At 36.9% G+C, this 57,671-nt stretch carries 51 protein-coding genes and 4 pseudogenes (2 of these 55 cut by a window edge); 22 read left to right on the top strand and 33 right to left on the bottom strand.

Annotation, left to right across the window (positions count from 1 at the left end):
* Both MKX73_RS09485 and MKX73_RS09480 read left to right on the top strand, forming a co-directional pair.
* Positions 1–985, top strand: a pseudogene (locus tag MKX73_RS09485) (IS3 family transposase) (it extends 562 nt beyond the left edge of the window).
* A 466-nt stretch (positions 986–1,451) separates the two neighbouring features.
* Positions 1,452–3,641, top strand: coding sequence for a DNA topoisomerase III (locus tag MKX73_RS09480; protein WP_340717213.1), 2,190 nt, complete (start codon positions 1,452–1,454; stop codon positions 3,639–3,641).
* A 52-nt stretch (positions 3,642–3,693) separates the two neighbouring features.
* On the opposite strand, the gene MKX73_RS09475 is transcribed toward MKX73_RS09480, so the two are convergent.
* Together MKX73_RS09475 and MKX73_RS09470 are read right to left on the bottom strand one after the other, a co-directional pair.
* The gene (locus MKX73_RS09475) at positions 3,694–4,494 is read right to left on the bottom strand and encodes an abortive infection family protein (RefSeq protein ID WP_340717212.1); all 801 of its coding nucleotides are present in this window, start codon (positions 4,492–4,494) and stop codon (positions 3,694–3,696) included.
* A gap of 942 nt (positions 4,495–5,436) precedes the next feature.
* On the bottom strand, positions 5,437–6,714 hold the full coding sequence (locus tag MKX73_RS09470) for an IS110 family transposase (protein WP_340717204.1): 1,278 nt from the start codon (positions 6,712–6,714) through the stop codon (positions 5,437–5,439).
* A gap of 166 nt (positions 6,715–6,880) precedes the next feature.
* Here MKX73_RS09470 and MKX73_RS09465 point away from each other — a divergent pair, with 166 nt between their 5' ends.
* Positions 6,881–7,099 carry a hypothetical protein gene (locus MKX73_RS09465; protein ID WP_340717211.1) on the top strand — a complete coding sequence of 73 codons (219 nt, stop codon included), beginning with the start codon at positions 6,881–6,883 and terminating at the stop codon, positions 7,097–7,099.
* Between the two features lie 258 nt (positions 7,100–7,357).
* Here the strand turns inward: MKX73_RS09465 and MKX73_RS19890 are convergent, their stop codons facing one another.
* Positions 7,358–7,447 carry an HNH endonuclease gene (locus MKX73_RS19890; RefSeq protein ID WP_445783327.1) on the bottom strand — a complete coding sequence of 30 codons (90 nt, stop codon included), beginning with the start codon at positions 7,445–7,447 and terminating at the stop codon, positions 7,358–7,360.
* 514 nt (positions 7,448–7,961) lie between these two features.
* Positions 7,962–8,717 carry a DUF4145 domain-containing protein gene (locus tag MKX73_RS09460; RefSeq protein ID WP_340717210.1) on the bottom strand — a complete coding sequence of 252 codons (756 nt, stop codon included), beginning with the start codon at positions 8,715–8,717 and terminating at the stop codon, positions 7,962–7,964.
* Between the two features lie 388 nt (positions 8,718–9,105).
* Here MKX73_RS09460 and MKX73_RS09455 point away from each other — a divergent pair, with 388 nt between their 5' ends.
* Positions 9,106–9,876 carry a hypothetical protein gene (locus MKX73_RS09455; RefSeq protein ID WP_340717209.1) on the top strand — a complete coding sequence of 257 codons (771 nt, stop codon included), beginning with the start codon at positions 9,106–9,108 and terminating at the stop codon, positions 9,874–9,876.
* Between the two features lie 427 nt (positions 9,877–10,303).
* On the opposite strand, the gene MKX73_RS09450 is transcribed toward MKX73_RS09455, so the two are convergent.
* Positions 10,304–10,807: a hypothetical protein gene (locus MKX73_RS09450; protein WP_340717208.1), complete on the bottom strand. Its 504-nt coding sequence runs from the start codon at positions 10,805–10,807 to the stop codon at positions 10,304–10,306.
* 176 nt (positions 10,808–10,983) lie between these two features.
* Here MKX73_RS09450 and MKX73_RS09445 point away from each other — a divergent pair, with 176 nt between their 5' ends.
* Complete coding sequence (locus tag MKX73_RS09445; RefSeq protein WP_340717207.1) at positions 10,984–11,214, top strand: helix-turn-helix transcriptional regulator; 231 nt, start codon at positions 10,984–10,986, stop codon at positions 11,212–11,214.
* On the top strand, positions 11,201–11,617 hold the full coding sequence (locus tag MKX73_RS09440) for a hypothetical protein (RefSeq protein ID WP_340717206.1): 417 nt from the start codon (positions 11,201–11,203) through the stop codon (positions 11,615–11,617). The genes MKX73_RS09445 and MKX73_RS09440 overlap by 14 nt, the downstream gene beginning before the upstream one ends.
* A gap of 303 nt (positions 11,618–11,920) precedes the next feature.
* Here MKX73_RS09440 and lepB read toward each other — a convergent pair whose 3' ends face one another.
* Positions 11,921–12,484, bottom strand: coding sequence for a signal peptidase I (lepB, locus tag MKX73_RS09435; RefSeq protein ID WP_340717205.1), 564 nt, complete (start codon positions 12,482–12,484; stop codon positions 11,921–11,923).
* Between the two features lie 1,470 nt (positions 12,485–13,954).
* Positions 13,955–15,232: an IS110 family transposase gene (locus MKX73_RS09430; RefSeq protein ID WP_340717204.1), complete on the bottom strand. Its 1,278-nt coding sequence runs from the start codon at positions 15,230–15,232 to the stop codon at positions 13,955–13,957.
* 671 nt (positions 15,233–15,903) lie between these two features.
* Here MKX73_RS09430 and MKX73_RS09425 point away from each other — a divergent pair.
* Positions 15,904–16,788, top strand: coding sequence for a hypothetical protein (locus MKX73_RS09425; protein ID WP_340717203.1), 885 nt, complete (start codon positions 15,904–15,906; stop codon positions 16,786–16,788).
* 120 nt (positions 16,789–16,908) lie between these two features.
* Here the strand turns inward: MKX73_RS09425 and MKX73_RS09420 are convergent, their stop codons facing one another.
* From MKX73_RS09420 to MKX73_RS09400, 5 genes are all read right to left on the bottom strand, one after another.
* Entirely contained in the window at positions 16,909–18,477 is a 1,569-nt protein-coding gene (locus tag MKX73_RS09420; protein ID WP_340715958.1) for an IS1182 family transposase, read from the bottom strand.
* 806 nt (positions 18,478–19,283) lie between these two features.
* Positions 19,284–19,757: an IS200/IS605 family transposase gene (gene tnpA, locus MKX73_RS09415; RefSeq protein ID WP_340717202.1), complete on the bottom strand. Its 474-nt coding sequence runs from the start codon at positions 19,755–19,757 to the stop codon at positions 19,284–19,286.
* 269 nt (positions 19,758–20,026) lie between these two features.
* Positions 20,027–20,392, bottom strand: a complete 366-nt coding sequence (locus MKX73_RS09410; protein ID WP_340717201.1) for a topoisomerase — start codon at positions 20,390–20,392, stop codon at positions 20,027–20,029.
* Between the two features lie 45 nt (positions 20,393–20,437).
* A complete protein-coding gene (locus MKX73_RS09405) occupies positions 20,438–21,409 on the bottom strand; it encodes an anti sigma factor C-terminal domain-containing protein (protein WP_340717200.1) in 972 nt (323 codons plus the stop codon).
* A complete protein-coding gene (locus MKX73_RS09400) occupies positions 21,393–21,905 on the bottom strand; it encodes an RNA polymerase sigma factor (RefSeq protein WP_340717199.1) in 513 nt (170 codons plus the stop codon). The genes MKX73_RS09405 and MKX73_RS09400 overlap by 17 nt, the downstream gene beginning before the upstream one ends.
* Positions 21,906–22,198: 293 nt before the next feature.
* On the opposite strand from MKX73_RS09400, the pseudogene MKX73_RS09395 reads away from it, so the two are divergent.
* Positions 22,199–23,194 (top strand): annotated as a pseudogene (locus MKX73_RS09395) (IS1595 family transposase); the annotation flags it as partial.
* 215 nt (positions 23,195–23,409) lie between these two features.
* Here the strand turns inward: MKX73_RS09395 and istB (MKX73_RS09390) are convergent.
* Both istB (MKX73_RS09390) and MKX73_RS09385 read right to left on the bottom strand, forming a co-directional pair.
* Positions 23,410–24,162, bottom strand: coding sequence for an IS21-like element helper ATPase IstB (gene istB, locus MKX73_RS09390; protein WP_340717198.1), 753 nt, complete (start codon positions 24,160–24,162; stop codon positions 23,410–23,412).
* A pseudogene (locus MKX73_RS09385) lies at positions 24,162–24,800 on the bottom strand (Mu transposase domain-containing protein); the annotation flags it as partial. The pseudogene MKX73_RS09385 and the gene istB (MKX73_RS09390), both read right to left, overlap by 1 nt.
* Before the next feature lie 156 nt (positions 24,801–24,956).
* Here MKX73_RS09385 and istA (MKX73_RS09380) point away from each other — a divergent pair.
* Positions 24,957–26,378: an IS21 family transposase gene (gene istA / locus MKX73_RS09380; RefSeq protein WP_340716814.1), complete on the top strand. Its 1,422-nt coding sequence runs from the start codon at positions 24,957–24,959 to the stop codon at positions 26,376–26,378.
* The gene (gene istB / locus MKX73_RS09375; protein WP_340716815.1) at positions 26,371–27,093 is read left to right on the top strand and encodes an IS21-like element helper ATPase IstB; all 723 of its coding nucleotides are present in this window, start codon (positions 26,371–26,373) and stop codon (positions 27,091–27,093) included. Before istA (MKX73_RS09380) ends, istB (MKX73_RS09375) begins: the two co-directional genes overlap by 8 nt.
* Positions 27,094–27,163: 70 nt before the next feature.
* On the opposite strand, the pseudogene istA (MKX73_RS09370) reads toward istB (MKX73_RS09375), so the two are convergent.
* Positions 27,164–28,084, bottom strand: a pseudogene (gene istA, locus MKX73_RS09370) (IS21 family transposase); the annotation flags it as partial.
* A 161-nt stretch (positions 28,085–28,245) separates the two neighbouring features.
* Here istA (MKX73_RS09370) and MKX73_RS09365 point away from each other — a divergent pair.
* A complete protein-coding gene (locus MKX73_RS09365; RefSeq protein ID WP_340717196.1) occupies positions 28,246–28,776 on the top strand; it encodes a hypothetical protein in 531 nt (176 codons plus the stop codon).
* A 415-nt stretch (positions 28,777–29,191) separates the two neighbouring features.
* Here the strand turns inward: MKX73_RS09365 and MKX73_RS09360 are convergent, their stop codons facing one another.
* The 3 genes from MKX73_RS09360 to MKX73_RS09350 all read right to left on the bottom strand — a co-directional run bounded on the left by MKX73_RS09360 (position 29,192) and on the right by MKX73_RS09350 (position 32,161).
* The gene (locus tag MKX73_RS09360) at positions 29,192–30,376 is read right to left on the bottom strand and encodes an FtsW/RodA/SpoVE family cell cycle protein (protein WP_445326872.1); all 1,185 of its coding nucleotides are present in this window, start codon (positions 30,374–30,376) and stop codon (positions 29,192–29,194) included.
* A gap of 233 nt (positions 30,377–30,609) precedes the next feature.
* The gene (locus MKX73_RS09355; RefSeq protein WP_340717195.1) at positions 30,610–31,659 is read right to left on the bottom strand and encodes a DUF4030 domain-containing protein; all 1,050 of its coding nucleotides are present in this window, start codon (positions 31,657–31,659) and stop codon (positions 30,610–30,612) included.
* Positions 31,643–32,161 (bottom strand): RNA polymerase sigma factor, encoded by a 519-nt coding sequence (locus MKX73_RS09350; RefSeq protein WP_340717194.1) that lies wholly within the window; start codon positions 32,159–32,161, stop codon positions 31,643–31,645. The genes MKX73_RS09355 and MKX73_RS09350 overlap by 17 nt, the downstream gene beginning before the upstream one ends.
* 720 nt (positions 32,162–32,881) lie before the next feature.
* On the opposite strand from MKX73_RS09350, the gene MKX73_RS09345 reads away from it, so the two are divergent.
* Positions 32,882–33,082 (top strand): cold-shock protein, encoded by a 201-nt coding sequence (locus MKX73_RS09345; protein ID WP_008404655.1) that lies wholly within the window; start codon positions 32,882–32,884, stop codon positions 33,080–33,082.
* A 137-nt stretch (positions 33,083–33,219) separates the two neighbouring features.
* On the opposite strand, the gene MKX73_RS09340 is transcribed toward MKX73_RS09345, so the two are convergent.
* From MKX73_RS09340 to MKX73_RS09295, 10 genes are all read right to left on the bottom strand, one after another.
* Entirely contained in the window at positions 33,220–33,930 is a 711-nt protein-coding gene (locus tag MKX73_RS09340; protein ID WP_340717193.1) for an ABC transporter permease, read from the bottom strand.
* Positions 33,927–34,775, bottom strand: a complete 849-nt coding sequence (locus tag MKX73_RS09335; RefSeq protein WP_340718876.1) for an ABC transporter ATP-binding protein — start codon at positions 34,773–34,775, stop codon at positions 33,927–33,929. The genes MKX73_RS09340 and MKX73_RS09335 overlap by 4 nt, the downstream gene beginning before the upstream one ends.
* A gap of 142 nt (positions 34,776–34,917) precedes the next feature.
* Positions 34,918–35,853: a LytTR family transcriptional regulator DNA-binding domain-containing protein gene (locus tag MKX73_RS09330; protein WP_340717192.1), complete on the bottom strand. Its 936-nt coding sequence runs from the start codon at positions 35,851–35,853 to the stop codon at positions 34,918–34,920.
* Positions 35,854–35,992: 139 nt separating this feature from the next.
* Entirely contained in the window at positions 35,993–37,159 is a 1,167-nt protein-coding gene (locus tag MKX73_RS09325; RefSeq protein ID WP_340717191.1) for an aminotransferase-like domain-containing protein, read from the bottom strand.
* Between the two features lie 150 nt (positions 37,160–37,309).
* Complete coding sequence (locus tag MKX73_RS09320) at positions 37,310–38,497, bottom strand: MFS transporter (RefSeq protein WP_340717190.1); 1,188 nt, start codon at positions 38,495–38,497, stop codon at positions 37,310–37,312.
* A complete protein-coding gene (locus MKX73_RS09315; protein ID WP_340717189.1) occupies positions 38,494–38,910 on the bottom strand; it encodes a MarR family winged helix-turn-helix transcriptional regulator in 417 nt (138 codons plus the stop codon). The genes MKX73_RS09320 and MKX73_RS09315 overlap by 4 nt, the downstream gene beginning before the upstream one ends.
* A 209-nt stretch (positions 38,911–39,119) precedes the next feature.
* Positions 39,120–39,935: an undecaprenyl-diphosphate phosphatase gene (locus MKX73_RS09310; RefSeq protein WP_340717188.1), complete on the bottom strand. Its 816-nt coding sequence runs from the start codon at positions 39,933–39,935 to the stop codon at positions 39,120–39,122.
* 48 nt (positions 39,936–39,983) lie between these two features.
* Complete coding sequence (gene helD / locus MKX73_RS09305; protein WP_340717187.1) at positions 39,984–42,176, bottom strand: RNA polymerase recycling motor HelD; 2,193 nt, start codon at positions 42,174–42,176, stop codon at positions 39,984–39,986.
* Positions 42,177–42,457: 281 nt separating this feature from the next.
* Positions 42,458–43,012 (bottom strand): NADPH-dependent FMN reductase, encoded by a 555-nt coding sequence (locus tag MKX73_RS09300; RefSeq protein ID WP_008404666.1) that lies wholly within the window; start codon positions 43,010–43,012, stop codon positions 42,458–42,460.
* Between the two features lie 166 nt (positions 43,013–43,178).
* The gene (locus MKX73_RS09295) at positions 43,179–43,949 is read right to left on the bottom strand and encodes an NAD(P)H-binding protein (RefSeq protein ID WP_340717186.1); all 771 of its coding nucleotides are present in this window, start codon (positions 43,947–43,949) and stop codon (positions 43,179–43,181) included.
* A 111-nt stretch (positions 43,950–44,060) separates the two neighbouring features.
* On the opposite strand from MKX73_RS09295, the gene MKX73_RS09290 reads away from it, so the two are divergent.
* From MKX73_RS09290 to MKX73_RS09270, 5 genes are all read left to right on the top strand, one after another.
* Positions 44,061–45,095: a PseG/SpsG family protein gene (locus MKX73_RS09290; protein WP_340717185.1), complete on the top strand. Its 1,035-nt coding sequence runs from the start codon at positions 44,061–44,063 to the stop codon at positions 45,093–45,095.
* Positions 45,096–45,187: 92 nt separating this feature from the next.
* Positions 45,188–45,373 carry an SE1832 family protein gene (locus tag MKX73_RS09285; protein WP_251689967.1) on the top strand — a complete coding sequence of 62 codons (186 nt, stop codon included), beginning with the start codon at positions 45,188–45,190 and terminating at the stop codon, positions 45,371–45,373.
* Between the two features lie 298 nt (positions 45,374–45,671).
* Positions 45,672–47,252: an ABC-F family ATP-binding cassette domain-containing protein gene (locus tag MKX73_RS09280; RefSeq protein WP_340717184.1), complete on the top strand. Its 1,581-nt coding sequence runs from the start codon at positions 45,672–45,674 to the stop codon at positions 47,250–47,252.
* A 600-nt stretch (positions 47,253–47,852) separates the two neighbouring features.
* Positions 47,853–48,254 (top strand): transcriptional regulator SpxA, encoded by a 402-nt coding sequence (gene spxA / locus MKX73_RS09275; RefSeq protein WP_008404676.1) that lies wholly within the window; start codon positions 47,853–47,855, stop codon positions 48,252–48,254.
* A gap of 24 nt (positions 48,255–48,278) precedes the next feature.
* Entirely contained in the window at positions 48,279–48,704 is a 426-nt protein-coding gene (locus tag MKX73_RS09270) for a MarR family winged helix-turn-helix transcriptional regulator (protein ID WP_340717183.1), read from the top strand.
* 300 nt (positions 48,705–49,004) lie between these two features.
* Here MKX73_RS09270 and MKX73_RS09265 read toward each other — a convergent pair whose 3' ends face one another.
* The 3 genes from MKX73_RS09265 to MKX73_RS09255 all read right to left on the bottom strand — a co-directional run bounded on the left by MKX73_RS09265 (position 49,005) and on the right by MKX73_RS09255 (position 51,878).
* Positions 49,005–49,550 carry an RNA polymerase sigma factor gene (locus MKX73_RS09265; protein ID WP_251689971.1) on the bottom strand — a complete coding sequence of 182 codons (546 nt, stop codon included), beginning with the start codon at positions 49,548–49,550 and terminating at the stop codon, positions 49,005–49,007.
* Between the two features lie 281 nt (positions 49,551–49,831).
* Positions 49,832–51,349, bottom strand: coding sequence for an aminotransferase class V-fold PLP-dependent enzyme (locus MKX73_RS09260; RefSeq protein ID WP_340717182.1), 1,518 nt, complete (start codon positions 51,347–51,349; stop codon positions 49,832–49,834).
* Positions 51,336–51,878, bottom strand: a complete 543-nt coding sequence (locus MKX73_RS09255) for a glycerol-3-phosphate acyltransferase (RefSeq protein ID WP_340717181.1) — start codon at positions 51,876–51,878, stop codon at positions 51,336–51,338. Before MKX73_RS09255 ends, MKX73_RS09260 begins: the two co-directional genes overlap by 14 nt.
* 177 nt (positions 51,879–52,055) lie before the next feature.
* Between MKX73_RS09255 and MKX73_RS09250 the strand changes: the two genes are divergently transcribed.
* From MKX73_RS09250 to MKX73_RS09230, 5 genes are all read left to right on the top strand, one after another.
* Complete coding sequence (locus tag MKX73_RS09250) at positions 52,056–52,421, top strand: GntR family transcriptional regulator (protein ID WP_340717180.1); 366 nt, start codon at positions 52,056–52,058, stop codon at positions 52,419–52,421.
* A gap of 9 nt (positions 52,422–52,430) precedes the next feature.
* Positions 52,431–53,294 (top strand): ABC transporter ATP-binding protein, encoded by an 864-nt coding sequence (locus MKX73_RS09245; protein ID WP_340717179.1) that lies wholly within the window; start codon positions 52,431–52,433, stop codon positions 53,292–53,294.
* Between the two features lies 1 nt (position 53,295).
* Positions 53,296–54,009, top strand: a complete 714-nt coding sequence (locus MKX73_RS09240) for a hypothetical protein (RefSeq protein WP_340717178.1) — start codon at positions 53,296–53,298, stop codon at positions 54,007–54,009.
* Positions 54,010–54,149: 140 nt separating this feature from the next.
* Positions 54,150–54,551 (top strand): YrvL family regulatory protein, encoded by a 402-nt coding sequence (locus tag MKX73_RS09235; RefSeq protein WP_340717177.1) that lies wholly within the window; start codon positions 54,150–54,152, stop codon positions 54,549–54,551.
* A gap of 70 nt (positions 54,552–54,621) precedes the next feature.
* Entirely contained in the window at positions 54,622–56,004 is a 1,383-nt protein-coding gene (locus MKX73_RS09230; protein ID WP_340717176.1) for a dipeptidase, read from the top strand.
* 466 nt (positions 56,005–56,470) lie between these two features.
* Here the strand turns inward: MKX73_RS09230 and cyoE are convergent, their stop codons facing one another.
* Both cyoE and MKX73_RS09220 read right to left on the bottom strand, forming a co-directional pair.
* Positions 56,471–57,367, bottom strand: a complete 897-nt coding sequence (cyoE, locus tag MKX73_RS09225; RefSeq protein WP_340717175.1) for a heme o synthase — start codon at positions 57,365–57,367, stop codon at positions 56,471–56,473.
* 172 nt (positions 57,368–57,539) lie between these two features.
* On the bottom strand, positions 57,540–57,671 hold the end of the coding sequence (locus tag MKX73_RS09220; RefSeq protein WP_340717174.1) for an AbrB family transcriptional regulator. 891 nt of this gene lie beyond the right edge of the window; 132 of the gene's 1,023 nt are visible here — the last part of the coding sequence; the start codon falls outside the window, past its right edge; the stop codon is at positions 57,540–57,542.

The following is a 57,671-nucleotide window of genomic DNA, read 5'->3' as shown; positions in this document are numbered from 1 at the left end:
AAACGGGGCGCGATTGGCAAAAGCATGTGAAGAATTGCATATTAGTGTTCGCACGTATGAACGTTGGGTAAAGGACGGGGAAATCCAGTTGGACCAACGCCTTATCGCCAAGCGTCCCCTACCGAAAAATAAGCTGTCCGAAGAAGAACGAACAGAGATTTTAACCGTTGTGAAGCAGGATGAATATGCCGATTTACCGCCAACGCAAATTTTCCCAAAGTTAGCAGATCAAGGAACGTACATCGCTTCAGAATCAACATTTTACCGTGTATTACGCGAAGAAAAGATGCAAAATCACCGAGGCTTTAGTCAAAAACCGACGAAGCGGGTACCGGAAAGTCATCTCGCTGTGGCACCGAATCAAGTATGGACATGGGACATTACGTGGTTAGCAGGACCTGTGAAAGGTATGTTTTATCGTCTTTATTTAATCATTGATTTATTTAGTCGCAAGGTTGTCGGCTGGGAGGTTTGGGAAACCGAAGAAGCAAACTATGCGGAGCAACTGGTGCAAAAAGCGGTACTGAATGAAAAAATTCAAGGTGCACCACTCGTCCTTCATTCGGATAATGGCAGCCCGATGAAAGCCTCCACTTTTCAAGGGTTTCTGGAGAAAATGGGTATTCAAAGCTCGTATTCAAGACCACGTGTCAGCAACGATAATCCCTATTCAGAAGCGATGTTTCGGACGTTGAAATACCGCCCTGATTTCCCGCGAAAAGGGTTTAAGTCTTTAGAGGAAGCACGTGCTTGGGCAATAAAATTTATTCGTTGGTACAACGAAGTACATTTACATAGCGCCCTGAAATTTGTGACGCCGGTGCAGTGCCATACTGGTAAACATATCGGAATTTTAGAGAAAAGAAAATTAGTGTATGAAGAAGCCAAACAAAAGCATCCAGAACGTTGGGCTGGGCAGACACGCAATTGGTCAGCGCAACAACAAGTCGCACTGAATCCGATAAAAGAAGTCGTTCAGGAATAAAAAATCCCCCTTTTCCCTGTTGAAGTTCAATGGAAAGTGATTTTCTTTCCATTGAACATCCACAGGACAGCAAGCACAGCGCGCTAGCTTCGATTGAATTGGGGATTTGATTGGAACGAATAGGAGTTTAGTAGAAAAGTAAAATAGCTCGATGCGACAACTATATTGACAAACACCGGTTTCAAATCAGAACTAGTTAATTGTTTAATAATTTTTTCTCTTTCTTTTAATAAATCATCTTTTTTAAATCTATAATACTTAGAAGAATTAATGTTTAAGTATGCGGTTAATCTATAACCTAAATCCTTTTTACTCATTGAATAGACCCACCTTTCTATATATGTTCAAATATACTACAAAACAAAAATAATGTTAAAAAGTGTATATTTTGATATTGTATTAAGAAATTTTTTTATTTTATACGTTATGCTATATTAAACACAACGAAGTACGAAAGGATGTTTATATGGCTAAGAGTGTAGTATTAGCAGAGAAACCTTCAGTAGCACGCGATATTGCGAATGTGCTGAAGTGTCATAAAAAAGGTAATGGATTTTTAGAAGGAGACAAATATATCGTCACGTGGGCGTTAGGACATTTAGTAACACTAGCAGATCCAGAAAGCTATGACGAAAAATATAAGAAATGGGATTTAGCTGATTTACCGATGCTACCAGAACGTCTGAAACTAACAACAATCAAGCAGACAAGCAAGCAATTTAATGCGGTAAAATCACAGCTTACACGTAATGATGTCAAAGAAATTATCATTGCAACAGATGCAGGTCGCGAAGGCGAACTAGTTGCTCGTTGGATTATTGATCGTGCGAAAGTAAATAAGCCGATTAAACGCTTATGGATTTCATCTGTAACGGATAAAGCGATTAAAGAAGGCTTTGCAAATTTAAAACCAGGTAAAGCATACGAAGACTTATATCATGCAGCAGTAGCACGTAGCGAAGCTGATTGGTTTTTAGGATTAAACTCAAGTCGTGCTCTTTCTACTAAATATAATGCACAGCTGAACACTGGCAGAGTTCAAACTCCAGTAGTAGCAATGGTTGCAGCACGTGAAGATGAAATTAAAAACTTCAAAGCTCAAACGTACTACGGTATTGAAGCACAAACAAGAGAATTAAAATTAACTTGGCAAGATACAAATGGCAATTCACGCAGCTTTGCAAAAGACAAAATTGATGCAATTGTTAGCACATTAGATAAGCAAGATGCAAAAGTAATCGTCATTGACCGTAAACCGAAAAAAGCGTTCTCTCCAGGTCTGTATGATTTAACTGAATTGCAACGTGATGCTAATAAAATGTTTGGCTATTCTGCAAAAGAAACGTTAAACATTATGCAAAAGCTGTATGAATCACATAAAGTATTAACGTATCCACGTACAGATTCACGTTATTTATCATCAGATATCGTTAGCACCCTTCCAGAGCGCTTAAAAGCATGCGCTGTTGGCGAATATCGTACGTTGGCTAACAAAATATTGGCGAAGCCTATTAAAGCTTCTAAAGCATTTGTAGACGATTCTAAAGTGTCTGATCACCATGCGATTATTCCAACTGAAGAATATGTGAACTTCTCGGCGTTTTCAGATAAAGAACGCAAAATTTATGACTTAGTCGTAAAACGTTTCTTAGCAGTATTGTTCCCTGCCCATGAATACGAGCAATTAACTGTACAGGCTCAAATCGGTACGGAAAAATTTATTGCTCGTGGAAAAACAGTCATTACAGCTGGTTGGAAGGAAGTTTATTCAAATCGCTTTGATGATGAAGAATCAAACGAAGATGTAAAAGAGCAGCTATTGCCTCGTCTTGAAAAAGGCCAAGTATTAAAAGTAAATCTACTTGCGCAAACATCAGGTCAAACAAAGGCGCCTGCACGCTTTACAGAGGCTTCTATCCTGTCTGCAATGGAAAACCCTACAAAGTATATGAACACGCAAAACAAGCAGCTTGCAGATACGTTAAAAACGACTGGTGGATTAGGGACAGTAGCGACACGTGCAGATATCATTGAAAAGCTATTTAATTCATTCTTAATTGAGAAGCGTGGTAAGGACATTCATATTACTTCTAAAGGACGTCAGCTGCTTGATTTAGTGCCGAATGAATTAAAATCTCCTGAAACAACGGCACAGTGGGAACAAAAGCTTGAGTTAATTGCTAAAGGTAAACTGAAAAAAGATACATTTATAAACGAAATGAAGCAACATACCAAAGAAATAGTAGCTGACATTAAAAATAGCGATAAAAAATTCAAGCATGACAATATTTCAACAAAGTCTTGTCCTGATTGTGGTAAGCCAATGCTTGAAGTGAACGGTAAAAAAGGAAAAATGCTTGTGTGCCAAGACCGCGAATGTGGTCACCGTAAAAATGTATCACGCGTGACAAATGCCCGCTGCCCGCAATGTAAGAAAAAGCTAGAGTTGCACGGTCAAGGCGACGGTCAAATCTTCGTATGTAAATGCGGTTACCGCGAAAAGTTATCTGCATTTGAAGCACGTCGTAAAAAAGAAGGCGGCGGCAAAGTGGACAAACGTAGTGTACAGAAGTACTTGAAACAGCAAGAGAAAGAAGCGGAGCCGATTAATAATGCATTTGCGGATTTATTGAAAGGATTAAAATTAGAAGATTAACTTTAAAAAATCCAAGGAGAATAACTCCTTTGGATTTTCTTTGTTTTTATAATTATTGCCTAATAGAAGTCTCTTCAATTTCTTTCTCTAATTCATCAATAAATTTTAATAGTGAAATAACATGATTACAAATTAGCTTACTTTCAATTTTATTTAAAATTATATTATCATGGGCAAAACTTTCTTCGTTTCTGACAGTGTTAAAATTATTTAGGATATTAGTGTTTGTTTTTATAATTTGTAAGGTCATTGTTGATTGGATTAAAAGATTACTTTCAAGAAACAATCGATATTTAGCTATCAAAGTGTGTAGTGCATCATGTTTCTCAAAAAGTAAATTATGTTTAGTACAAAGATTTCTAAAGAATCTTGTACTAAATGTATGTAGCCTATCCAATGCCAACTCTGCCTGATTATTAGCAACATTGCGTTTTATTTCCGCTGCTAATAAGTTAATAGAAGTATTATCTAATCCACTTATGTTTTCCAAACTATCAATAGGTTCAATTATTGAACTCCCCTGTAATTTCTCTAATACAAATTTACATTTTTCGTACGTTCTTAATTCGTCATCTGTAAATTCTTGATCAAACAACAACTTTTTTTCATGCCAATACTTAGTTAAATCAAGTAATAATTTATGCGTATGGTAATCCGATTCTAAAGACCAAAATTTCCTTAAGCGCTTAGCTTTAGATACATATTCATCATAATTCCCTGAAAATATATCGATCCCTGTAGACTCAATAACAAAAATTTGAAAGCTATCGTTAGAGAAGTCTAAAACATATCCTCCTGACATATCAAATAACTTTTCAAACCAAATTAAATCTGTCTTTTGTAATGAGCTCATCTGATTCTCCCAAATTAATTAGAATTAATTCTGTTATTAATATTTTTTCGGTAAGAAATGTGAATTGTGCTACTTAATCCACTATAAACTACTAGGTAAATGATGAATTTCTGTTTTTATACAATCTTCAGTGAGTGTTAATGTTGCTCCCTCATTCCATACATTTACACCATTAAACCCATATGTCTGTGCTTTAGTTTAAGATCTATTATGTTACATACTTATTTGTCTTCTTCACTACAACTTACAATGCATACCGGAGCACTTAGGAATGAGCAATCTTTATTATGAGTTATCAATAGAAGAATTAGCTACTTTTTAACTATTATATAAATAAATACATATAAGAAAAAGATAGGTAAAGTCCGTTTCTAACTGCACCAGGATAGGTACCACCATGACCTAGATTTAAAAAAGTTTCTTCAAAATATCTTCTCCCTTTACGCTAATATTAGTAGTATAAAAATATATTTAAATTTAGAAAATAGAACAGTATAATAGTCTTACCACATAGAGTTTCATATATCATTTTAATCTTTCCTCCCTCTATAAATGTTGATATATCAATGGCTTGCGCCATTTTTGAATGTCCAAAAAATAATTTTTGACACATACATCTATCGTTATTTTGTAATTCTTGATTTATTTAACATTATGTCCGAACGCTTCGCTAAAGGACAAACCATTATATGGTAATGTTTCTCCTAATCCAGTGCAGTATTTTGATGCACTTTTGGATCTCTGCGTAGCTTATGATGACGGACCCTCCCATGTCTCTAGGCGTCTTTTTGCGCGTACATTCCTTCGTTCGGTCTATTCATAAGGCAGAGGCTGGCGATGCTCCTTTGTGGACTCAATTGAATTCATTCAACGGTCGGATGGTGAAAATAATGCCGGCTTCTCCGTGTCATCCTCTTGTTTTTGACTTCTGTTGGTGGCGTTTTAGGCAGCCGTTTGAAGACGGGCGAAATCGTTCATCATTTGGTGTTCGTTAAACAATGTTTTTCTCTTGCACAAGGCATGTAAAACTTTCAATAACTTGCCACACAGTACCACAATTGATTGCTTCTTTCGGAGCGGATTGACCGTGCGCGTTGTGTAATATTCATGTAATTGCTTAAAGGCTGGATTATGCAAGATTAACGGCATCATGACTCGGAACAGAAGGGCGCGTAGTTTTCTTCTACCTCGCTTGGAAATCCGTTTTTGTCCTTTTTGCTGACCAGAAGAGTTTTCACGCAATGTGAGTCCCGCTAGTTTAATTAATTGGCGTGGATGTGTATATTGCGCTAAAGAACCAACCTCTGATAGTAAATCGACAATCGTGACATCCCCGATTCCAGGTACCGATGCTAAATATTCATATTCCATCATTTGTTTGGCTAGCTCTACGAGCTGAGCTGTTAATTCGTCAAGTTGAGCGTGCATCAATTTATGCTGTGAAAGAAGCGTGGCGATTTCGAATTTGGCCATCACTAAACCTTCTGTCAGCCCAATTGAGCTTTCTGCAACCTCGACTAATTGCTTTGCCTTAGGTAGCTGTGGGCTTTTCATGCCGTCTACCTGGCGATATAAAAATAGTAATTCTTCTGGTGATTTTCCTACAATATCTGTTGGCAACGGTGTCATTTCGAGCACCGCATAGGCCATTTTCCCAAAGCTTTTAAACACTTGTGTGAATTCAGGGAAAAAGCGATCCAACCAACGAATAATGCGATTTTGTAAGGCATTTAAATCTTCTTGAATCTTTGAACGTAATGTTGCTCCATTTCGTAACTCAGCCTCGATTCCTTCGAGATGACGGGGATAGCTGAAACGACCGTCTCTCATAAGGCGAGCAATGACTAGCGCATCCTTTTGGTCATTCTTCGTTTGCAGGTTGTCATCTAATTCCTTCGAGCGATTAACGTGCATTGGATTAACCATTACGAATGGAATTCCATAGTTCGTCAAAAACGCAGCTAAGTTCATCCAGTAATGGCCTGTTGGCTCAAACCCAATGAGAATTTCTTGTTTGTCATAAGCTGCTTTGAGCGCCATTAGGCGTTCATAAAAGTTTTCAAACCCAATACGTGATTGCATGATTGGAAATGATTTTTGGAGCACACGACCTCGATCATCAATTGCACAAGCATAATGTTTATGTTTAGCAATGTCGATGCCGATAACTAGAGTATTTTCAGAAACTTGATTAATTTTGTCATTCGTATTAAAATTCATTGGAATGGGTCCTCCCTGTAGATGTATGAGTCAATGACCGTTGACACTCAAGCATCATACAGGAGGGCTTTTTTGTTTTCAAGTCCCCGAAAATCTTTCTAACAGGAATGCTCCTTATTTGTTTTTGTTTACCTTATATAAATTAAAAATAAAAAGGATGATAAGAATGATAAATTTCGAAACAGCTCAAAAGGATATTTTTAACCTAGTATCTCCATACAGTAATGGCAGAGATAACGATAATCTGATGAAGCAAATAATCGGTCCATATATGGTGTTTTATGCGAATGTGTTTAATCGACGTTCAGGACGTAATTATAAATTTAGTCAGCTCGATGTTGACATTATGAGCAACTATGTTATTTCTGTTTTGATGAGTCGATAATCTATCTTCTCTGTGTGGTGGCAGCTACTAGCTTTTGTTAGTAGCTGTTTTAAATAGAAGTTGACATTTTTCGTTAATAGAGTAAAATATTTTTAGATATTAGCAAGGAGGGTTGAGCGAAAGCTTAAATCCTACCCTTCTTAAAGGGTGAAGCCCATGGAGTTCAAACTAACCCTTGAGGTCAAGTTATCTCCAAATGTAGCAATGCACCTTGCTATGCTACTGAAGCTGTTTGGTCTTTAAGACCAGCAGCTTTTTTTATTTTTCCCTTCTCCTCTTTTTTTCTGCTTCAGTCTTTTTATTGTGGCAATCATGACAAAGCGACTGTAGATTACTTAAGTTCCCAATTTCCCTGGCCTACACAATGAGATCGACACCCCCTTTTCGATTGATAACAGGTGTCATGGTTCCATTCTCTTTACACGTCACAAATAGAAAGTTATCTCGAATCAGTGCTTGCTTCCTTACTGCTTTCCACTCTTTTGAGTTGTAGAACTTCACATGCTCCTGGTTTCTTACTCACTGTTATACTCACTTCTTTCTTGGTGCCCTCTTCAATATGTATTTCGCAATAGCTTCTCTTGTAAGGTTGGAACTACCTATCTTATTGCATGGCTTAAATGGTTTTTTTCATCTTATCACCTGCTTTATCTAAAACCGTAACCATAACACAACGGAACACACATTCTATTTGTGAGCACAAAAAAAGATAGCATGAAGCCATCCTTTTAAATCATGTTATATTTCAAAATGACAAAAAACAGTAATGTACCAGTCTTTGTCGGAGAGCTATTGACTATCACCATACGTCTATGGAATTCAGACACTTAATAAGTCCCCCAAGCTCTTACCTAGCGATAGATTATTTTTCTTGCTTCTTTTTATCTCTATTGAATATCCCTTGCAGTTTGCCTGCTGGAAGTGTTTCATAGAATGATTTGATTTTCTTTTTCTTCGTAATCAATTCCTCGACCATAATATTGATTAGGTCAAATAAAAACAGTACTATACTTTCATCATCCGTGAGATCTATTTCACCTGGATGGATACCTTCGTTTCCGTACACGCGAATAGCATCAAGCCCCTGTTGGATATGTTCTGGAATATCTTTCTGAACTAGCTCGCCGATCATATTATTTATTGAGCTCTTCTTTATCTGGTATTCTTCCAATTGAGGAATCATTATTTCAATTGCAAGTCGAAGTAATGCAGCCGAAGCCCTAGGAGAATGTTTGTACACCCCCATTGCTTCACGGTAGATTCCTTTAATATTTTTAGGCATGTCCTCGTTTGGTTCAGGCAGATCTGTGGTAAACGGGAAAATGATATTATGGTTTTCCCAAACCGAATAGTTATAGCAATGGCTACATACTGATATCTCCAAGTGCCACTCTTTAATAAATACTCCTGGTTCACCGCTTGGCTCTTCAGTACGTATTGCCCTTGAACCAATACTTTTTCCTTGTGGTATATTTGATTCATCGACAAAAATCTCGGTAGTTCTGTTTTGAAGTTTCCCTACCCTGTGCCACGTTTGAGGAGCAACTACTTTACATCTTGGACAATGAAAAGCATCCCGATGGAATTTTGGTAAATGTTCTGTTGGAATTTGTTGCATTCACTTCATCCTTTTTTACCACTATTATACAACAATAGTCAAAATAGGTGGAAATAATATCTATTTAGTATTTTTTATATTCAAAGTTTTCATGTTCGGTAAGAATTTTGTGTTTAAAAAATCTTTAATTTCTCCAATACTCTTTTACATTATCTTTTAAATAAACTTTCACCATGTTTCGAGTGTTTCATATTTCCTTCTTTTAAATTTTACTATTAATCTTTTCTCGTAATTATCGTTCATTTTACTTCACCATTTTTATATATAACAAATCCCTCGATTTTTAGGACATATTTTTTGAAATTCCCCTCACAATAATGGATACTTTTTCCTAAACTATAATTATGGTATTTTAGCTATAGGACGTTTATCAAAAAGGAGGAATGTTATGCACATCTATAAGCAGAATGATCGAATCTACTTTCACGATACTGAACAGCGCATTCTGGGTTACACCGACTTTAAAGAAGAATTGTGGGCAGACATTCAAAAGGTTAAGTGGAGGATCATATGGGGCAAAATTAGGGCTAACGGCAAGCGAAAAGGCTATATCGGGACTTCTTCAACCAAGTTTGGTAAATACAAGAAACTTCATCAATTGGTCATGATTCATTGGTACGGAAAAAAAGCCATCGAAGAAGCATATGAGAAGAAGTTTATTGTTGAACACATGGATAACGATTCGTTTAATTGTTGCATCGATAACTTAAGTTTTGCACCCGATAATGTGAATAAAGCAAAGGGGCTTACTTATGATATTGAACGTGAGGAAGCGATTCCCATTGTTGCAGTAAACATGTTCAAGGATTTTGATACTCAAAAATTTCAAATTACTGTTGGTTTCAATAAACCTATGTATCAGGTTAGTGAACAAGGTTATATAGATGTAACAGCGCTAAAATTAGTATACAAAAATGATTTCAGACGCACCCTTTTAGATGCACAAGAAATACTGTATGAAGTGATAAATAATGGATTATTAGACACTGGTAAGCTTCATCATCTCGACTATAAAGCAGAAAGAACCATCCTTACTGTATTACAGGATGGTGAAGAAGGCGCCTCGATGATTCAAAGAAACGGAGAATGGCTACTTGTGTTAAATGAACATACTAGACTTGTAAAAGTAGCCCCAGATAAAGACCTTTATCAAAAGTGATTCCTTATATATTTAAAAGTAGTTTCTGCTCTATAGGAAACTACTTTTTTTTTAAAAAAAGCCGAGTACTTATACTCGACTAACCTCACGAGAGTTGAATTCATTGGCTTTTTGTAGCTTTTTAATAAAGTTTGATTAAAAGTAAATTGTAAACGCTGATTTTATACAGAAAGATACCAACTGTTTTGAAACAAAGTTTGATCAAAACAGTTGGTTCTTTATTTATCGAGTTTGTTTTTTATAAAAAAGTTTGATTATTTCGGGATGCGAATATTCAATTAAAGCGCCCATTTAATGGAATAACTTACTTAATTTTTATTGAACTACCAAAAATGCCCCGTAAAAATTAGTTTAGTGTGTGTCTAACTTTTACGGGCATTTCAACTTTATAGGTGCTTTCTTTTATAAGTTCTAACACGTCGTCCCTTTATTCTTCTGCTGTTTCTGCGGCTTCTAATGCTTTAATGGACTCGAGAATATTAGTGTTTGTTGCTTTACGTGGAGCTGTTGGAAAAACATCATTCGTTGGTAATGATGCAATTGGTTCTCCATTTTCTTCTTCTATATGTATAGTCGTTACATCCTTATCTCCTTGTACAATAATTGTGTAATATTCATCCGATTTAGGATATTCTTCTAATGGCTCTTTAATTAAAGTCGTTTCTTGCAGCATCTTTAAAAATTGTTCGAAATCCTCTCCGAAAAGGGCAATTTGTTCCGCAACTTTATCGAAATTTTCATTATATTTATCGATATAAATTCCGTTATACGAACCAGTTAAAGTATCTGCGAGATCAAGCGTTTCGTCTTGTACATTCGTGTTTTGTTCTGTATTCGTATTCTGTTCTGCATTTGGTGAAGTATTTTCTTGTTCTGATGAACAGGCAGTTAATAAAAATAACGCCAATCCTACTGTATATATTTTCTTCAATTTCCTAATACCTCCTTGAAAATTACCGCTTTACCATTTACGCACTTTTCAGTCAAAAGGATGATGAATTTAGTCCATTTTAGCAATGGTAAATCTTGTTGATTTGGAAGAAACCGAATGTTATATTATGAAATATACTTCATATGAAGCAAACTTCACATTTTAAGGGTGGTAAATTGATTAACAAACTAAAAGAACATCGTCATGCATATGAGTTAACCCAAAATCAGCTAGCAGAACTGGTGCATGTATCTCAAAGAACCATTATTTCATTAGAGAAAGGGCAATATAAACCTTCAATTCTGTTAGCCTATCGGTTAGCATTACTTTTTAACACGTCCATTGAAGATTTATTCTGTTTGGAGAAAAATAAGCATCAGGAGGATTTAGAACGTGAAAATTTATAGTTATAAGAGATTATGTAGTGCTTTATTATGCTTTGGAATTACTTTAGCTGCAATTATTGTTCAATTTTTAAAAGGTTTTAGTATTGAACTTACAGTTTTTTCTGTATTACTTTTCTTACTATCCTTTAGAGATTTTGGTAAGAGCCTTTCAAAAGATGAACTCAAAAAAGATTTAATTGAAGAACGAGATGAAAGAAATCAAATAGTTGCACATCGTAGTGGTGCAACTGCATTTAAAATTGTTTTAAATACTTCCATTGTTATGGAAATAATAATAATTGTTTTATATGGCATCCTTAAAGAGGCTATGTTATTGCCAGCTATTTTAGCATTAAGTGTTGTTATAACGATTTCCTTTGCTTCTAGCATATTTAGTTATAGTTACTACGAAAGACGTCTTTAAATTTTGTTGATAAATAGAGTGGGCAATACACCAAAAAGGCACGAAGGGGTTGTTAAATCAACATTTGTGCCTTTTCGCTTGAACTATTGATTATACAGTTTTTTATACAAATTGCACAAACAGTTGAAGTAGCAGCGTTTATACTTGCAGAGCATGTTCATAAAATTGCATAAAAAATTGAATAACATATTTCTTATCGTTGAAAATGCTATTCAACAATATGGCCCTATAATTGAATAAAGCGCTTTTCTTATTCAAGAAAAGCGCTCAATAGTTGAAGTTTATTTTACTGTTTAAATAGATTTATCTAACAATACCTAAATTATCAAATGGATAGAATCTAACTTTGGCTGTTCCTAGAACTTTATCCATTGGTACTAATCCTACATTTGGATCTCTGCTATCAGTAGTTTTTCTACGATTATCTCCTAAAACAAATAAATAACCCTCCGGTATTTCTTTATAGCCTGTTAAAGATTCTAAATTGAAATTGTATGTTAGTGGAGCATGATCTGTTAATTTTTCTTTATATTCATCTAAATAAGGTTCTTCTAATGCTTCACCATTAATATAAAGGATATCATTCTCGTATGAAATAGAATCTCCCGGCAAGCCCACAACGCGCTTAATATAATCTTCACCAATCGGCGCTTCAAATACTATGACCTCAAATCTGTCTATACCAGATATTTGCTTACTAAATTTATTAATAATAATTCTGTCTCCGTCCTCATATGTTGGCATCATTGAAGAACCATCTACTATAATTGGTGAAAAAATAAATGTTCTTATAGCGATAACAAAAACAACTGCTACCGCAATAGCTATAAACCAATCTAATAATTCTTTTTTCTTTGATTTCTCCAAAATAACAGCGCTCCTTTAATTACTCTAAAATAAATCATTTCTTCTTTCACTGTTCTGTCGTGTTAGAAGTAATAGTTTACTTCACAATTTAACCTTAATTGTAACATAAACCCACCACTTTTTTGAGACGTTATTCAACTAAATGGCCCTTTAATCGAATAACTTTATTATCACTTAATTCAAAACGGTACAACTTTTTATAAACAGTTCAACTTTATTACAAAGCTACAATATGCAAAACGGATGAACAGTTTGAAACATACGCAAGTTTATTTGCACTTACCTACTGGCCCTATCTTTAATCCTACATTACTTTGAACATGAGGCGAGGCACTCGTGCAATCACATCTGTACTACAAACAGCTTTGGATGAATAGACGTTTAATTCTCAAAAATCGTTGAAAGACGATTGATATTGTATTGGAGGTACAGAAAATGAACGAGAGAGAAATCCCCCCCCTAAGTTACATTTCTCTTAGTTCGCTCTTATTATCCTAAGCAGGTTTTTGAATTGAATAAGTATTATAGATAAGATTACAATGTTTAGGTTTGGCTTTATTTTTATTATTTTGGATCTTATTTTATTAATAAATCAAATGGAAAAACTTACTTCAAATCTACATCTATATTAGCACAAAAAGCAAACAGCCCATTCATTAGAATGGGCTGTTACGTTACTAAAGTGGTGTTTGCGATTGTTATTTGTATGTATATCTATAACTCGAATAATTCAACGAATGCAAAGTTATTTTGAATGGGGTGTTTCTTTAAATCGTTTTAACAAAAATAAGATTAAGTTGAAAAAAACTAATGTAAAAAGAAAGAGAAAAAGATTGTCCCCCCACTGAATTCCGTTACCAATATATATATCTTTTATAGTCATACATATAAACAAAAGACTTGGAAATACCAGAGCACGTATATATTTATTTGTAATAATATACTTAACCTCCTTCTAGATGGATTATTTAATATCAAACTAATTATGCTATAGCCATACTCTAGTCCAGACAATTAAAACAAAAGATGTTGTTAATCAAAAAGGGTTGGCATCAGCAGGTTGTTCTCCTCCCTCTATAAATGTTGATATATCAATGGCTTGCGCCATTTTTGAATGTCCAAAAAATAATTTTTGACACATACATCTATCGTTATTTTGTAATTCTTGATTTATTTAACATTATGTCCGAACGCTTCGCTAAAGGACAAACCATTATATGGTAATGTTTCTCCTAATCCAGTGCAGTATTTTGATGCACTTTTGGATCTCTGCGTAGCTTATGATGACGGACCCTCCCATGTCTCTAGGCGTCTTTTTGCGCGTACATTCCTTCGTTCGGTCTATTCATAAGGCAGAGGCTGGCGATGCTCCTTTGTGGACTCAATTGAATTCATTCAACGGTCGGATGGTGAAAATAATGCCGGCTTCTCCGTGTCATCCTCTTGTTTTTGACTTCTGTTGGTGGCGTTTTAGGCAGCCGTTTGAAGACGGGCGAAATCGTTCATCATTTGGTGTTCGTTAAACAATGTTTTTCTCTTGCACAAGGCATGTAAAACTTTCAATAACTTGCCACACAGTACCACAATTGATTGCTTCTTTCGGAGCGGATTGACCGTGCGCGTTGTGTAATATTCATGTAATTGCTTAAAGGCTGGATTATGCAAGATTAACGGCATCATGACTCGGAACAGAAGGGCGCGTAGTTTTCTTCTACCTCGCTTGGAAATCCGTTTTTGTCCTTTTTGCTGACCAGAAGAGTTTTCACGCAATGTGAGTCCCGCTAGTTTAATTAATTGGCGTGGATGTGTATATTGCGCTAAAGAACCAACCTCTGATAGTAAATCGACAATCGTGACATCCCCGATTCCAGGTACCGATGCTAAATATTCATATTCCATCATTTGTTTGGCTAGCTCTACGAGCTGAGCTGTTAATTCGTCAAGTTGAGCGTGCATCAATTTATGCTGTGAAAGAAGCGTGGCGATTTCGAATTTGGCCATCACTAAACCTTCTGTCAGCCCAATTGAGCTTTCTGCAACCTCGACTAATTGCTTTGCCTTAGGTAGCTGTGGGCTTTTCATGCCGTCTACCTGGCGATATAAAAATAGTAATTCTTCTGGTGATTTTCCTACAATATCTGTTGGCAACGGTGTCATTTCGAGCACCGCATAGGCCATTTTCCCAAAGCTTTTAAACACTTGTGTGAATTCAGGGAAAAAGCGATCCAACCAACGAATAATGCGATTTTGTAAGGCATTTAAATCTTCTTGAATCTTTGAACGTAATGTTGCTCCATTTCGTAACTCAGCCTCGATTCCTTCGAGATGACGGGGATAGCTGAAACGACCGTCTCTCATAAGGCGAGCAATGACTAGCGCATCCTTTTGGTCATTCTTCGTTTGCAGGTTGTCATCTAATTCCTTCGAGCGATTAACGTGCATTGGATTAACCATTACGAATGGAATTCCATAGTTCGTCAAAAACGCAGCTAAGTTCATCCAGTAATGGCCTGTTGGCTCAAACCCAATGAGAATTTCTTGTTTGTCATAAGCTGCTTTGAGCGCCATTAGGCGTTCATAAAAGTTTTCAAACCCAATACGTGATTGCATGATTGGAAATGATTTTTGGAGCACACGACCTCGATCATCAATTGCACAAGCATAATGTTTATGTTTAGCAATGTCGATGCCGATAACTAGAGTATTTTCAGAAACTTGATTAATTTTGTCATTCGTATTAAAATTCATTGGAATGGGTCCTCCCTGTAGATGTATGAGTCAATGACCGTTGACACTCAAGCATCATACAGGAGGGCTTTTTTGTTTTCAAGTCCCCGAAAATCTTTCTAACAGGAATGCTCCTTAAATAATATACTATTTTTTACATAAATAACACTCCCAAAATTATTTCTGGGCACATTTCAGTGCTTATTGCACAAAAGCATCCGTTACTTACACAAATTTTTAATACTTATCTCTGTTTTCTTCCCAGAAAGGGTCTTTATTCTTTCACTTGAGATTTTCTCCACTTATTACGCCATACTGCTCATTAGCCCTTCCCAAACTAACGTTTGTTAACATTTCTTAAAGGATATTATTCCCCAATCTGTCCCTATTGCTGCCTAAGTAAAAACCTGTACTCTATACAGGTTTCTATTGAACTTAATTATAGAATATCAATCTTTATTATAAAATACCCTATCAAAAGCATCGTTTCCCCAAGATCATCCTTGGAAATAGACGGCTAGGTGTTTAATAAGTTGAAAAACGGAAGATTAGATTTTTATAAAATACAGAGAAATTCCTCATATTTATAACATTTCTCTAAATATTCAAAATTAATAAATATTTTTGATTATTATATACATCAAAACCAATAGATGATATATTTGTTAAAAATAGTAAGGAGGATTTATTTCATGAAAAAAATATTTTCAATAGGTATAGCTCTAATGTTAGTACTTTATACTCAAACCATTTCGGTAGGTGCAATAACGCTTGATAACCAGTCGAACTCTGAGATTTTCAAAGACCTTGATAATCAAACAAATCCTGAAATTTTTTCAGAAGAATTCATTGATGAGAATGGTAAAAATAATAGACTGGTGACAGAACAAAATGAAGATTATGTAATTGTTTCTTTATATATCGAAGGGGAATTAGAACAACAAAGTATCGTAAACAAACAAACCAGAGAAGTTACGGGTTTTTCAGAATATGGTGAAAATCATTTCGAAAAAGAACTACCTGATCTTATAACAGTAGGAGAACAGTCAAATAATATTCAACCATTTGCTGTTGGATCGTACTCGAAAGTAGCAGAAAGAAAATCGGTTTCTAATGCTTTATGTACTAAAGTAGTGACAGCTATTTTATATGAAAAAACAACTAATTCGACAACAAGTAAATACAACCTTCACTACTCTAAGGCAGAATTATTAACAACTATATTAGCATCCATTGCTGCTGCTGTTATCCTAAAAACCCCTTTAACACTAGCCAATCTTGAAGCACTACTTGTTGGAACAGGAACTAGCGTGGCAGGAAGTAAGATTTTGAAAGCTTTTGATGGAACTTTCCAAGTTAAAATTCAAGTTAAAGATTATTACGCAAACATTGGCAGTACTAAATATTTTACAAATAAGATAACAAAAGAAACTATGGTTATATTTAACCAAGCAACTGCTAAAGATGCTTCAAGAGTAATAGGGACGCATGTCTCTGCTTATGGAAAACCAACAGATTACCAAGTTATGTTGAGTCAAGCAATTGTCAATTGGGGTAATGCGACACAATGTAAATAATAACTGTTGAAAGTTATGAAAGGGGTTGGGACAGAATTAGTTCCAGTTTACGCAAAAAGAGAAATTGCACAATGCAATTTCTCTTTTTTGCGTTTTATAAAGAAAATATTGGAAGAGGTGTTATCCTCTTACCGCATACTTCCTTAAATTTGTGGCCATTAATGCCAAACCTATTTCGTTAGTAACTTTCGATTTTCCACGAACAGAAAATCGACGGAAACACAAATTAGCCTTCAAGAATCCAAAAACTGGTTCCACGTCGATTTTACGTCGACGATAAATGGCAGCCGTTTTTTCTTCTGAAAGCTTCACTCTTACTTCTTCTTTTTGTTTTTCCCATTTCTCATTAATCATGAGTCTACGATTTTTACCTTCTGCAGCTTTTGTACATTTTGTACGGAAAGGACACCCTGTACATTCCTCACATTCATAGATTTTAAATTCTCGTTGGAAACCCGATTTATCTGTACGAACAGAGTTATATTGGAATCGTAATCTCTTTTCATTTGGGCAAATGTAGACATCGTTTTCTTTCTCATACACCCAATTACTTGTCTTAAAAGGATCATTTTTATATTTTCGCTTCTGTTCGTTCAAGTATTGATTAAATGTAATGAGTGGAGTTCGTTTGCGTTTGTTAAGAATATCATGGTAATTCTGTTCACTGCCGTATCCGGCATCCGCTACAATATGTTTTGGTAACTCGAAATAATTTTCTTCAATTTGACTAAGAAATGGAATAAGTGTTTTCGTGTCTGTTGGATTTGGAAATACATCGTACGCGAGTGTATATTGACCTTCTGTAGCGATTTGTACATTATACCCTGGCTTCAATTGGCCGTTTTGCATATAGTCATCTTTCATCCGCATAAATGTTGCTTCATGATCCGTCTTTGAATAACTGTTACGTGTGCCAAACACTTCAAAATCTTTTTGGTATTTCTGCTTTCTTATGATCCAATCATGTACTTGTTTGAGGATTTGCTTCGGTGTTTTTCGTTCGCTACGTAATCTTTTTCGCTCAATGACATCTTCAGAATGTTCTATTTTGCTTGTATAGTCGTCGACTACTTCTTCTAGGTGATGTGCTACTTGAGTTAACTCTTCTATCGATAACTGCTCATCACTTTCACGTTTGATTTCAGGAATAATTTGATGTTCCAATAACTCATCGTAAAGTTTATTTGATTTTTCTACGAGGTTGGTATGATGTTTTTCCACTGATTTTTTCCAAACAAATGTGAACTTATTGGCATTTGCCTCAATCTTTGTGCCATCGATAAAAATCGCTTCTTGATCGATGAGTTTTTCTTCAACTAGCTGACAGCGGAATTGTACAAAACATTGGCGAATGAGTTCCTTCATATTGGGATGTACACGAAAACGGTTAATAGTGCGATAACTTGGTTCATATCCTTGGGCAAGCCACATCATACGGATACTGTCTCTTGTCAGATCCTCTATTTTTCTTCCTGAAAAAGTGGATTGTGTGTAACCGCATAAAATCAGCTTTAGCATCATACGTGGATGATATGATGGACAACCAGTATGGTGAATAAAAGGAGCGAAAGCTTCGTTCGGAATGCTTTCGACCAAATGATGGATAGAAAAGGCAATATCATTTTTATGTAACTTTACTTCTAAATCTAGCGGTAATATAATTTGATTCATGTTATAATCTTTAAACATAGGGACACTTCTTTCGTTTGAAATTTGGTTGTAGGATACTTAAATTTTAACAGAGAATGTCCTTTTTTCATGCCTGAAATTATGCAGAGATTTACTTGATATAGAAGAAAAATTAGTTGTTCGGAGTGAAGGCGGCGACTCCCAGGGGACAAGCACGTGGGAGAGACTACAGGCTCGAGCCGTGCCCCCAGGAAAGCGTCCGCCGTAACGGAGAACAACGACTACATAGTAGACACATAATAATAAAGCCGTTCAAACTTTACTCATCGTAAAATTTGAACGGCTTTTGATTTTGAGGCGGGTTTTGTCCCACCCCCTTTTTAGTTGTAATAAGTTGTGTCGATAACTGCACCAAAATATTATAAGAACTAATATAAAAATGATAATTTCAAATATTCTAGTACAGTTAATTTTTGCTGGGGAATCGTATCGCCGAGAGCAAAAAATGGAAAACCCTGTTTATCATTACAGGATTTTAATCAAACTTTATTTAAAATTATTGAACTTTTTTATATTATCAATAACTAAAGCATAAAAAGTTATAAAATAACAATGTTCTTTTATATATGTCTTGTATGGGCGGCAGTACACTAGCGCCACAGTGACGGTTTATACTTATGAAGCGCGGAATATTACAGCGGAACGTTGTTCAACAATTTGGCCTTATAATTGAATAAATAAAAACCACCAGTTGAACTGGTGGTTTTCTCTGCGCGTGAAACGCTGGGTTACTGGCCCACGTCTAAAGACGCTCTGAAAGGTCTGCCAACCGCACTACGTTTCCGACTACCGCTAAAGCGGTGTACTTATTTTTTTCTTCGATTTAGTTCTTCCCCTGTGAATGGGTCAATAAATTCTTTCATCGTCATCTGATCTTCGAGCAGATCTTCCTGCAATTGATTCTTTATATATTCTTGAATGACTTTTCTGTTTCTACCTACCGTATCCACATAATATCCTCGACACCAAAATTTTCGGTTGCCATATTTATACTTCAAATTGGCATGTCGATCGAATATCATCAAACTGCTTTTCCCTTTAAGATACCCCACAAACGCAGATACACTAAGCTTTGGTGGAATACTCACTAACATATGTATATGATCGGGACACGCTGTAGCTTCAATAATCTCTACGCCTTTTCTTTCACACAGTTGACGTAATATTTTACCGATATCTGCTTTTATTTTCCCATAGATTATTCTTCTTCTGTATTTTGGCGCAAACACGATGTGATACTTACAATTCCATGTTGTATGTGCTAAACTTTTATTATCCAATATTGGAGCTCCTTTCGTACGTAATCGGTTGACCAGACCTGATTTTATTGTACGACTGGAGTATTTTTTTTATCCATAGCTAAAAGCTTTTTAGAACCCCCCGCATAGCAGGGGGTTTTCGTTTCCATAAATAAAGCACTTTTCTTATTCAAGAAAAGCGCCCAGTTTGTTGAAGATTAATATTCCCATTCCTAAAGCCTCTTTAATTTAAGCACATTTAAAAACTACCTTAATTTTCAGTGCTTTATATATTTTTAAGAACTTCAGTGTTAATATTCCTCGATCTTTATTTTCATTTTTATTTTTTCTTCGCTGGTTGTTTCTGTTTCAGAAACATTTTCAATAGAATCTTCAACTATTTGTTGAATCATTGTACCCTCAATGTCTGTATCCTTGGGGAAACCAACTGAAACTGCAAATTCAGCAGCACCACCACTTAACATTATTGCAAGTGAATCACTATCAAGATCCGTTTGTTCTGTAATGGATAATATTATTTCATTTTTTAATTCAGCAAATAATTTATCCATAGAAACTACCACTTCCTGCTCGCTTTCTAATACCTCGGTGTTATTACATCCAACTAACAAGATTGAACATAATAAAATTCCTGAAATTATAGTTTTTTTCATCATTTTTAAATTCACCTTTCATAAAAATATTGCTTATTTCACTACAGTTTAATATTGATCTATTGTTGCTCCTAATGTAGCGCTGCGAATCATGGATTCATCACTAAATTTTATTAACTCACTTGGTTTACCTGTAACAATCACTCCAATTATTTTCAGGTTTTGTGGTTCTAGTTTTTTTTCGCCGTGATTAGTTATGTTAGTTAAAATACGCTCTGCATCTTTTTGATAATCACCACCATCTTCCTTTACCTTCTCTAAGGTTGATATAAAATTTGAAGCAGAATAGGCTTCTGCCATTCGGTTATATAAAAAGCCATATGCTTGATCACCAGAAATAGTAGCGTCTCGGATATCTTCAACTTTGTTTAATTTATTTTCATTTTCTATTTGATCTTGACTATACGTATCTACCCAATACCATGCTAATTGTTCTTTAAATACTTCATTTACTTCCTCAATAGAATATCCATCATCAAACGAAAAAGCCATTTCTACCACCTTGTTATCATCAATCTCATTTAGTAACTTTCGATCATCATATAGTTGCTTATAATTTATATGTGGATGAAAAAATTCAACGACTCTTTCCCCTTCATAGTACATAGGGATTCGCTCATCATCTGAGAAACCGTACCCAGAAGGCCCGATAGCTGAAATAGGTCGAGATGTTCCCAAAATAGTAAAAACTTTTTCCTGTTCGCCCCATGGAATTGGAACACCTGCCACTACCTTTACTAAAGTCGTTTTTGCTGTTGCAGAAGTTAAAGAATAATTAAATGTAGTACCTCGCTCTTCAATGTTGGCTCCCATTACTCCGTTCCAAGTCGAATCTAAGCTTGTCTCTTTTTCCATTTTTGTAGTCATTACTCTATTGCCAATAAAATAAAGCCCAAATAAAACGATGAGACTTATAACAAATGAAATGAGCACTATTTTTACAATAGAACGTTTTCTTGCTTTTTTTACCAAGTTCTCAAATTCAAAATCCTTAGGGAAAAATTCATTTTCCTTGTCCATTTTCATACCTCCTATATTGTTCTATAAATTCTTTTCTAGCCCTATAGAGAATAGTCTTCACAGACCCTTCTTTCATGTTATACAATTCTGCTATCTCATTTAATTTAAGTCCTGTGCTATATTTCAGAAGAAGTAACTGCGTGTATTTTGGATTTAATTTATTTAAAATTTCATGTATATCTCTTTCTAGTTCATTTTGTATGAGGATTTTTTCAGGTGTTTCTTCCTCAAATATTTCCTGTACATTGAATTTCAATAATATATCTCTTCGTCTAGTTTTCTTACGCGACAAGTCGTAATATTGATTTACTGCTACTCTAAATAGCCAACTTTGGATATTAACAATATCGATTGAATCTATGTATATTAAAAACTTATACGCAGTATCTTGGATAATATCTTCTGCATCTTCTTTTGAAGCACCCATTTTTATTAGGTATGAGTAAACAAATCGTAGTATCTCATTTAATTTTTTCCCCATCATGGAATCATTCATTTCAAACCTCCCACCTTTAAAACGTTTGAACACTAAAAAGGTTAACAAAAAAATTACAAATTTGGATTAACTCTTTTCCTAGACAGACATCTGTTATCTGTAATTAGTACAATTCTTTTGTTAACCATCATTAATGACGGTTATCTCCACTTAATCCCAATAAACTTTAGTATGAGTATGACCCATTAACTGAAAAGGGACGCTTTCCTTATTCAAGGAAAGCGCCCAGTTTGTTGAATAACATAGGTAGTTCCTGGTGAATCTTTTCATTCATTTAGATTAAAGCCCCTTGAGCAGAGAAACATCGATTACGTGAATATTTAATCGATGCACTGACTGCATCAAGTTCGACTGGAACAGTTCTTCACGAAATATCTGAACGTAAAAATAAGAATGGCTATCAATGTCCAGACTGTGAACGGAACATATTGTACATTTCGGTAAATACACAACAATCGTTGATGGTGAAGAAGTTAAAAAGCAACGCTATCGTTGTAAGGCATGTAAAAAGACATGTACCCCTCACAAATACAGTGCTTTATCGAACTCGTCACCTTAACCAGTGGATTAAATTTGTTGAATGTATGATAGAAGGTTACTCTCTTCGTAAGTCTGCTGATTTAATTGGGAACATAACTCACGTCACACTATTTTATTGGAGACACAAACTATTATCCTCATTGAAACAAATCGAAATATCAAATTTCGAAGGTATCGTTGAAATGGACGAGACCTATTTCCTGTATTCAGAAAAAGGACAGAGAAAAATTAAAGGTCGGAAACCTCGAAAACGTGGAGGTTCTGCAAGAAAGCGTGGAATAAGCAATGAACAAGTATGTGTATTGGTTGCGAGGAACCAAGATAAGACCACTTTTTCAGAGATATTAGGAATGGGTAGATTAACCAAAAACCAATTAGACAAAGCTATTGGGCATAAACTTTCGGATGGAAATGTATTATGCACAGATTCTTGCCGTGCATTCAAAACATATGCCGATGAAAAGGGTATGGATATATATCAATTCAAGTCCGATGGTAAAGTTCGTACAAAGGGACTTTATCACATTCAGAACGTTAATAACTACCACCGAAGACTTAAAAGCTGGATGCAACGTTTTAACGGTGTTGCCACCAAATATTTAAACAATTACCTCGCTTGGTTCCAAGTATTAGAAAGCATTCAACATCAAAGAAATGAAGTCACGATGAAGGACTTGATAATTAGAGGAAATTTAATACAAAATATGGAAACGTATGATACACTTAGGTTAACTAAATTCGCTGTATAAACACTGATGCTTCTTCAACTAAAGGGGCAGGATTGTTCAAAAAGAAGTTAATAGATATTCATTCACTGTAAAATAAAATAAAGATTGTTTATATTTTGGGGGAATAAATGATAAATTTTTTTAATGAGATTCGTAGACCAATAAAAATATTGCTATCAAGAAAATTGTATTTCGCAAGTTAAATATGAGCCAATTGTTAATTAAAATATGAGCCACTAAAAATTGCTCTGTTCGATCCATTCTTTCGTTTCTAAAATTCGATAGGAGCCACCAATCATGTTGATGATGTGCGCTCGATGCGTGAGTCGATCGGTTAAAGCTGATGTTAATACTGGATCGTGGAATACTTCTTCCCAGCGTTCAAACGTTAGATTACTTGTTATAATTGTCGCTGCTCGACCGGCACGTAACGATAAGTGCGTGAACAGAAGTTCTGCTCCTTCTTTATCGAATGAAATGTACCCGAGTTCATCGATGATGACTAAATCATACTTCTCAAATTTTAGTTCAAAGGAGCGCAATATTCTCGCAGAACGGCTTTCCTTTAATTGATTCACAAGTGATGCTACACTTGTGAAATACACTTTATAGCCCGCTAAACAGGCTTCAATGCCTAATCCAATCGCAAGATGGGTTTTACCGGTACCAGGTGAGCCAATTAATAATACATTTTGCTTCTCCTGTATAAACTTTAGTTCCTTCAAATGAGGAAGGCGAACCGCCGCATTTTGCGGCAGTGCCTCTACATCTAATTCCTCTAATAGCTTTTTCTCTGGGAAGTTGGCTAATCGAATTCGATTAGCTTTTGCTCGTACGTAACGGTCCTCCATTTCCTGTTTTAAAGCGAAATAGAGAAAGTCAGCCGGGGTTGTATGTTGTTCAAATAATGCTTCTTGTTCAAGTAAAGAACGAATACTTGGTAAACGTAATTCTTTACACATTTCAATCATTTCTTTTTGCTTGTCCATTAATGAATCACTCCTGTTCCTTTAGAATGAAATAATGCTGCTAATGAAGATAGATTATCTAAAGATTGACTGGTGACATCATCTTGGCCAGTTAGAACAGTACGTACTTCAGCTGACTGTTCTGCTAAGAAAATGATTTTTTCTGTTGTTAGATGAACCAAAGGGTTCTTTTCTAGTTCAGTAATGACTTCTAGTACTCTTGTTAGGCAATCTCGTTCTTTGACATAAACAAGTAGTTCTAGAAAATCTTTTTCATTTCCGATATAATAGCGGTGGTAGATATTTTTTATATCTTTTGGTGCTTGGCTCAAACATTCACTTTGGGCTAAGGCACCTTTTTTCTTTTCCAAGGTGTTTAAATAGTGGTAGATATTCATCACCCAGGCATGAACTTGCCAGCTTCGTTTATGCTTCGTGATGCATTCACCTTCGCTAAATAGAAGCACTTCCTCTGCACGAGCTTTTAACTTAATGTATTCTCCTACATGCCCCTCTGGTACAGAGTAGCGATTGTAACGGTAGGTAACCGTACTATATTTATCCACACGTAGTTCCACTAATTCTGCAGGGTCGAACGGTGCCACTGTTAAACTGCCAGCTCGTTCAGCTTTTTCTTCCAACATCAATTCATGATGTGTTGTTTATTGCAAAATAAAAGTGCAGACTAGTGCAAAGAATTTGTACAGAGTCCTGCACTATTTTTGTGCATAAAAAAAGACTTGCCAGCCACCCCAAGTCCCTCTACTCTTTTAGGTGTCGAATCCAAAAAGTGGAGGTAAGAAAGGATGCTAGCAATGTCTGAAGTTAATTGTATCAAAACATTACGAAATGAAAAAGGACTATCTATTACCGAAATTGCCAATACAATGCAAGTGAATTGGCGCACTGCCAAAAAATATGGCGATGGAGATCAATTGCCTCAAGAGAAAACTCATTTGAAAACGGGCATGATGTACGACGAAGAATGGGGAGAAATCGTAATTGATTGGTTAGAAGAGGATTTAAAACTTAAGAAAAAGTTACGCCGTACAAATAAGAAAATGTTTGAAGATTTAGTAAAGAAGGGCTTCAAAGGTTCCTATAGAACACTTTGTAATTTCATTCAAGAATGGAAAGCAGCACAAGAAGACGAAATAGACAAAGGTCATGAACGTTTAGAACATCCAGAAGGAGAAGCTCAAGTAGATTTCGGGATTATGGAAGCTGTTCAAGATGGCGAAATACTTGATGTTCACGCATTGGTCATGTCATTTCCAGCAAGTAATACAGCATTTGCGGTACCGATGCCGGGTGAAAATTTAGAATGCTTTTTAGGCGGACTTCAAGTGTTATTTAAACAGGCTGGTGGTGTCCCATTGAGCATTCGAATTGATAACTTAACACCTGCGGTGAAAAAGGTAAGAAAAGGCGATTCAGAGGCACAACTAACAGAAGCCTTTCGACATTTCCAACAATATTACGGGTTCAAAGTGCAAGTATGTAACCCACGAAAAGGAAATGAAAAAGGTCATGTGGAAGGTAAAGTAGGTTATGTTCGTTATAACTTCTTTAGCCTACCTCCGGTAATAAAGGATCTTGAAGATTTAACGAATCAATTAGAACAACAATTAATCAAGGATCGTCAACGAGTTCATTATAAAAAAGAAGTAATGATTGATGAACTGTGGAAGCGCGAGCAAAAGCAATTAATCAAATTACCTGAAAAACCGTATCCGGTATTTAAGCAGTTTTTAATCAAGTTTAATAAATATAATGAATTCAAACTTGATGGGCATTTGATTCATGTGCCAAGAGCAAGAAACTACGTCCAGCTTTCTTGTGTGACCTACTGGGATTCGTATAAAGTCATCACAAATGACGGAGAAATTTTATTATCTGATGCCCGACCTTATATGAGAAAACGTCGTTTTATTCCATGGAAGGAAATCTTAAAAGATTGGTTGAAAAAACCACGTGTTGTAGGGCATTCCCGTTACTCAATCTATCTGCCAACGCGCATTAAAGAGTATTTAACAGTTCCTTCACTTGCGTTAAGAAAACAACGGATTAATGAATTACTGACACTTTTACTTACACATGATATGAATGATATTGATCAAAATTTTTATAATTATATTGGCCGTGAGGCTGAAGAAACTGAACATCCTTACGGTGTTAATTGGACAGAATATGATGCCTTATCCCCAAAAGGGACGGAGGTGTTAAATCATGAATGAAGATATTTTAACACTCTGTAAGCAATTGAGATTAGCATATGTAGCAGAAGCAATTAAAGAAGTGCCTTTTACTGAGCCGGAAGAATATCTGTATCAAGTTTTATTAAAAGAGCAGCTTGGCAGAGAACAAGCAAAAATAGCACGTAACTTGAAACAAGCTCGTTTCATTGATACAAAAACGCTAGAAAGCTACCAGTGGCATAAAGATATTTGTTTTCCTAGCCATTTAACGAAAGATGAGTTAGAACAGCTAGATTTTATTCGAAGAAAAGAGAATGTCATTTTAGTTGGCGCACCTGGAACAGGTAAAACACATTTAGCTTCTGCCCTTGGCCGAAAGGCTTGTGAGCATGGATTTGAAGTACGTTTTTATCGTGTATCGCATTTAGTTGAGGAGCTAGAGCACGCCCTACATACGGGGAAATTGAAGCAGTTTAGAAGTAAATTAGAGAAAGTTGATTTAATGATTTTAGATGAAATGGGTTATTTACCTTTCGGCAAAGAAGGAGCAGAATTACTGTTTCAAATTATTTCAGAGTTCTATGAACAAAAGAGCTTAATTATCACTTCAAATTTAGAATTTAGTCAGTGGAACCGCATTTTCTCGGATTCACGTTTAACGGCAGCTCTGGTGGATCGTTTGATTCACCACGCCCACATTATTTCCTACACGGGCCAGAGCTTCCGTTTAACAAATGCATTGTCGAGAAAATAGTGAAAAAAATCGGGTGGCAACACTCTGTATTTTTCGTTGCAATTCTCTGCACTTTTCTCTTGCAAAATACATGTGTTTTCTCTTTCAAATAATGAACGCGACCATTTAATTTTTTGATAATAGAAACTAAATACTCCTGTGCCTCTTCTAAAGAAACAAACGTATCTCGATGCGCAAATGCTTTACGACGTATGTATTCCACGCTTCGCTCCACATGGCCTTTCTCATTGCCTTTACGAGGCTGACAAAGTCGTATTTGAAAATGATAATGCAAGGATAAACTTTTCATACCGTCGGTAATAAAGCGGTCATAACCGATAAAGTTTTTGACAACTGTACGCATATTGTCGTATGTAAAAACGTGTGGCACAAAGCCTAAAGCTTCGATACATTTTACGTGTGCATCCTGTACACAAACCATTGTTTCTGATTCGTAGAGTCGCGCAAAGCGATCGTTACTATAGGCTAAAGTAAATACTGCCATTGAAAAACTTCTTAGTTTTCCATCGATAAATAACTTTACTTCTCCCCAATCAAACTCAATTTCACGACCAACTTTAGGCTCTTGTCGGATGAATACTTCCTTTTGCTTCTTTTCCTCACGATTCACGAAATTGCGAACTGTTGTATAGCCGATTTTAAAACCTTCATCTAAAAGTTTGTCATGTATATCAATAATCTTTAATTGCTGCTTATGCATATTTACTTCACGCTTATTTTCATTCTGTTTCATCATCTCGTGAATACGCTTCATCACCGTATTTGTTAAAGCTCTCTTTTTTCCCTTACGCTTTTTATATGCCGGAGGCGTAACGTAATTATCTGTAATCGGTAAATTCCTTGTATCTTGTTGTCTTGCCGCTAAGTCTTGTTCGATATATTTCTTAACAGTATTTCGTGACATATTAAGCTTCTCTGCAATTTGACGCTGACTTGTATTGTGCTGGTAGTACTCAATCAATACCAATTGCTTTTTCTCCAAACTGATCACCTCTATATCCTCCTAACTTTTAACAGTTAGGATTATTTTGATATAAAGTGGCTCACATTTCAATTGCGTTTGTGGCTCAGTTTTAGCTTAACAAATACAGAAAATTATTATATTCTGCTTCAATATTTATCATAGGGGTTATTTTAGGCGTAATTTCCAAGGTGCTTGATACAACTCCAAGTAATTATTTACCCTATTTTCTTGAAATATTAGATATAGGAAACTTTTTTTCTCGCATGGGAGTTTGGATTTTCCTTGCGGTAGTTATATCTGTGTATAGTAAATCACCTATTTGGTCTGCTATAAATGTATTTTTGTTTTTTGTAGGCATGGTTAGTAGCTATTATCTATACACAGTTCTGGTAGCTGGTTTTTTCCCTAAATCTTATATGATGATTTGGATTATAATGACTTGTATTTCGCCACTTTTTGCTTTTGTATGTTGGTATGCAAAAGGGAAAGGGATATTTGCTATGTCTATTTCATCAATTATATTTATGTTTATTTCAAGACAGACTTTCGGGTTTGGAGTTTGGTATTTTTACATTAAATATAATCTAGAATTGTTACTCTGGATAGCGATCATATTTGTTTTGTATCAGTCTCCAAAACAAATAATAAAGGTGGTTGCTATTGGATTGATTCTTCGCTTTATTACTGCTGAAATAAATTTGTTCTGGGGAATGTTGTAGTTTTCTATCTACACTTTTTTTACATATCAAAGAATGTGAAAGTTCATACTTAAAGTAACGGGGGCTTTAGTTAAACAAGACATTATAAAAAAACAGAACTTCCAATCTCTGGAGGTTCTGTTTTTTTAAATTTTAAACAACACTAAGCTTTAACAAAGCCAATTAATAAACAACCCCTTTTCATGCGAGAACTAATAAAACGACTGTTATCATTAAAATTGAAGCTTTTTTTATTTTACACCCCCAATATTTAAATTCAATGTAAGAATACTTTTTAACAATATCTCCTAAATTGTAAACTAGATAACTAGGTTGTGTTCAATTATAGGGCCCTTTAACGGAACAGGGCCCCTTCCTTATTCAAGGAAAACGCCTGATTTTTTAACAAATTAATTTTAGTTACTTCAAATTAAAATTAATCATCCTCATTAACATCAAACAAATAGGAACGATGATGATAATGCATGCTAAAAATAAAGCCGAGCGCAAGTGCGTTACCCATTAATGAACTACCTCCATAACTAATTAACGGCAATGGGATACCTGTAATCGGTAGTAATTGAATTGTCATACCGATGTTTTCAAAGACATGGAATGTAATCATTGCGATAATCCCTGTGCAAATATATGTACTGTATGGATCTTTAATTTTCATCGCAATTTTAATCATATGATACATTAACAAAAAGTACATACAAATGACAAAACTTGCTCCAATAAATCCCCACTCTTCACCAATAACTGTAAAAATGAAATCTGTATGATTTTCAACTACATATACTTCACGATTTAAATAACCTTTACCAAATATTTCACCTGAACCAATTGAATTTAGTGAAGATATTAATTGAAAACCTTCATCGGAAGCGTAGGTATAAGGATCAAACCATGAAAATATACGTCCCAATTTATAAGGCTCAATGCCAAAATTATCTTTCAAAAAATCTTGCATATTAAAAACCATCCATATAACAAAACTTCCAGCTGCTATTCCTACGGTTACTAATGGTGTTATTATCAACCATGAAATTCCGGACACGAGTATTAAAGCAATTGTAATAGCGATAAAAACAAGTGCTGAACCTAAATCAGGTTGATTAAATACAAGTAAGAATGGCACAACCAGTAAGCCTAATATTTTAATTAATAAATAAAAATCAGTTTTTAATGTACGTAAATAATGTTTTTCATTATGCAAACTGATTGTTTTGGCACAAGCCAATATGTAAAAAGTTTTCATGAATTCAGATGGTTGAATATTTCCTAAAGGGGTATGATACCAACTTTTTGCTCCATTGATGATTTCACCAATTTGTCCTTTTCCTTCTGGCATAAATATTAAAGTGACGAGTAATAGAATGCCAATGCCATATAAATACCAAGTAATTTTTTTATATTGTTCAATATCGAAATACATGACACAGAGTATTATAAACCCTAAAATTCCATAATAGATTACTTGCCTGGGTATAAAATTGATACCTGTATAACTGGTTGTTTGTGCAGAAGAAATAGCTAATAAACTAATACAGAAAAAGATGAATATAATCACAACTAATATCCAATCGATTTTCTTCATGATTTGACTTTTTTCATTCACAAGTTCACATTCCTTTCGGTAAATGTATTATAGATAACGAATACGTTTACAAAAAAAGTTCTAATAGTATCAACAAATCCCAAAAAGAAGATTATTCAACAATATCAATATGGCCCTATAACGGAAAACGCGATTTTCTTATTGAAGAATCGCGCCCTTTTTTCAAGATGAAAAGTTGAAAAGAGATTTAAACATTTATCAAAATAATTAAAGACTATGTGTTCCTATTTAATTTAGTTTTTTATTTTAATAAACGATTCCTCTCCATTCTTTAATAGGAATTGAATCGTATATTTGTCACTTTGTATTACCTCTTTCGTATCCGTTAAAGCTAAGTAATCTTGTACAGCTAATTCAATTTTTTCTATTATTCCTTCCGAAGGTGGTTGTTCAAAATCCGTTTTGATTGAAACATAGGAGTGTCCTTTCCTTACCTTATAGGAGAGCCCAGTCACTTGATAAGTGGATTTCCCAGCCATTGCATTATATATATCAGATGAAATATAACCCCAACGGTTATCTTGTAGGCGATGTTTTAAATTAAAAGTACTTACTTTAATATCCTTAATATTTAAATCCTGTGCTTCTATTTCTTTTTCGATATCCTTAACAATTTCATTGGACTCATCGACATGGTCAGGCATATCAATTAAAACAATATTGGAAAACCATGTTTCTTGTAACCCAGCTAATTCATAATCTGCTTCCTTGGCATATCCATAGGCTGAGAATACTTCTTTCACTATCTCGCGTACTTTTTCGTATGTGTCATCCTCTTCAGTCTTTGGAGGAATTTGTTCTTCAGTTCCTTCAGAAATTATTAATTCATACTGGTCATAACCATTTTCATATAGAAAATTTGTTACCTTTGGTTCGAGATTTTCTGTTGCCTGTTTTAATGTAGAATCTTTCAATATAAGCGATATTTCTATCGTATATGGCGATGGCTTGATTCCTACTGAATTAAAAGAGTATCCTTCCCTTTCGACTAATTCTGCAAGTTGGGATGTTAAATCTGGATTATACTGACCATTTGAATAACTTGGAGTAATAGAAATTGGTAATATTCTCTCCGCTACCCTCGCCATTGTGGGTGAATAGAACGGTGAAGTAATGATAAATAGCATACAAACCGCAACAACAATCCCAAAATACCGTTTTCTATTATGCTTTTCACGTTTATTTATATTCTGCAAAATCTTATATTTAAGTTGATTTTTGGATTTCTCCGTTATCTTTAATTCTTCTTCGAGTTCACTAAATTGTTCATCTGTAAATTTCACTGGTAAACCCTCCCTTTATCAACTCATTTTTCAGTTGAACTAACGCTCTTGTTAATGTCATTTTCACTTTACTCTCAGACCAGTTTAAAATAAGAGCTGTTTCTGCAGTTGAAAATTCTTTTAACTTTCGCAAGATGATGACATGCCTGTATGTAGGCTTTAATTGTTGAATCGTTCTGTATAATTGTTCTGTTTGAAAATTCATTGCTGCGATTTGCTCGGGCATTGGCTTGTAATCTTTCTCTTCCATCGTTAAACCGAAAAAGTGCTGCAACGGATGTTTTTTTCGGAAATAGTCCTTGGTGACATTATGTGCGATGCTAAATAGCCATGTTTTCACAGAGGATTTTTGTTCAAATTGATGTTGGTGCTTATAGGCTTTTATAAATGTTTCCTGTGTTAAATCTTCTGCTTGTTGGTAGTCTCTCACGATTAATAGTATGTATGTTAATACCGATTCACCGTATTGTTCAATCCATTTGGTCAACTCCTCTTGTTGCAAAGCTGCTCCCTCCTTTTCTATATACTTAGACGTAAATTAAACTAACTTCGTCACGATTTTTTTAAAACTAAAAATTAAAAACATAAAATTAAACTTCATTCCGGAATTTTTATGCAATTTGAAAAGCAATTGCCTTTTAAGAATCGCGCCCAATTGTAAGGACCTTAGTGCTTTTTTAAACGTTGGGGTGCATTCTTTTATAACACTCCCCAAAAGATGTTATTCAACAATATGGCCCGTTCGTAATATATATTAAGATGTCACAAAAAATTTGCTATAAGAATATAATATGATGTTTAGCTTTTTGAAAACTCGGGTATATTAGTATCAAGCAACAAAATTATTCAAATAAAACTTAAAAATTGTTTGTGGTTAGTTGATTGTGAATATGTTTTTTAATAAAAGGTAAAAAAATTATTTCCATACATAAATTTTTACTTTTTATTCCGTTAATTCACTAGTAAAGTACTATTAACTCGTTATATTCACCTCATACTTTCCCTTCATTTGTACGAAAAATCAAAATTTTCCTTTTCATTTTGAACATTTTTAGTAGACATTTGGATAATGTTGTTATACAATAAACTTAATTAAATTGCTTAAGCTGTTTACGACTAATTCACATATTAAAAAAGTGAACGTGTACGCTCCCTTTTTTAATGTGTGAATTTTTTATACATTTAGCAATTCAATTAATTAATTTTTTGGAGGTTTTCTCTCATGCAACAAGGTACAGTAAAATGGTTTAACTCAGAAAAAGGTTTCGGTTTCATCGAAGTTGAAGGCGGTAACGATGTATTCGTACACTTCTCAGCTATCCAAGGCGAAGGTTTCAAAACTTTAGACGAAGGTCAAAAAGTTGAATTCGACGTTGAAGAAGGCAACCGTGGACCACAAGCTACTAACGTTACAAAACTTTAATTCTAACGAATTAAGTTCACATAGTTAGTTGCAAGAAGCATACTCTATCGGGTATGCTTCTTTTTATAGTTTCATAAAGGTTAATAAACAGCTGTGCCGAAGTTTCACTCTCGGCACAGCTGTCTCTATTTCCAAGCCTATTCATCTTTCGTACGTTTTTTGAATAATATAATCGATATGACAACAGCTGCTATTGTCCAGATTGTGATGATGATAAATGAACTGATTAACTCCGAAAGGTTCGCTCCCGTTTGTGAAAGTTCCGCTATGCGCAGCAGCTGGGTGCTTGGCAACCACTCCACCACTTTCCCGAGTATTTTGCTCTCTACTAAATGAACTGCCAGTGGGCCAAAAGTAAAAATCACCATAACCGGTAAAACCGCTAACGAAGCTTCCATAATCGACTTTGTAAATAAACCGCAAATTGTTCCTAATGCTAAATAAAATACGGCTGAAATTGCTAGGGCAATCGAAATTGTCAGCATATCATTCGGTGTATAGCCAACCAGGTAGGAAGAAACCGCTAAAATAACAGTTGTCGTTAAAAATACAAGTAAGCTTTTCCCTAATAGGATATCAACTGTCGAAGCTGGAGACATCATAAGACCGCGCAACGTGTTGCGTTCTTTCTCTTCAGCAATCAGACATGCCTGAATATAGGCAGTCACCATTGAAAACGTCATATTGATCGGAAAAAGGTAGATATCCATTGAAGGTGAATTGATACGTCCATAAAATAACGCCAAAATCATCGGCATAAAGATAACAGACGATACCGCATAATTACGGGAAAATTCCTTATAGTCTTTCACAAAAATAGCTTGAATTCGTTTCATTGACATGTTCATTTCAAATCACTCCCTGTTAATTGTACGAAAATATCCCCTAATGTCGGTTCATTGGAATACATACGCGATACGCGTGCCGCTTTCATCCATTCCATTACTTGCAGCGCGTCCTGCTCGCCATTATGGACAACGTGCTCTTCCCCATTTTCAAGTTCGACTGTAAAGGACTTGTCACTATATTTTTTCTTCAATGCAGTCGGTGAATCAATTTCCCGAATCTCCCCCTTATGTAAAAAGGCTATTCGGTCACATAACAGTTCAGCCTCCGCCATATTATGCGTTGTTAAAAAGATGGTCGTCCCTAACTCATTCAGCTGACGCAACCCGTTATAAATATGTTGGGCATTTACCGGATCCAATGCAGAAGTAGGTTCATCCAAAAAGAGCAGCGGCGGCTTGTGCATAATCGTACGTGCCAAAATAACACGCTGCATCATCCCTTTTGAAAGCTGACTGACCTTCTTTTTGCGTTCCTTTTGTAAATTAACAAACGCGAGCGCTTCTTCAATCGTACTTACAGGCAGATTATATAAACGACAGTACAGCAATAGGTTTTCTTCTATAGAAAGGCGTTGATATAACCCGCTGTTATCGGTCAAAATACCGAATTTCTTTTTGAGTTGGATACTATTCATTTCACTTGCCGGTTTTTCAAAAACAAATGCTTGCCCTTTCGTCTGTGTCAGCTGGGCTGTTAATATTTTGATTGTCGTTGTTTTTCCGGAACCGCTTGGACCAAGGAATCCGAAAATCTCTCCTTTTTTAATGGAAAAGGAAACATTCTTCAATGCTTCTTCTTTCCCAAACTTCATTTGCAAATTTTTTACTTCAATAATATTTGCCATCATTTATTCCTCCCTAGCTTGTTGTTACCTTTAATTTACCGAACAATGGGAATGACGGCATTATTTCGACGGTGAATTGTCGCAAATTGAAGCTGTTTGGTGTTATAGATCGATGAATTGTACGAGTTATTTCCCAGGAAATCTATATTCCGACAATTTCTTTTAACTCCGTAAGTTTTGTGCGTGATAATGGTACTTCTGATTTGTTTGTACCTTGGAGGGCTAAGCTGTAACTGTTGCGGGTCCACGTAATTATTTCCCTTACTTTTTGTAAATTGACGATATATGAGCGGTGACAGCGGAAAAAACCGAAATGATGTAACCGCTTCTCCAGTTCACTTAAAGTTAGTGTGCAAGGGTACCCTTCTCCTGCAACATAAACAAATACTTCCCCCTCCACACTTTCGATATAGTCGATTTCCGGCGGATTAAATAATATGATTTTTTCATTTTTCTTTGTAGGGATTTTTTCGATTTTAAGCTGAACAGGTTCAGTTGCTGTTGATTGTTCCGTTTGTTCTTCTTTCACATCAAGTGTATGTAGCCCTTCCAGATCGAGCCTGAATATTTCCCCTTCCAACTGGATCAAGTGCTCTAAGTTATTCGAAAGTATTAAAGTTTCCTTTCCCAATTGCTGTAACTTTGATATTAAATGCAAAATGACTTTACGCTCGCCTTGCTGTAAGTTTTGGAAAGGCTCGTTCAAAACGATTACATCATTTTGCTGTATGTATACTTTTAAAAATCCCAGTAAACGGCGTTCGCTTAAAGTTAATTTGTCCGCACGTACTTTTTTCAGTTGTTCCAAACCAAATTCCCGGATTAGCGCTTCCACTGAATCTTCCCTGTTGTGTAATTTCAAGTAAAAGCGAAAAGTTTCTTCTACTGTCAGCCGCTCATAATGCCCGCTCTCCTGCAGGTGAACATAGATTCCCGATGTCGATGATAATTGTTTTATTATGTAATTTATTTTTGTTACATCTGTATATATATTGACTGATGGAGATTGTACTTGTACTTCAAATGCAGGCAAAAGTATATCGCCATATTCCGTAACCGGTTCAAACATTATTTTCATATTTATTACACCCTTTCACATCAAAAATTGACAATTAGAATAATTATACTATTATTTCCCATTTATTCTCTGTAAATTTTCAAAATAAGAAAAAGCTATCACTCGGATTCCTCCAAGCAATAGCTTTCCTAAATTTACATTATAAAATCTCCGCTAAACGTTTAATACCTTCTTCAATAATTTCAGGTGTTGCATTTGTATAGTTCAGGCGTAGTGTGTTTACCGACTCTTTGTCCGTGTAAAATGGATTTCCCGGCACGAATGCTACTTTTTTCTCCATCGCTTTGGAAAACTTATCAAGCGCATTTACACCTTCCGGAAGTGTTACCCATACAAACATACCGCCTTCAGGTTTTGTATATTTTACATATGGCGGGAAGTATTTTTCCATTGCAGCAAGCATCGCATCCGCTTGTTTTTTATAGAGCGCTATAATTTTTTCAACATGCGCTTCATATTCATTCGTCGTTAAATACTGATTCAAAATGTATTGACCGAAAATGTTTGTATGTAAATCCGTTGCCTGCTTCGCTGTTTCGACATGATTTAGAAGTTCATGGTTTTTCGTCAAAATATAACCTAGACGCATACCTGGTGTAACCGTTTTTGAAAACGATCCTAATACGACACTGTTTGTCATCTTTCCTGCTGCGATATACGGCAAATGTTCCCCGGTAAAACGAAGCTCACCATAAGGGTCATCCTCGATAAAAATAACATCCTGATCTTTTACCGCTTCAAATACTTCTTCACGGCGCTCTTTCGTATACGTTAACCCAGTAGGATTTTGGAAATTCGGAACGGTGTATACCATTTTCACATTTGGCTGTTTTAGCGCATCCTTCAACTGTTCTACATTCATTCCTTCTGTTTCCAGTGTGACACCGTAGAAACTTGGTTCACGTAATGTAAATGCCTGAATCGCCCCTAAATAGCCCGGCTCCTCAATCACAATCCCGTCCCCTTTGTTCAGAAGAACTTTGGAAATAAGTTCCAATGCCTGCTGGGATCCAGTCGTAATGAGTACATCATCTGCTGTATAATTTAAATTCGATTGCTTGTTATTATATTTGTCTGCAATATACTGACGTAGCGGCAAATAGCCTTGTGTCGTAGAATATTGAAATACCTTTGCACCATTTGCATCGATCGCATCATTTACCGACTGCTTTAACTCATCAATTGGAAATGAGATCGGATTTGGCAAGCCTCCCGCAAATGAAATGACGTCGCATGCATCCGTTACCTTTAAAATATTTCGGATGAATGATGACGGTGTTTTTAAAATACTATCAGAATATTGCATAGTGAACTCTCTTCCTTTTTGTAATTTTCAAAATTTTATCACTTTCTATCTGAATAAACAATAAGCATGTACCATTTAAGAAGATACATGCTTATTGCTAGTAAGTTAATGACATGAAGCTGTCATTCTGATCAATTGCTTTGAAGGAACTTATGCCAGCTTTCCTTTTCTTCCAACTAATAAATAGTAAATCGGAATACAGATTAGAATGAGCGGAATCATCGATACGAATATTGTCCGGTATGTTGTATAAGGTTCAATCATTCCCAAAATAAATGGCCCTACACCTAATCCTAAATCGTATAAAATGAAGTATGTGGATGTTGCTAAGCCGAATCGGTGCGGCTCCGTTACTTTAACTGCAATTGTTTGGGCAATGGAATTGAAATTCCCGTAACCAAAGCCAATAAGAACAGCTGCAAGTAACAGCATCCATCCTGCTGAAGCCTGACTGAACAGCAGCATTCCAATTGCAAAAACGATAATACATGGATAAACAATAATGTTCGGACCGCGCACATCCATCATTTTCCCGGTAATCGGACGGGAAATAACGACAATCCCCGCATAGGCTAAGAAGAAGTAGCTTGCCGCTTCCACTAAATTGATTTCTCTAGCATAAAACGTAATGAACGTCATGACACCCGAGTATGCAAATCCGATTAATAAGGCGATAAATGAAACCGGAAGCGCTTTTGGTTCAATGAATTTTTCCAGGAATGAAAGCTTCTCTGTCTGATTCCCATTTTGTTTATTTGGTTGTGGTAAAGAAATTTTAACAAAGAAATAAGCGATTAGTAATATTAGTGAAAGAGCCGTATTCATATAGAAAATGACATCAAAGCCATTTTCAAGCTTCAGCATAAACATACCGACAAATGGTCCAATCGCTGTTGCCAAAATTGCGCTTAAACTAAAGTATCCAATCCCTTCCCCTTTACGTGATGCCGGTAAAATCATAGCAACAATCGTACCTGTCGCTGTTCCGACCGTTCCGACAGCAATCCCTTGTAATAAGCGGACGATCAATAAATAAACAACGCCCCATTCAATTAAATAAAGTGTTGTTGAGACGAAAAATACGATAAGACCGATTAAAAGCATCTTCTGTGGTCCGATATTGCTGATGAGACGTCCTGCCCCAATGCGTCCGATCAAAGACCCGATGATGAAAATACTTGATACAAGTCCTGCTATACTTGTAGAAACTTGATACGTATCCACTGCATAACTTGAAATAGTCACCATAAGGAGGAAGAATATTAAGATTGCTATAAAGTTAATAATCGATACAATGATAAAATCCTTCGTCCAGATTGGTTCTTTTGCTTCTTTCATTTTAGCCCTTCTTTCAATATTTGCTCCATATCAGACAGCGCTTTTTCGAAAAGCTCCTTTTGTTCGTCTGACAGATTTTTTAATAGCTGATTTTGTAGAAATTTAATTTCCGGGGAAATATTTTCATACAATCTTTCTCCCTTTTCCGTCAAACTTATATATTTTTCCCGTCTGTCATTGCCCTGCTTCATTTGAATGAGCTCCCGTTTCGTCAATGTCTTAACATTTGCAGAAACAGTCGGCTTCTCAACATCCCAATATTTCGCGATTTGGCTCATTGTTGCCAGCTCTTCATTCGCCAAATACTGCATTAAAGACCAGTTGGCATTGGATAGTTCATGGCTTGCCAGTATATTAGTAAGACTTTGCATATATCGTTTATGAAAACGGTGCAACTGTAAAAAGAAAGTCATAATAAGATTACCTCCCTATTTTTTCTAAAATGGTTAGTTAACCTAACTAATTAAATACAAATTCGCTTCATTTGTCAATCTTTTTTTCTTGAAAGGAAATAAACTCAAACAATTGGCAGGCTGAGTTTATTTGAAATATAGGGCTATCCTTTCCTTAAACTGAAAAACACGCTTCATAGTCTTTAAGACTACAAGCGTGTTCATCCATTCTAAAAGAATATTAATAATAAGATACCAACTAAAAAGCAGTAATACGTAAAGTAATGCAGCTTTCCGTTTTTCATAATGCCCATGAACCAGCGCATAGCGAAATATGTCATAAACAATGTCGCCAAGAATGTGACTGTATACGGAAGGGCTAAATCCATCTTGTTTGGTTCATCGAGGAAATCCGTGAACCCTAATACGACACCGCCTAAACTTACCGGAATATACAGCATGAATGAGAACCGCAGCGCCGTATCCTGTTTCATTCCGACAGCGATTGACGAAATAATTGTCGCTCCCGATCGGCTAATCCCCGGTGTTAATGCAACTGCCTGCCCAAAACCTACTAATAGGGCATCTTTTGCCGATAAATCCCCATCACGTTTCGTTCCGCGTAAATTACGAATTAACCATAAGGCAATCCCTGTCACAAACAGCATAATCGCGATTGTCGTCATGCTTACATTATCTGCAATAACATCGCTCAGCAGAACACCTAACACCCCTGCTGGAATCGAGCCGATAATGATGTAAAGCGCAAATTTAAAGTCAGCACGGTAACGCGGATTACGTGTTTTAATAAACATTAGGAATCCAGTGATTAATCGAATAATATCTTCACGGTAAATAAACATAATCGCAATCAATGATGCCGTATTCGTTAGAATCGCGAATGTAAAACCTTGTTCACCCATTCCCAATATTTCACTGACAATCATGACATGCCCGCTTGATGACACCGGTATCGGTTCAGTTAACCCTTGGACAATACCGATAATAAAATGCTTTAAAATTAAAATAAAATCAAAATTCTCCATTTATATCTCCTAAAAAAGTAGTTCTCTTCTTTTAGACGATAAAGACGCCTAAATGTTCACTTCTTTACGATAATACTGTTCCCCTATATGGGCAAGCGCTTTCGGCAATATTCCGTCCGTCACTAAAAATAATTGACGTGTAGCACGTGAAGCAATTGTATACAGTAAATACGCATCCATCTCTTCCTTGTATACATGGGCATTCGCATCTGCCACAAGAACCGTTGTGAACTCAAAGCCTTTCGCCATATAGCCTGGCATGATGAGCAGCCCCTTCATATATACTTTCTGTTCTTCTGTAACGAGCTGAAGCTGTGGAAGAAGTGGTTTTAATTCTTTGTATAATTGTTCGCATGCCAGCTTATTTTTGCATAAAATAACGAAGCTTTCCTCTTCTTTATAATGTGAACCGACAAGTTGGGCAATTGTTTCGCGCACTGCATTCGTTTCGATAATTTGCGGCTTATCCCCTGATACACCAAGCGACTCCGTTGTCGTATTGTTTAAAATCGCGCTCATAAAATCGGTAATTTCATTTGTCGACCGATACGATTTATTTAGCTCGACTGCTTTGAAGTGCTTGGACAATGGACCTGCAAGCGAGTCCTTCATTTGCGGATGCACGACCTGGTTTTTATCCCCCAATAATGTGTAATGCGCTTTCGGATGCATCGCTTTAATCGTCAACAGCTGCAAATACGAATAGTCCTGGATTTCATCAATGACAATATGTTTGATTGTATTATCTGTATATAAGCCTTTTACAACAGCTTGCATATACATGATCGGTGCCAAATCTTCGTAATATAATATGCGTTGTTTCAGTGTTTCAGTCGTTGCAGCCTGAATCGTCTGTGTCTTCAAATTATCATTTTGGTATGTTAACGAATGCAGATACATTTTGTTTAAATTGACAAACCCTAGCTGATGAATCGCACTTTCAAGTTTGCCGTACCTTTTTTGCAGCTTTTCATTTGCCTGCTGTTCGATTTCCTTATCTGTTCCAATATACGTATTGACCGCTTTTAATTCTTTCATTAATACTTTGCGGTCTTCCGTTTTTTCTTGTTCTATTTTTTCCAGCAGTACTGTACGGATTTTTTTCAGACGAAAATCAATATCCAATGTGCCGAACTTGTTATAAAACAAATCTGTCAGTTTTTTTGCGGAAACAAAAAGCGTTCCTTCCACCTTTAAATTATAAAACGGCATGCCGCTTTTCTTTAGACTTTCAATATATTTCAGCAACTGTTTGACGTATGCATGCGAGCCTTTAAATGCATAGTGCTCGCGTTCTTTCTTACTCGCCTTTTGAAGACGTTCAATATTTTCGTAGCTTGTTTCTGCTTTATAATAAGATAATTTTAAATCCCGCAGTAAACGGTAGTACGTCGTATGCTGGACATTATCCTCACCGAGCTCCGGCAATACGTTCGAAATGTAGTCATTGAACAAATCGGACGGGGAAATGAGCAAAATACTGCGTGCATTCATTGTTTGACGGTATTCATACAGTAAATAAGCAATTCGCTGCATCGCAACAGATGTTTTTCCGCTGCCGGGGGGACCCAGTACAATTAAATTATCTTTATTTGATGAACGAATGACGATGTTCTGATCACTTTGAATTGTTGCGACAATCGATTTCATCTTTTCTTTTGCCGTATCCTTCAGCAGGCTTTGCAGCACTTCATCGCCTACATAAATATCCGCATCCAGTACTTGCAACAGCTCATCATACTTTACTTTATACTGACGCCGGCCTTGAATCGTTACCGGAATATATTCTCCATCCGGAATCTGATAGCGTGCTTTTCCTACTTTATTTTCATAAAAAAGACTTGAAATCGGTGCACGCCAGTCATAAATCAGCACATCATCCGTTTTTGGTTCGCGGAATGTCGATAAGCCAATATATAAATGTTCGTGCTCCCCTTCTTCATTTTCAATTGAAATACGCCCGAAATACGGACTTTTATATAAAATTTTCATTTTGCTTAATTGCTCGCTGGCATTCATATATTCCCGTTCACGCAATTGCATTGTCTGCAGCATTTGCGAAAACTGGATAGCACTTTCCCCCGAAACATCATTAAATTCCGAAGATGCTTGTGAGCGTTCCTCAACAATGTCGCCTTTTTGCTTTTTTAATTGATTGGACTGTATCTTTATTTGTTGCTTGAGAAGAGCACTGATTTCTTTTAAATGTGTCTCTTCCTGTTGCCATATCGTATGTTCCATCTATCGGTTCGCCTCCAAATGCTCCGGAAGTAAAATCTTCACTTTGACATAAGTATTCATGGTACTCCAAAATGACGGTGGATTCAAATGAAATTATTCGTGCTTCCTAGTCATTACAAATTTTTACAATATCATTATAGCACCATCCCAACTTTAAATTATGGGGAATATAGAAAAATATTATACGCGAGTGGATATTCATGAACATTTGAAGGAATATTTTGCGTTTGCCGAAGAAATAAAAAAAGAAGCTTCCATATACTAATGGAGGCTTCTAATGGTTATTGCATATCAACTGCTTGTTTGGATAATGTTTTTGTCATTTCACAATATTGAACGAATACACGTGCAAGTTCGCGCAGGCGATTGTGCACATCTTCGTCGATAATTTTATTTTCTTTATCAAAGTGATCCGCATGTGTGTATACATAGTTTGGTGTAACTAGGCAGCGGAAGTAATCAAGTATCGGACGCAATTGGTTTTCAAGTACTAAATGATGCTGGTAAGTTCCTCCGTTGCCGATAATAGCGGCCGGCTTGTAGCGTAGAGCTTTTGGCGGAATCATATCAAAGGCATTTTTCAGTACGCCCGGAATCGATGCCTGGAAAATCGGTGATGCAAAAATGTAAGCATCCGCTTCTTCAAATTTTTGAATCATTTTTTTCATATCATCATTTAGCGGACTTCCGTCTAATATTTGATGCTGTAATTTTGAGAAGTATAAAATCTCTAATTCTAGCGAAGGGTTGAAAGCTTGAATATATTGTTGAACCTGTTCCAAAAGAACACCGGTTTTACGACCAAAGATGGTTCCATCGACAAGTAATATTTTCATAAATGTTCCTCCATGTAAATCATTGTACTCATATTGTATCAGAATAACATTGCTTTTTAATAGGTTGTTGCTTAGTAAAGTTCAATTTCAGTCTTTCGTCTGACATTGTTATACCGGGAAGGGAATTAGAATAATTTACCAGATTGCAAGGTGAGATGGATTCCCTTTATTTACCCCGCCCTTCATCCTCGCTGTCTACTGGCGGTTTATTGTATTTATCCCAGTTAAAAGTCACTTCTTCATCTGCTAAAGCTTCTTCCTTTTCGATCATGGGCATTTGCATTTCCAGCAGCTCATCTGATAAGTAAATCGCCACTTTTTGCTCTTTCCCCTGAAGTGCGATCACTTTCATCGCCAATGCGATTTGCATTGCTGGGATGGAATGCAGCTTTTTCAGCGGTCCGACCAAAACCGGGTTAAGTACCTTTAATACTTTATCGCCAATCGTTTCTCCCAGACGGAATTCTTGGCGATCTCCTGTAATGAGGGATGGACGTACGATTGATAATCGAGGGAAGTCCATATTAATGAGTTCTGCCTCCAATTTCCCCTTTACCTTACTATAATAAGCAAGTGCCCTTTCATTTGCTCCCATTGCGGAAATTACAATAAAATGACCGACCCCGCGGTTTTTTGCGATTGCTGCAATTGTTAACGGATACTCAAAATCGACCTTTTCAAACTGCTGCTTTGAACCCGCTTTTTTCATCGTCGTTCCTAAGCAACAAAATACTTCATGAGCAAATTCAATATCCTTGTCGGCAATCTGATCGAATTCACATAGCTTAACAACTAATTTTGGGTGCTTAAAATCAAGCGGCCTTCTCGAAATGACATTGACTGCAGCATACTCCTCACTCTCGCATAATAACTTCACAAGTGAAGAACCGACCAATCCTGTTGCACCTACGACCAACGCTGAGCGCATCGTTTTCATATGTTTCCTCTTTTCTAAATTTTGATGTATGTATAAGCAGAAAACTCTCTCATTCATAATTTCGGCAATTCCACCATATTTTATAGAGATAGTGGAAAGGATGGGATTTACGTGCAAAAAAGAAAAATTATATGGATTATCGAGCATTGTGAGATTAAAGGAACATATCCTTTTGAGCGTGCAGTAACTTTGGCAAATCTGTTGCAGGATGAAGAGGTCGTTCTCTTTGTAAAAACTGCAAATGAACAGCTTCTTGATAAATTGGCCCAAACTGGCTTAAATATTGTAAAGTTTGAACGTTTTAACGAACTTAAAAAGAAAATCCATGAATTTGAGCCTCATTTAATCATCCATGAAGGTAAAGATACCCAAGTCGAACAAATTGAAATGATTAAACCGTTTTGCCCGACGATTGTTCATTTTGACGATTTTGGCATGGGCGCACAGCTTAGCGACTGTCATATTGTTGCGTTGTTCGGGGAATCCCATGAAGAGCCGCATACACATGAGCTTGCCGGCAGCTATGCATTTGCCGTACCGCCTAGTTTAGAAAAAGTCGCACATCAAATCCTTGAAAAACCCGATAGCTCGATTAAAGATTCACTTCCGCATATTGTTGTCGCATTTGAAGATGGGGATAGCAACAATCTGACTTACCGCACTTTACGCCACCTGACACAGCTGCAAATCCCATTGAAAATTTCGGTTGCGATTGACGATGACTACCCTCATGACATCGATAGTCTAAAAATGATGGCGTTAAGCCGAAAAAATACCGTGATCGTCCGAAAATCCGATGCCCTGCTCGAGCTGATGCCGCAAGCAGACTTGATTATTTGCAATGCCAACTATACGCCATATAAAGTGGCGGCAGCCGGAATCCCTTGTATTACAACGGCTCAGCAGGACAATGAGCTGAACTATGCATTCACACGTGAGATGAACGGCTTTATCCATATCGGGCTGGGCCGGAAAATGAAGCAGTCCATAATTCAAAATGCCGTGATGGAACTCTTGCTCCACGAACAGCGCCGTGAACGGGCTGTCCGCAAGCAGCGCAGTCTTGAAATTCTGACAAACAATGAAATACTGAAAAATCTGCTTCTCGATTTAGCTTATGCACGTCACAATATGGCACATATTTAACTTAAAAAATTAGGCTTTCCCCAACACATAAATGTATGCATTATGTTACAATATGAAAAGATTAATTTCCGAAAATAAAGGAGTAATTAATGATGCAAACAAAAGACCAGCTTCAGCAGGAAATCGCCGAATTAAAGAATGATTACATCAATCTTCAAGGCGATATGGAAAAGCTTGAATCACTTGGCCATGCAGACTCAGTAAAACAAGCGCTCGCACGCCTTGAAAATATGGAAGCACGGCTAGCAGAACTAAACAAACAGCTCGCAGCACTTTAATGTTGCGGGTTTTTTTTGAGCAAAAACTAAGGTAATATAATGCCGTCTTTGGTATACGTTGATTTCCGTTTCGGCGGACGCTTTCCGGGGCATGGCCTGAGCCTGTAATCTCAGGTGTCACGCTATTCCCCCAGGAAGCTTTGAGTGACTTCTTTAACTCCGCTTCGCTCTGCAACGAAAGGCGGAGCCGGCAGTTGCACTCACCGCCTACACTCCAATCAACTAAAATATCCGCTAATTTTATATTACTTTTAACATACTATTACTTACACAATCAAAACACTCGGAGGATTATTATATGGCAATATTAACTGTTGAAAATTTAGGTCATTCATTTGGTGACCGTACCTTATTTAAAGAAGTTTCATTCCGTCTTGTTGAAGGCGATCATATCGGACTTGTTGGTGCAAACGGTGTTGGGAAATCGACATTGATGAGCATCATCACAGGACAGGCAATTCATGATGAAGGTAAAGTAGAATGGCTGCCGGGTACACATTACGGTTATCTGGATCAGCATACTGTTTTAACTGCCGGCCGTTCTATGCGTGATGCATTACGTGATGCGTTTGCCCCTTTATATAAGAAGGAAGAGCGTTTAAATGAAATTTCAGTTGAATTAGGCGAGCCTGATGCAGATTACGACAGCCTATTGGAAGAAATGTCTGAAATTCAGGATGCACTTGATGCTGGTGATTTCTATAATCTTGATATGAAAATCGATGAAATCGCCCGTGGTTTAGGATTGGATGCAATTGGTCTGGAGCGCGATGTTGCCGCATTATCCGGTGGTCAGCGTACAAAAGTTTTACTGGCTAAGCTTTTACTTGAAAAACCGAAAGTATTATTACTGGACGAGCCTACGAACTATCTTGATGAAGAACATGTTACCTGGCTGAAAAATTACTTGAAAAACTACCCTTATGCATTCCTATTAATTTCACATGATACGGAATTCATGAACAATGTTGTCGATGTAATTTTACATTTAGAATTTGCGAAAATGACGCGTTACACTGCGACATATGAGAAATTTATCGAGCTTGCGGAAATCAATAAGCGCCAGCATATCGATGCTTATGAAAAACAGCAGGAATTTATTAAGCAGCAGGAAGATTTCATTGCACGAAACAAAGCACGCTACTCAACAAGCGGTCGTGCAAAATCACGTGCAAAGCAGCTGGATCGTATGGAGCGAATCGATCGCCCGGAAACTGCTGTGAAACCGGAGTTCAGCTTTAAAGAAGCGCGTACACCTGGCCGTTACGTAGTGGAAGCTGAAAACCTGGTAATTGGCTATGATAAAGAAAAACCTTTATTACCACCACTTACATTCCAAATCGAACGTGGTGAAAAAATTGCGTTAGTCGGCATGAACGGTGTCGGGAAATCAACTTTACTAAAAACGATGTTAGGCAAAGTTCAGCCATTGGACGGTAAAGTAATTTTAGGCGACTATTTGGAGCCATCTTACTTCGAACAGGAAGTAAAAGCAGATAAAATCACACCGATTGATGATGTTTGGAATGCGTTCCCTTCTATGGAACAGGCACAAGTTCGTGCAGCATTGGCACGTGCCGGCCTGAAGACAGACCATATTACTCGTCCGCTGAATTCACTTTCAGGTGGTGAGCAGGCAAAAGTACGTCTTTGCAAGCTTATGATGGATCAAACAAACTGGCTGATCTTTGACGAACCGACAAACCATTTGGACGTTGATGCAAAAGAAGAGCTTAAACGCGCCATGAAGGAATTCAAAGGTACAATTGTTCTTGTATCGCATGAACCGGATTTCTATGAAGGTTTAGCGACGAAAGTATGGAACGTGCAAGACTGGTTCACGACTCGTGAAACGAAGGAATTAAACGAATTTAAATAATGAAGCAGTGCACTCTTTTTAAGGAGTGCGCTTTTTTTATTGCACCGAAAGAAAATTGTGGCAAATAATTGAAATTTTCAATTATTTTTTAGAATTATTTTCCAACAGAATAATTCTTAGCAAGGACTTTCCAGTATAACTGACGAATATAGTAGATGTTCGAGCTTTATTAGGTACCTGCCTAACTTATCGGAACAATTGCTGTTTTATTGGGTAATCGCAGTTCTATCTCCTCTTATTCCAGAAAAAGTTTTTAAACAGGAAGTTCTATCTGGAATATTTCGAGAATATATTAAAAAGTCGCGGTCTTTTAGAGCACTTCAACTACATATTAGAATAATTTTCTGTTCAAAACTAACCGCACCCAGCAGTCCCCTCTCTCTTCTAATTTCTACTTTACAAAACTGTAATATTAAATTAGAAACTTTTTATAGTTTTATACGTATAATTTATTAGAAGAATGGGTAAACAGTTAAAGGGAAACATATAATAAACTTATTGCATTATAAATAGCTTACTGGTAAGATATTATTATAAGTAAATGTCTTACAACTAAGCTATCACCAAATTATTGATTATGGGAAAGCGAGGAAATTAATTATGACAGTAACAATCTATACACAATCGAGCTGTTCCTCATCACGAAAAGCATTGAAATGGCTAAACGAAAATAATATTACTTATACTGAAAAAAGAACAACTTCTCAATCTTTGACTTTAGCAGAGTTTAAACATATTTTAAGTATGACAGAAGATGGAACGGATGAAATTATTGCGACAAACTCAAATGATTTCAAAAACCTGGACATTGATATTGACCAGTTATCCATTCAAGAACTGTACAACTTAATACAGCAGCATCCTCGTATGTTGCGCAGCCCTATTTTACTTGATGAAAAACGCATTCAGATCGGCTATAACGAAATGGACATTCGTCGTTTCATCCCTCGTAAAGTGCGTGCATTTGAATTAAATGCCCTTCAAAAATTAGCCGTAGAATAGTGATAACATTTGGAGTTGACACTGATGAATGAGCATAAACGCGAGCAGTTAACCGAACTTTTTGAAAAAATGACATCGTTGGAACGCAAAATTGCTAATCAATGGAACAGTCAAAATCAGTTAGGCTTCTCGAAATCACATATTTTAATCTTGGCTTACTTGCATACAGACGGACCAAAGCGCCCTTCTGCCATTGCGGAAAAGTTGAAAGTGACAACAGGTGGCGTGACCGTTTTGACGACGAAGCTCATTAAGGCGGGGCTCATTGAAAAAACACAAAATGAAACGGATCGCCGCGCTTCGCAAATTCATATTACCGAAGAAGGAATCGAAGTGCTCGAACGCTCTCGTCAGCAAGTAGATAATCTTTTTGAAAACCTTTTCGGTATGTTAACAGAAGATGAAATAAAAACTTTAACGGCAATCTTTGATAAATGTACGAAGTTTTAAAACACATGAGCAGCGGATGCTCATGTGTTTTTTGTTTAGCTCCTCCCCTGTTTTGAATCGCCACTTACTTTGAAAAGTAACAGCTTGTCATCGTGTGTAATTTTATTAGTCACTTTTCTGCGGATATTAGTCATTCTTTCACTGATATTAGTCTAACTCTCTTAGTTATTAGCCATTCCTTCACTGATTTTAGTCAAACTTGCTTCGATATTAGTCAATCACAATAAGATAACAGCCACTTTCCATTCACACAAAAAAAGCTACGGCAACTTTCTGCCATAGCTTTCGTCCTAACTATTACTAAGCCAATACTGCTTCTGCGACACCATTGTCGGATAATAAAATTTCTTTTAAGCGTGCTTTTGCGCGGAACAGGCGAGATTTCACGGTACCGATTGATACTTTCATCAGCTCGGAAATTTCGGCTAATGAGAATTGGTCAACATAGAAATACCATAAAGTTTTTTGGTAAATGCTATCAAGCTGGCCCATTTTCTCTTGCACGATTTTTGTGATTTCTGTTTTTTCCACAAGTTCTTCTGTCGTAAAATCATTGTTGGGAACCAAATCTAAAATCGGTACGTCTAATTGTTCAGGTTGATTCATCATGTATTTACTGCGACGTACATTTTTGCGATAGCGGTCGCGGAATGTATTCATCGTAATTGTTGTAAGCCATGCTTTTACATGGTCTACTTTTGATACAGATTCTTCATAGCGTACAACTTTTACCCAAACTTCCTGCATTAAATCTTCTGCTTCGTTTTGATTGCGTGTAAGCTTTAAGCAAAGATGGTAAATGTAGCGGTTGTATTCATCATAAATAGTCGTTAATAATTCGTTCATTTGAAAGTCCTCCGATAGATTTTATATGAAGTGCACCTTGGCATAATTACATCGTATGTGTATGTTAAATTTCCTTATGACCTTATTGTGCCAAATTAAACTATTACACTCTATCGGATTGGCTTTCAATTACCTTACAATGCTGTAAGATTGGTTGTAATCATTTGAACGAAATTAATGTTTCTGCATTATACTTTCTATTTATTAGTAAACGTCACTTCATGTAGCTGGTCCCCAAGGAGTCGCCTCCCCTCCATTCCAATCAACTATCCCTTAACCCCCTACAACGTTTCCATTACATAAGTAAGCAGTTGTTGTAATCTTTTAAAATCCTTATCGAAAGTTGGCTGGATTGTGCTGATTTGAGCGATGTTGCGTTCTTTTAAATAAGCGCTGTCACCATGCAGCAAAAAGCCGTTTAATGCGCATATTGTCAGAATTTCAGCCATTTTTGGATGTTCCCATGTTGCAATCATCGGATAAGTTGCCGTTACATCAAGCGCTGAATTTTTGATTGTTTCCATCCGCTTTTTCAATACTTCAAAGCGTTCCGGATACAACTTGAGTGCATCGCTGACTGCCTCCACCAAATAATGCGGCATGGTAAACGGAATTTGTTTCTCAATATAATAAGGCAAATTCATATATAACGGCGCATCACTGGAAACCGGCCGTTCCTTACAAAAGATGAAAGCAAGTCCCGCCATCGTGCCAAGTGACTTCCCGCTGACTGCTGTTGCATAATGAAGCCCCTGCATCGAAAGCATCACGGAACCAAACGAACTAATACAGTCTGCACACAGCTTTATATCATATTTTTCAGCGAGCTCCGTTAACTCATCGAGCGGATTCAATGTACTGTTCGACGTTTCGCCATGGACAAATACAATGTAACGATAACTGTCCTTTTGTAAATATGCTTCAATTTGCGCAATATCGAATGGTTTCCCCCATCCAATATCGACCTTTTCAATATGTAGTCCCCACTGTTTTCCCTGATTATAAAGACGATCGCTGAATTCCCCGTTCACTAATACTAGTCCGGCTTCATTAGGAAATTCACTTTTCATCTGGCCGAGCATCGCATCATTGGCAAGTGTTCCTGTACCGACAAGCGGTATGACGTAATTCGCCTTTGCAAGCTTACATAATTCATCTTTCATATGTTCAAGCTCTTGCCGGAATTTTACGGAGCGGTGAGAAATTGTTGATGGGATGAGCGGCTTTTCCAATGCAACCGGCCCCGGGAAAAATACACTATTCTGTTCACGCAGACGCTCACGGAAAACCGCACTGTCCTGCCGTGTTAACACCATCGGCAAATAACGCGCGTCCTCTGTCCCGACAGCTGCAGCAAATTGTCTGAATCCCATCTGTGTATACATTTTTTCTTCGCGTACCGTTCCGGAAATGACACATGCTGTATACCCCTCATCATAAAAATAGCGGTAGATTGCTGTTGCAAGCTTCGTAAAAACACGTCCGTTCCGGTGATCCTTTTTCACTGCAAGCAGCCGGATTTCACATAAATGTCCACAAACTTCTGCATCCAAATAGTTTTCCACATCCCCGATTTTCCGGTCGATTGAAAATGGCCGTGTATCACGGAATGCGACCATGCCGACCATTTCCGTTTTTTTATAAACAATGACATATACATTTTCATCATGAAATTTATCGACAAGACGACGCGACGGATTGTGCTCATGCTGGGGAATTTCCTCCACAAATGTCTCATAGTTTAATGCTGCGATTGCATCGAATTCTTCATCTGTTGCTGCAATTTTACTCCAGTACATTCGGTTTCACCCTTTCAACAATGCTATGACGCTGTTTCCAAATAACGAGAACAAGTGCAATCGATACGATAAACCCTGCCTCCATATATACGCTCACTACTATTCCATATAAGATGAATCCACCTGTCATGCTGAGTGTTGCACTTTTTGCTACAAACAGGCTCAATAAAAAACCTGCTAAAAATACGAATATCAGTAGCGGCGAAAAAGCGACCATTGCTCCGATTACCGTTGCGACTCCTTTTCCGCCTTTTCCTCGATTCCAAAACGGGTACAGATGGCCAAGCACTACAGCGATGACGGCAAGAGCAATTGTCAGTTCTGGTAACTCAAGCATACGCCCTGCTATCACAACGATTAGCCCTTTCAAACCATCCCCCACCGCCACGAGGATAAAAGCCCACTTTCCTAATGTGCGCCCGGCATTTCGTGCCCCAAGATTGCCGCTATTCACATGTTGCAGATCAATTCCTTTTACTTTCCCTATAACGACTGCAAAAAGGATTGTACCGAATAAATAACTTAGCAATATATAGAACATCCTGATCACCCTTTTGGATTTATTATTTTTATCGTAGCGTATTTAGGCAGAAGTTGCACCGATTGCTTTCCATTTTTATCTAAAAACACATTATATTATTGCTTGACTTTTAGGTTAGCTACTCATATAGTTAACCATACAACCAAGAGTGAGAGGAGGAAAACAATGCGATTAACATTCGATGATACGAAGCCCATTTTCCAACAGATCGCAGAAATGATTGAGGATGATATTGTAAATGGCGTTTTAAAAGATGGTGATCAGATTCCTTCAACAAATCAGCTCGTTGCACATTATAAAATAAATCCAGCCACGATTTTAAAAGGTTTTAATCAGCTGGTGGATTCAGGAGTTGTCTATAAAAAACGTGGCGTTGGGATGTTTGTCGCAGATGGCGCATTTGAAATGCTGCGAAACCGACGAATTTCTCAATTTCAACAGCAATATATTGAACCGCTAATCGCTGAGGCAAAGAAACTCGGCATGACGAAAGAGGAAATTCAAAAAATGATCGATTCATACGAAAGGTAGGGTTCAAATATGTACAATGTCATTCAATTTGAAGATGTCTCTCTTCAGTTAAAAAATAAACAAATACTCAAAAATATTTCCCTTACGTTAGAAACAAATAAAATATACGGATTGCTCGGTCGTAATGGAGCCGGAAAAACAACAATGCTCTCACTGCTTGCGAGCTTTGCCGAGGCAACTTCCGGACATGTAGCAATCGACGGTGCTTCTGTTTTTGAAAATGAAGATTTAATGGAAAATATTATTTTTATCCGGGATATAAAGCTCGACGAGTCGGAAAAAGTATGGAAATACATTAAGCAAGCAGCAGCATTCCGTCCGAATTTCGATGAAGACTATGCAAAAGAGCTGATGCAACGCTTCCGCCTCCCTGAAGATGTAGCGGTCTCCTCCCTATCACGAGGGATGATGTCTGCAATGCATGTCGTAATCGGTTTAGCAAGTCGATGTGCAATTACGATTTTTGATGAAGCCTATTTAGGAATGGACGCACCTGCACGCGTAAAATTTTATGAAGAAGTATTAAACGATTATATGGAGCATCCGCGAACAATCATCTTATCGACGCATTTAATTTCGGAAATGGAATCGATGTTTGAGGAAGTTATTATACTCGACCAAGGTGAAATTATCATTCACGAAGATCTTGATACGTTCACAACGCGAGGGGTTACGGTGACGGGGCCGATTGAAAAGGTCGATGCATTTACAATCGGAAAAACCGTTTTAAAAGAGCAAGTTCTTGGAAGCACAAAGCAGGCGATGGTTTATGGACAGCTTTCAGAAGAAGAAAAACAGCGTGCGAATGGATTACAAATTGCGCAGATTACATTGCAGGAGCTATTTATCCATTTGACGGAGGAGGAATCATAATATGAAAACGAAAAAATCATTTGTCGTCGGTATTTCCATGTTTCAAGTAATCGGCGGCTGGACCCTTTGGTTTATGGGGATTGTTTTAGCCATCTATATTGGGAGTCTTGTTTTTTCGAATTTCTCAGGGAATAGCTTTGAGATGAGTGTCCCTACTTTTATGGAAGAAGATTCTGAAACTTCAATTGCCGTTCTGCTCGGTAATTCCGCGCGTATCTTTTTCCTAGTATGCGGAATTTTATCTATGGGGCCTTTTCTTCAATATTTCGTATCGATGGGCATTACACGAAAAGCGTATTTTAAAGGAAATGTCATGGGTATTTTCCTTCTGACTGTCTCCTTTACATTGTTAACTTCCATTTTATACGGAATTGAATACTTGATCTTTGGTAGCACTAATAGCTTTGAACAAATGGCTTTATATTTTGTGAAACTGGCATTGGATATTGTCGTATTTTATTTAGTCGGCTGGTTTATCGCTGCAGGATTCCAAAGAATGAATCTTGTTATGGGCGTGAGTTTTATTTTAATTTCGGTTCTTGTCATTTTCATTCACTCGGGGTTATGGGGTGAAGAGCTGCCATTGGAAATTTTCAGCACTATCAGTGTAGAAAACTACTCGGCGATTATCATTGTATTGTTAAATGCGATCATAATCAGCGCTTTAGTTTATACAATTCGTCAGCTGACGAAAAACATGACGGTAAAAGCTTAAGTTAATACCTGTAGTGGGCCATTTGAAAAAGTGTGCTTACTGCAGGTATTTTATATCCTTTTACGTGAGCGCGCTTCCCTCTTTTTTTCCGGAAATCATTTATACTAACTATGATCTATTCAAAATTGTTAGGAGTCTATATGAAAAAATTCGGAGGTTTTATCGGCTTTATTTTTATTAGTTTGTTATTTATTGCAATTATCGGGGTCGCGATTTCCGTGGAAGTAGGTATTTTACTGCTTGTCGGAATTGAATTTGAAAGCTGGGGCAACTTAATTGGGTTCATCCTAATTTACGGAATCATAGAGTTTGGCCTTGTCATGGTATCCGATGTCCTGATTGAATTAAAAACAATACAGCATCACCGGTTACATAAATACTTTGCGCACTTGCTCATCTCCTTCACACTTTTAATGACAATTTCCCTCATGATGGAATCCATCTACTTGCCTTTATATGGCGGAATTGTCTTTGCAATCGCAACGGCGACATTGTATTTGGTGTTTGATGCAGGCTCAAAAAAAGGAAAGATGGAAAGCTGATTTCCATATGTTCTATGCTATAATTATTTCCATAACCGAAATATCGAAATAAAGGGAGGCACTCAACCATATGAGTCATTTAGAAAAATTAGATGCTTACTTCACAGAAAACCGTGAACGTCATTTAGCAGAGTTAAACGAATTTTTACGCATTCCTAGTATTTCCGCTTTATCTGAGCATAAAGCAGATATGTTATCAGCGGCAAACTGGCTGGCAGACCACTTAAAATCATTAAACATCGAAAACGTATCAGTAGATGAAACAGCCGGACATCCGGTCGTTTACGGCGAGTGGCTTCATGCTGAAGGCAAACCGACAATTCTATTCTACGGTCATTATGATGTACAACCAGTGGACCCTCTAAACTTATGGGAAACACCTCCTTTCGAACCGGCCATCCGTGACAATAAACTGTTTGCACGTGGTTCTTCGGATGATAAAGGACAAGTGTTCATGCATTTAAAAATGATTGAAGCGTTATTCGCTACAGAAGGTACATTACCGGTTAACGTGAAATTCATTTATGAAGGTGAAGAGGAAATCGGCAGTCCATCCCTGCCAAAATATACAGAAGACAATAAAGAAAAATTAGCGGCAGACTTAATTGTCATTTCCGATACAGGTCTTTATGCGAAAGGCAAACCGGCAGTATGCTACGGTTTGCGCGGCTTAACAGGTGTGCAAATTGATGTGCGCGGTGCAAAAGGTGACTTGCACTCCGGTCTTTATGGCGGCGGTGTTCAAAACGCAATCCATGCACTTGCAGAAATTTTAGCCTCTTTCCGTGATGAGCATGGGACAATTCAAGTAGAAGGTTTCTATGATTCAGTGCGTCCCCTGTCTGAAGAAGAGCGTCAAGCTTACCGCGATCTGAATTTTGATGAAGATGCATTAAAAGAAGAAGTCGGTGTAAAAGAATTATTCGGTGAAGCTGGCTATTCTTACTTGGAACAAACATGGGCACGTCCAACATTGGAAGTGAACGGCGTATTCGGCGGCTTCTCAGGTGAAGGCATTAAAACAGTATTACCTGCTGAAGCCGGTGCAAAAATTACATGCCGTTTAGTACCGGACCAAGATCCGGAAGAAATTGTCGCTTTACTGAAAGCACATATCGAAAAGCATAAACCAACAGGTGTCGAAGTAACGATTTCTGAATTCGATAAAGGAAAACCTTATTTAACACCGTTTGACCACCCGGCAATTCAGGCGGCAGGCCGTTCATATGAAAAAGTGTATGAAGTACCGACAGCTTATACACGCGGTGGCGGATCGATTCCAATCGTTGCAGCATTCGATGAAATTTTGGGCTTGCCTGTTGTGTTAATGGGCTTCGGTCTTTCAAGCGAAAACTTCCATGCTCCGAACGAACATTTCCACCTGGAAAACTTCGACCAGGGCTTACGCGTACTTGGCGATTACATGCATGAAGTAGCAACAATTAAATTATAAAAACAAAAAAGACTCCAATGCCCACTACAGCATTGGAGTCTTTTGTAATCCGTACGTGACCATATAAAAAATAGGGGGGGTTTATATGTTGTCGAAGTCATGTACGAGATATATGAGTAACATAGCATATCAATGAGTGAGCAAACTTGCCTACCATACAACCCGCTCCTCTTGATAAACCTATAATAGCATGGCTCCTTCCTTCAAAAAATACGAAGGGTCCCATTGTCATATTATGCTCACATTTTCTGTTCACAATTTCTCAACAACCGGACATGAAATGATAATATTTTGATGTGACTCAGTTGATTTTTGATAATATTTTAGAATATAAAAGAAAATTCCATTACATCTAAGTGTTTTTTATCAAACAAGGAAGTAAACCTATGTGTTACTCAGCTTCCATAAACAAAAAACTCATCCACTTTCTTAATAAGAAAATGGATGAGTTTTAGATTATACAACTTTAAAGCACATTTAAAATCATGCCCACTGTTGCATAAATAAAGACTGTCCCAAATACAGCCATCATATGGAAAAGCGAGTAGCCGAACATAATATTGGCCCATTTTTTCTCCCCTTGTTTTTTGGATGCTGCAATACTCATGCAGAGCCAAATGACACCAAGGACAAGAGAAACGATTGTTAAGCCTAAGCTAAGCGGTAAAAATAAAAAGCTCGATAAAATTAACAATACGAGATAAATATTCGACTGAATATATGTGCGTTGCTCCCCTTTTGCTACAGGTAGCATCGGGATATTAGCCGCAGCGTAATCTTCTTTTTTACGAATGGCGATGGCATAAAAGTGCGGCATTTGCCAAATAACCATAATTAGAAACAGTGCCCATGCGGCCGGATGCCAAAGATCCGGAGCGACGGCTGCCCATCCAATTAGTGGTGGCATTGCGCCTGAAATACTGCCAACTTCTGTATTCCAGATTGTACGGCGTTTTGTCCACATTGTGTAAGGGACAACATAGAAAAATACACCTAAAAACCCTAACAAAGCAGCTAACGGTGATGCTAAATAAAGCGCCGTACTTCCTAGTATTAATAAAATCGTCGCAACGATCAGCACTAACTTTGCAGATAGTTCTCCAGTAACGGTTGGACGAGTTTTTGTACGGGGCATAATTTGATCGATATCCCGGTCATATACGTTGTTATATGCTCCTGCAGCAGCTATGACAGCCGCGGAACCAATAATTGCATAAATAATAGCGGGAATATGTTCAATAAAATTTAATTCATACGTATACAGGGCGAGCATTAATGCCGCGATCATCGGAATTAAGTTTGATTTAATAATGCCGGTCTTCACAGCTTGCGCCCACAACTGTCGATTCGATTGCGTTTGCATGTTCTTAATCCTACTTCCTCAATTAATCACTTTCTCTAGTATACCCTATAAGGGACACAAAGGGTTAGCATCCAGGCTTTTTTTCTCATTTTTCCATTCAAAATGTCGTGATAATGCTGTCACAATTAATCGATTGGATATTAGGCAGACACGTAACGCAGCAACATATTATTTATTGTTGTACAGGTTCTCCCCGCTCTCGGTAAATCCATTTAATAATAGGCAGTATACACAAGAAAATAAACAGTAAACGAAACAGCTGGAATACCGTGACAACGGAAATATCCGCCTTCACCGCAGCGGC

It is taken from the genome of Solibacillus sp. FSL W7-1436 (genome assembly GCF_038007305.1).
In the GTDB taxonomy this organism is placed as follows: Bacteria; Bacillota; Bacilli; order Bacillales_A; family Planococcaceae; genus Solibacillus.
This window is presented reverse-complemented; position numbering and strand designations above follow the sequence as displayed.

Bases quoted from the DNA above. Each gene is read 5' to 3' on its own strand.
- MKX73_RS09480 (WP_340717213.1), top strand. From the start codon at position 1,452: ATGGCTAAGAGTGTAGTATTAGCAGAGAAACCTTCAGTAGCACGCGAT.
- MKX73_RS09475 (WP_340717212.1), bottom strand. From the start codon at position 4,494: ATGAGCTCATTACAAAAGACAGATTTAATTTGGTTTGAAAAGTTATTT.
- MKX73_RS09470 (WP_340717204.1), bottom strand. From the start codon at position 6,714: ATGAATTTTAATACGAATGACAAAATTAATCAAGTTTCTGAAAATACT.
- MKX73_RS09465 (WP_340717211.1), top strand. From the start codon at position 6,881: ATGATAAATTTCGAAACAGCTCAAAAGGATATTTTTAACCTAGTATCT.
- MKX73_RS09460 (WP_340717210.1), bottom strand. From the start codon at position 8,717: ATGCAACAAATTCCAACAGAACATTTACCAAAATTCCATCGGGATGCT.
- MKX73_RS09455 (WP_340717209.1), top strand. From the start codon at position 9,106: ATGCACATCTATAAGCAGAATGATCGAATCTACTTTCACGATACTGAA.
- MKX73_RS09430 (WP_340717204.1), bottom strand. From the start codon at position 15,232: ATGAATTTTAATACGAATGACAAAATTAATCAAGTTTCTGAAAATACT.
- MKX73_RS09425 (WP_340717203.1), top strand. From the start codon at position 15,904: ATGAAAAAAATATTTTCAATAGGTATAGCTCTAATGTTAGTACTTTAT.
- MKX73_RS09420 (WP_340715958.1), bottom strand. From the start codon at position 18,477: ATGTTTAAAGATTATAACATGAATCAAATTATATTACCGCTAGATTTA.
- MKX73_RS09410 (WP_340717201.1), bottom strand. From the start codon at position 20,392: ATGATGAAAAAAACTATAATTTCAGGAATTTTATTATGTTCAATCTTG.
- MKX73_RS09405 (WP_340717200.1), bottom strand. From the start codon at position 21,409: ATGGACAAGGAAAATGAATTTTTCCCTAAGGATTTTGAATTTGAGAAC.
- MKX73_RS09400 (WP_340717199.1), bottom strand. From the start codon at position 21,905: ATGAATGATTCCATGATGGGGAAAAAATTAAATGAGATACTACGATTT.
- istB (WP_340717198.1), bottom strand. From the start codon at position 24,162: ATGGACAAGCAAAAAGAAATGATTGAAATGTGTAAAGAATTACGTTTA.
- istA (WP_340716814.1), top strand. From the start codon at position 24,957: ATGTCTGAAGTTAATTGTATCAAAACATTACGAAATGAAAAAGGACTA.
- istB (WP_340716815.1), top strand. From the start codon at position 26,371: ATGAATGAAGATATTTTAACACTCTGTAAGCAATTGAGATTAGCATAT.
- MKX73_RS09345 (WP_008404655.1), top strand. From the start codon at position 32,882: ATGCAACAAGGTACAGTAAAATGGTTTAACTCAGAAAAAGGTTTCGGT.
- MKX73_RS09340 (WP_340717193.1), bottom strand. From the start codon at position 33,930: ATGAACATGTCAATGAAACGAATTCAAGCTATTTTTGTGAAAGACTAT.
- MKX73_RS09335 (WP_340718876.1), bottom strand. From the start codon at position 34,775: ATGGCAAATATTATTGAAGTAAAAAATTTGCAAATGAAGTTTGGGAAA.
- MKX73_RS09330 (WP_340717192.1), bottom strand. From the start codon at position 35,853: ATGAAAATAATGTTTGAACCGGTTACGGAATATGGCGATATACTTTTG.
- MKX73_RS09325 (WP_340717191.1), bottom strand. From the start codon at position 37,159: ATGCAATATTCTGATAGTATTTTAAAAACACCGTCATCATTCATCCGA.
- MKX73_RS09320 (WP_340717190.1), bottom strand. From the start codon at position 38,497: ATGAAAGAAGCAAAAGAACCAATCTGGACGAAGGATTTTATCATTGTA.
- MKX73_RS09315 (WP_340717189.1), bottom strand. From the start codon at position 38,910: ATGACTTTCTTTTTACAGTTGCACCGTTTTCATAAACGATATATGCAA.
- MKX73_RS09310 (WP_340717188.1), bottom strand. From the start codon at position 39,935: ATGGAGAATTTTGATTTTATTTTAATTTTAAAGCATTTTATTATCGGT.
- helD (WP_340717187.1), bottom strand. From the start codon at position 42,176: ATGGAACATACGATATGGCAACAGGAAGAGACACATTTAAAAGAAATC.
- MKX73_RS09300 (WP_008404666.1), bottom strand. From the start codon at position 43,012: ATGAAAATATTACTTGTCGATGGAACCATCTTTGGTCGTAAAACCGGT.
- MKX73_RS09295 (WP_340717186.1), bottom strand. From the start codon at position 43,949: ATGAAAACGATGCGCTCAGCGTTGGTCGTAGGTGCAACAGGATTGGTC.
- MKX73_RS09285 (WP_251689967.1), top strand. From the start codon at position 45,188: ATGCAAACAAAAGACCAGCTTCAGCAGGAAATCGCCGAATTAAAGAAT.
- MKX73_RS09280 (WP_340717184.1), top strand. From the start codon at position 45,672: ATGGCAATATTAACTGTTGAAAATTTAGGTCATTCATTTGGTGACCGT.
- spxA (WP_008404676.1), top strand. From the start codon at position 47,853: ATGACAGTAACAATCTATACACAATCGAGCTGTTCCTCATCACGAAAA.
- MKX73_RS09270 (WP_340717183.1), top strand. From the start codon at position 48,279: ATGAATGAGCATAAACGCGAGCAGTTAACCGAACTTTTTGAAAAAATG.
- MKX73_RS09265 (WP_251689971.1), bottom strand. From the start codon at position 49,550: ATGAACGAATTATTAACGACTATTTATGATGAATACAACCGCTACATT.
- MKX73_RS09260 (WP_340717182.1), bottom strand. From the start codon at position 51,349: ATGTACTGGAGTAAAATTGCAGCAACAGATGAAGAATTCGATGCAATC.
- MKX73_RS09250 (WP_340717180.1), top strand. From the start codon at position 52,056: ATGCGATTAACATTCGATGATACGAAGCCCATTTTCCAACAGATCGCA.
- MKX73_RS09245 (WP_340717179.1), top strand. From the start codon at position 52,431: ATGTACAATGTCATTCAATTTGAAGATGTCTCTCTTCAGTTAAAAAAT.
- MKX73_RS09240 (WP_340717178.1), top strand. From the start codon at position 53,296: ATGAAAACGAAAAAATCATTTGTCGTCGGTATTTCCATGTTTCAAGTA.
- MKX73_RS09235 (WP_340717177.1), top strand. From the start codon at position 54,150: ATGAAAAAATTCGGAGGTTTTATCGGCTTTATTTTTATTAGTTTGTTA.
- MKX73_RS09230 (WP_340717176.1), top strand. From the start codon at position 54,622: ATGAGTCATTTAGAAAAATTAGATGCTTACTTCACAGAAAACCGTGAA.
- cyoE (WP_340717175.1), bottom strand. From the start codon at position 57,367: ATGCAAACGCAATCGAATCGACAGTTGTGGGCGCAAGCTGTGAAGACC.